The sequence below is a fragment of the Ignavibacteriales bacterium genome (genome assembly GCA_026390815.1).
Classification (GTDB): domain Bacteria; phylum Bacteroidota; class Ignavibacteria; order Ignavibacteriales; family SURF-24; genus JAPLFH01.
Window position 1 is genome coordinate 115,343 of sequence record JAPLFH010000041.1, and the last position, 48,673, is coordinate 164,015.

The window sequence follows — 48,673 nt, forward strand, 5'->3', positions numbered from 1 at the left end:
ACATATAAACAACTTCATAAAATTCAGCGCTCTCTCGAAAATCATTACCGTGATATGCTTGATATAGAATTTACAATTCAGGATGGAAAACTTTATATGCTGCAATGCCGCGTAGGAAAACGTAATGGTCCTGCTGCTGTAAAGATGGCTCTTGATATGTACAAACAAAAATTGATCACAAAAGAAGAAGCTGTAATGCGTGTTCAACCTGCTCAGTTCGATGAACTTCTTCATCCTATTATTGATCCTGCATTTGAATTAAAAGCAAAACCAATTGCAAAAGGATTGCCGGCTGGTCCTGGCGGAGCTTCCGGACAAGTTGTATTCACGGCAAACGATGCTGTTGCATGGGCAAAAGAAGGTAAGACTGTTATATTAATTCGTGAAGAAACAAATCCAGAAGATATTGAAGGAATGAGAGCAGCACAAGCAATTCTAACCGCACGCGGCGGAATGACTTCCCACGCTGCATTGGTAGCACGTGGTTGGGGAAAATGCTGTATTGTTGGAGCTGGAACTGTAAAAGTGAACCTTGAAGAAAAAACATTCGTAGTTAACGGTGATACAATAAAAGAAGGCGACTATATAACTCTTAACGGTAGCAAGGGTACTGTTTATCTTGGTCAACTTCCAATGAAGAAGGCTGCTGAAGATAATCCAGAGTTCGTTGCATTCATGAAAATATGCGATCAGGTTAGAAGATTGAAAGTAAGAACAAACGCAGACACACCGGAAGATGCAGCGAGAGCACGTGCCTTTGGTGCAGAAGGTATCGGTTTGTTCAGAACGGAACACATGTTTTATGGAAAGCACTCAGAAGAACCGTTATTCAAATTAAGAAAGATGATCGTATCTAAAACAGAAGCAGAAAGACGTGCTGCGCTTGATGAATTATTCCCTTATGTTAAAAAAGATATTAAAGGTACACTTGCAGCAATGGATGGATATTCCGTTACTATCAGAACGCTCGATCCACCACTTCACGAATTTGTTCCTCAACGTGAAGAAGAAAGAATTAAGTTATCTGAAAGTCTTGGAATTTCATTGGATGATTTGAATGAAAGAGCAGAAGCTTTACATGAAAACAATCCGATGATGGGACACCGTGGTGTTCGTTTGGGAATAACTTATCCGGAAGTTACTGAAATGCAGGTAAGAGCAATTTTTGAATCAACAGCAGAATTGCTTAAGGAAGGTAAGAAGCCTTTTCCGGAAATTATGATTCCTGTTGTTGGTGTTGAAACTGAATTAAAACATCAATACAAATTGATTGAAAAGATTTACAAAGAAGTCTGTGCCAAATTCAACATAAAGAAAATTCCTCACCTTGTTGGAACAATGATTGAAATACCACGCGCTTGTCTGACTGCAGATAAGATTGCTGAATATGCACAATTTTTCTCGTTCGGAACAAACGATTTAACTCAAATGGGTTTTGGTTATTCGCGTGATGATATTGGAGGATTTTTACCTGAATATTTGGATAAAAAAATTCTTCCCGTAGATCCATTCCAGGTTATCGATTTCGAAGGAATTGGTCAACTAATGCAAATGGCTGTAACTAAAGGAAGAAGCGTTCGCCCTGATTTGAAGATTGGAATTTGCGGAGAGCATGGCGGCGAACCAGCTTCAGTAGAATTCTGTCATCAATTAGGATTGAACTATGTAAGCTGTTCACCATTTAGAGTTCCTATTGCACGTTTAGCTGCTGCCAGAGCAGTTGTAAATGAAGCGAAAGCTAAAACTGCCGCTAAAAAACCAGCAGAAAAAAAAGTTAAAGCTTCTAAGAAAAAATAAAATAAAAACAGCATGCAGATGACACAGGTTAAACTAGTACAAAATATTTTACCAGTAAAATCTGTGTCATCAACTTGCAATTGTTTTAAATGATTGAATGAAGGAGAGCAAATGAAACTATCCGATTTTAAATACAATTATTCTAAAAATGCTATCGCAAAATTTCCAGTAGCAAAAAGAGATTCCGCTAAGATGATGGTTTTGAAGCGGGAAAATCAAGCTATAGAAAACAAAAAGTTTAGTGACCTTATTGATTTTATGGAAAAAGGTGATACACTCGTAATTAATGAAACAAAGGTAATTCAAGCAAGATTATATGGCAAGAAAGAACGAACAAACGCTAAAATTGAAGTCTTTTTACTTAGAGAACTAAATAAGGAAGAATGTATTTGGGATGTAATTGTTGACCCTGCAAGAAAAGTAAGGATAGGAAACAGAATCTATTTTAATGATAAACTCTGGTGCGAAGTTATAGATAATACAACTTCACGCGGAAGAACAGTTCGATTCAATCAGCCAGGCAATATTTTTAAGGCTGTAGAAAAAATTGGTCAAACACCGCTACCACCATACATTAAAAGAGATCCGGTTCCTGAAGATAAAGAAAACTACCAGACAGTTTTTGCAAAGGTAGATGGCGCAGTTGCAGCACCAACTGCTGGTTTACATTTTACAAATGAACTGATTGAAAAGATTAAGAAAAAAGGAATAAAGATAGTTCCAATACTTCTTCACATCGGTCTTGGTACATTTCGCCCTGTGGAAGTAGAAGATTTGACAAAGCATAAAATGGATTCTGAATTCTTCGAAATTTCTGAAGCGACTGCCGAAGCAATAAACAAAACTATTATTTCAAAACAAAAAGTTTTTGTTGTTGGAACAAGTTCCTGCCGTGCACTTGAAAGCAGTGTAACTGCAGAAGGTTTTGTAAAACCTAATCGTGGCTGGACAGATAAATTCATCTTTCCACCTTATGAGTTTAAAATTGCTGATGCGCTGATAACTAATTTCCATGCACCGGAATCAACGTTAATTATGCTTGCTGCTGCATTTGCCGGTTACGACTTTTTAATAAAAGCATATAAGAAAGCACTTAAAGATAATTACCGCTTCCTTAGTTATGGCGATGCAATGCTAATAATATAAGTAGTATATAGTTGATAGCTTTTAATTATTAACGAAATTTGTTAATTAAACATAAGGGTGGCTTCATGAAAAGTTTACTTTTATTATTATCAATTTTTTATATAATACTTTCACTCAATTTGTTTTGTGAAGATATTTATCTGAAAGATGGGAAAATTTATAAGAATGTAAAAATTATAAAAGAATTCCAAGGTTCAGTAGTAATACAAATTAATGACAAAGAAATAGCAATTGCAAAATCTTTTATTTTAAAAATTGAACAAATTGCATTTAATGATTCATTTAAAAGTACAATTATTGATACAGTTAAAATCAAAGAAAATGAAAATAACATTATCCAATCAAAGGATAATCCTTGCAATGATAAATTATTTCTGAGTTTACAACAAAAAGAAACCTTGACCAAAGAAGAAGTACAAGCCTATGTTGAATTAAAAAAAATGTGCGAGGAATCTAAGAAAAAAAGTTTATTGCAAAATTCAAATAATGAACTATCAAAACAGACTATAAAAGAATATCCTCGTTTACCTTTATTGACAGTAGGATGTTTAGGTTTTATTGGTGCTTATCATTTTATAAAAAAGGCAAGTGATAAATCTGATGCAATTAATGCTTTAAATGGTTTGAAAGGATTGATTCCCAATACAAAAATTGATACTGATGAACTTGAAAATGATAGAGATTGGGCTATTATTGGTGGAGTAGTTTGTGGAGTTGCAGGTGTAGTTTTTTCAATAGTGGCATTACAATCAGTTGAAGTTAAAATATCTCAAAATCAAATTTCATTAAGTTACAATTTCTAAAATTAAGGGATTTCTAAAAACAAATTTGATGAAAACAGTAGCAATTATTCCGGCGGGTGGACAGGGAAAACGGTTCGGTGAATCCTTGCCAAAACAGTATCATCAAATTAATGGAAAAGAAATCCTGATTTATACGCTGGAGATATTTCAGCATTGTTCTTTGGTTGATGAAATCGTTGTTGCTGCGCAGAAAGATTTTTTCAATTTGATAAAAGAACGCACGGATCAATATCAAATTACTAAAATGAAAAAGATAGTTGAGGGTGGAAAGGAAAGACAGGATTCTGTTTACAATGCTTTAGTTTCCTTTGAAGCAGATAAAAATGATTTGATAGCAGTGCACGATGCAGCCCGACCTTTACTTTCAAATGAAATTTTAGAAAACGCTTTAAAAGCAGCTAAAATTTTCGATAATATTCTGGTCTGCTTAAAAAATAGCGACACTTTAATTAAAGGCAAAGATGTTGTTCATTCTTATATCGATAGAGAAAATATTTTCCATGTACAAACTCCGCAAATATTTAGATATGAGATATTAAAAAAATCTATGGGGTTAGCATTAAGGGAAAATTTTTATGGTACAGATGAATCGATGCTGGTAGTTAGAGCAGGATACAATGTAAAAATAGTAGCGGGTTCTGTTTTAAATTTCAAAATCACTTCACAGGAAGATGTGGAAATGTTTAAAAAAATGATACAAGAAAAATTATAATGTTACGAACTAATTATCTTGCAATTTGATCGGTTAATAACTAAAATTCACTTGTAAAAAAAAATAAGAATAGTTTTATGTACTTACTTTCATTAATAATAATACTGTCCTACTTAGTTGGTTCAATCCCAACAAGTATAATTCTAAGCAAATTAATTAAAGGAATAGATATTCGCGATTACGGGAGCGGAAACGCAGGTGGATCAAACGTATTCCGCATAATGGGTTGGAAATACGGCATCCTTACAATTGTTCTTGATGCATTCAAAGGAGCAATTGCGGTTATATTTGTTGCACGTTTACATTATGGTAATATCCCTTTTCAAAACCTAACTCCTTTTGATGATTTTACCTTAATTCAGATTTTTGCCGGTATAGCAGCAGTGTTAGGACATGTATGGACGATCTTTGCGGGTTTCCGTGGTGGAAAAGGGATTGCAACTGCTCTTGGATTTCTGTTAACTTTAATTACTGTAGACATGCTTTTTGCTTTAGCTGTATTCACGATAGTTGTTGTTATTACAAAATATATTTCACTCGGTTCTATTTTAGCTGCTGTTTCAGTTCCTTTAATTTTGATTGTAAGAGAGAATATTTTTGGAGTAAATATTCCAGGTTACAATATTATTCTTCCGTTTACAATTGGGATAGTGGGCTTAATTCTTTTTACACATCGTACAAATGTAAAAAGAATTTATCAAGGTACAGAAAGACAGATCAATCTTTTCAAAAAGAAAAAATAAAAACTTAAGTGTTACTAAAAAGTTAAAATAAGGCGATGAATTTCGCCTTATTTTTTTTATATTGAAAGCAAACGAAAACAAAGTATTTGCTATGAAAATTTTAGTATTAGGCGCTGGTGGATGGGGAACCACTCTTGCAATTCTGCTTCATTACAATGGTCATAAAGTTTCCCTGTGGGAATATAATAGACGTTATGCCAAACAGCTATTAAAAAGCAGAGAAAATAAATTATACCTGCCTGGTATCCAAATTCCAAAAGAAATAGAAATTACGCATCAGCTTGATGAAGTTTCTGATGATAAGAACTTAATAGTTTTGGCTGTGCCTTCGCAATTTTTGCGAAGTGTTATAAAAAAACTACCCTACTCTCAAATAAAAAACTCAATATTTGTTAGTGTTGCAAAAGGAATTGAAACCGGTACTCTTCTAACTATGTCACAAATGATAGCAGAGGAAATTCCACAGCTTGCTTATGAACAAATTGGCGTTTTGTCGGGCCCAAGTCATGCAGAGGAAGTTAGCAGAAGAATTCCAACAGCAGTTGTAGCTGCTTCAAAAACAAGTGATACTTCCAAAATTATACAAGCTGCATTTATTACTTCTTACTTCAGAGTTTACTCTTCCACAGATATTCTTGGTGTTGAATTAGGTGGTGCAGTAAAAAATGTTATTGCTATTGGCGCTGGAATAATTGACGGTGCAAAATTTGGGGATAATACGAAAGCAGCAATTATGACCCGTGGTATTGCTGAGATTACCCGCCTTGGTGTTGCAATGGGTGCAAAGGCAGATACTTTCTGGGGACTTTCCGGTATGGGAGACTTGATTGTAACTTGTATGAGCAAGCATAGCCGCAATAGGTTTGTTGGCGAAAAAATCGGGGAAGGGAAAACATTAAAAGAAATTCTGAAATCCATGAATATGGTTGCTGAAGGAATAGATTCTTGCGCATCAGTTAAACAGCTTGCCGAAAAATATAATGTTGAAACACCAATCGTTAGTGAAGTATACAAAGTACTTTTTGAAGATAAAGATGCAGTTCAAGCTACAACAGATTTGATGTCTCGCGATACGAAAAACGAATAATTTTTTTATCCTGCCTTTATTTTAATTGCATAATTGGTTTCTTATTCCGATTTTCGCAAAAGTTTATTTGCTAAAATTCATTGTTATAATTAAAGGTATAAAATTATGAACCAACTGTTTGCTAAAAAGCCGCTTGAACTTTGTCTTGAAGAAATGAAAGGTGAAAATCGGCTAAGAAGAATTCTTGGTCCAGTTGCACTAACAAGTCTTGGCGTTGGAGCAATTATTGGAACAGGAATTTTTGTTCTTACCGGAGTAGCCGCACACGATAAAGCTGGTCCTGCAATCATTTTATCATTTGTTGTTGCTGGTCTTGCATGTGTATTTGCAGCGCTCTGCTATTCCGAATTTGCTTCCATGGTTCCAATAGCTGGTTCGGCTTATACTTATGCATACGCAACTTTAGGTGAATTATTCGCATGGATAATTGGTTGGGATTTAATACTTGAATATGCAGTAGCATCTGCTACTGTTGCACATGGCTGGTCTGCTTACTTCCAGGATTTCATTGGCATCATTGGAATAAAACTCCCTTTTGCGATGACGCGGGCGCCCTTCGATTTCAATCCCGATTCGGGATTGCTTGCTGTAACGGGTACAATAATAGATTTACCAGCAATTCTAATTGCGGCAATTGTTACATTTATTCTTGTAAAAGGAATAAAGGAAAGCGCAGGATTTAATGCAACGATGGTAATCATTAAACTTATTATAGTTTTGTTTGTAATTGTTGTTGGTGCGTTTTACGTTGATCCTGCAAATTGGAAAAACTTTGCTCCGTATGGTTTTTCCGGAATTAGCTTTTTTGGAAAAACAATTTGGGGACAAACAGGATTGGGCGGCGCACCGGTTGGAATGCTTGCCGCGGCTGCAACTATTTTCTTTGCTTACATCGGCTTCGATTCCATCTCAACCCACGCTGAAGAAGCTAAAAATCCACGGCGGGATGTTCCAATCGCCATCATCACTTCCCTGTTGCTTTGCACAGTTTTATATATTGCAGTTGCGGCAATTCTAACTGGGATGGTTCCTTATGATAAAATCAATATCGATTCACCAGTATCAAATGCATTTGCACAAGTTGGATTGCCATGGGCTCAATTACTAATTTCATTTGGTGCAATTGCAGGTATTACGTCTGTACTCCTTGTTATGATGTTAAGCCAGCCAAGAATATTTTTAGCAATGGCGCGCGATGGTTTGGTACCACCAAGTATTTTTGGTGCAGTTCACGAAAAATTCAGAACACCATGGAAGTCTACAATACTAACTGGAATATTTGTAGCTACCTTAGCCGGACTATTACCGTTAAGAATATTAGCTGAGCTTGTAAATATCGGAACCTTGTTTGCATTTGTAATTGTTTGTTCTGCAGTTTTGATTATGCGTAAAACTCATCCAAATGCTGAGCGACCATTTAAAGCTCCTTTCTTTCCATTTGTACCAATTGCGGGTATAGCAACCTGTTTACTTCTGATGTTCTCTCTACCGGAAGAAAATTGGCTGCGCCTGTTCATCTGGCTTTTGATTGGCGGATTCATTTATGTTTTCTATGGAAGGAAACACAGTGTTATGCATAAGATCCTAAACAAAGGAAAGAAATAATAGAATTTAATAGTGCTGTTGAGAGTTTGTTTATTTTGGTAGGCGTTCTTATGGAGAGGATGTGTTAACTAGTACATCCTTTCCATTTTAATTTTGAAAGTTCAACATAGGGGAAGTTGGAAATTAAAGAAAATTAATATCTTCTTCTTCTTGATACTTCAATCCTATAAGTTTCCTTTTTATTTACCAATTCCCCGTTCTTTATTTTTCTTACTTTCTCGTTTTTAAAACCAAGAAGCAAAATTGTTTCTTTTATTTTGTTAAGTGTTATTTCATCAACTTCATAATGATTTTTGAACAAATGCAAAGGTGCGCTAAAAAGATATTCCAAAAATAAATTATCCTGATCCAATTCAATGTTAAATATATATTCCTTACTACTCCCAATTTTTAAAATAGTTATTTCATTCTGAAACAAAGCTATTTTAGTTGAAGGAATTTCAAGCTGCAGCCTGTTTGAAATAATTCTACAGGCAAACCTTATATCATCAATATCATCTTTTGCAAGCAGGTATTTCAGTTGAGTTGTTTCATCTGCAGAAGTTAAATATTTGTTGTTCATTAAACTAAATCCTTATTTTAAATAACCCATTCTATAACCAAAACCTATTTTGTATAAACTAACTTTTGTCGGAGAATTCATCATTATATTATTAGTTGTTTAATATTAATTCAATATTTATTATTCAATAAAAATGCTCGGCTTAATTAAACCGGTATACTAAAGGAAAAATTACTTCCTATACCAATTTCACTCTTCAACCAAATATTTCCACCCTGGGATAAAACAAATTCTTTTGAAATAGCCAACCCTAATCCTCTTCCTTTAGGATTACTTCCTACTTGAATAAATTTTTTAAATATTTTTTCCTGATCTTCCGGTGCAATCCCTGCTCCCTTATCTATCACAGAAAATATCACAAAGTTATTTTCTTTCCTACAAACTATTTGAATATCTCCATTTTCATTGGTGTACCTTATAGCATTATTTATAAGGTTAACAAGCACCCAAACAGTTTTTTCAATATCTGCCTGAATCTTCGGTAAGTTCTCTTCTATCTTAGTATTCAACTGGATATTCTTTTCGGCTGATATCATAACCAAAGCTAATACTGCATACTCAATAATATCTTCTGGTTTAACTGTTGTAATATTTAATTTTATATTACCCGATTCAGTCTGCGAGAAATCCAGCAGTTCATTTACCATCTTGGATAATCGTACGGTTTGTTGTCTTATCGCCTGCAATATTTTTTTCTGCTCTTCATTTACTGTTCCGATCTTATCGTTTTCAAGTAGTTTTAGACTAAGATTAATGGATGAAAGCGGCGTCTTTAGTTCGTGGGAAACTGTTGCAATCAGATTTGTTTTAGCAGTATCGCGTTCTTCGAAACTGGTAATGTTTTTTAATACTAAAACATAACCAATTGAATTTTGCTCAAAACCATTTTCAGCAAGTTTAATTTCAATTACTTCTTTGGAAAAGAAACTTTCTTTATTATTAATAAAAATTTGAATTGGTTTATTTTCGGCTTGGGTATTACCATCAAACCGGGGAATTATATCTTTTATAATTTCCCTTATGAGATCATTATGTGTTGCAACGTCTGGGGCATATTTTCCAATAATTTCATTATCCTTTAATCCAAATAATTCTAATGCAGTTTTATTGATAGATACTATGATTTTATTTTCATCAATTACAAGCACTGCATCATTCATATTCTGAAGAATAGCTTCAACTCGTTTTTTTTCAATTAGCAATTGATGCAGGTTATTTTGCTCATATTCTCTTAATCTTTCAGCCATATGGTTAAACGACTTAGCCAAATCGCCAATTTCATCCAACGATTTTATATTTAACTGCTGGTTGTAATTTCTTCTTGTAATCTCATTAATTTTTTCAGTGAGTTGATGTATTGGTTTTACAAGATAACCCGGGAAATAAAAGAGCGACAATAAGGAAATAATTAAACTTACAGTTCCGGTTATTATCATGTATGTTGAAACCCGGTGTGCCGTATTATCTGCTATTAAATTCTTCCTTAGAATCGCTTCCATATTAATGTTATAAATACCATTAACCAGATTAATAATATCTTCAAACTTGTCATTGATTTGAGAGTATGTTAATAGATTTTTATTCTTCAGATTAATTTTATTAGATATTGCATTAGAAATTTTTATCTGGTCGAAGAGAATCTTAAAATTCATGTAACTTTCATTCAGGTTTCTTACTAATTCTTTTTCACCTGTTTCGGTAATGTTTTTAGATTCCAATTCAAAATTCTTTTCGAATTTATTTTTATGTATAATAAATTGTTTTGCAAATTCTGTATCAGGTATTTGATTATTAAAAAGTAAAAGAGCGTTTTGATACATCATGGAGACTGAATGCTGCATTTCCGTGGCGTACTGTACTGACTTATAATTATCCTGTATTATAGCTTTGGAATCTTTTGCCAATTCTCTTATGAAGCTGGAACCAACAAGTCCAAGCAGAAGAATTATAAATGAAAAGAATAATAATATTAAAAGTATTTTCGTTTTAAGTTTTCTCATTGTACGAAACCATCAGTATATCAATGTTTAACTTTTCTGTTTGTTTAATCAATTCCCCAACAATTTTTTTCCCGAACAATTGCTGGAAAAATGATGAATATGGTTTACCAATAACAATAACACCTACTTCTTTTTTTTTCGCAAATTCTAAAATTGATTTTGCAACATCAGCGCTTATTTCCTTAACTACTTCCGCATTTAATTCAGTGGCCATTTTTAAATTATTTAACAAATGCCGCTGGACCGAACTATTTATCCTCTCTGGAGTTTCTTCTGGAGTTTGTATATATAAAACATACCACTTGGAATTATTGATTGCTGCAAGACGCGATGACTTACGAATTAAATTTGATGCACTTTTAAAATTAGAACTAATACATGTTAAAACAGCATTTTCCTTTTGAGGTGTTAAAACTTCATTATCTATTTTCCTTTCAACCTGTCGGGTAACTTCCTTTAATGCCAGATCCCTTAATTGAAGGAGTTTATCCTGTTGAAAAAAATTGTTCAATGCAAGGCTAACTTTATTCTGATCATAAATCTTTCCATCCTTTAACCGCTGTATTAACTCGTCAATAGTTAAATCGATGTTCACAACTTCATCTGCAAGATGTATTATACTATCCGGTACACGCTCTTTTATTTCAACACCTGTTATTTTTTCCACTTGACTTCTGATACTTTCAATATGTTGAATATTTACAGTGCTGATCACATTTATTCCATTTTCTAAAACTTCTTTAACATCTTCCCATCGCTTAGTGTTTCTTGAGCCGGGAACATTTGTATGAGCTAATTCATCAATTAAAACAACCTGCGGTTTTCTTACAAGAACTGAATCGATGTCGAGCTCTTCTAATTTCCGTCCTTTATAAAAAATACTTTTTCTTGGAATTGACGGGAGACCTATTACAAGCGCATCTGTTTCTTCTCTAGCATGCGTTTCTACATACCCAACACAAACGTCAACCCCGCTTTTTAATAATTGATGAGCTTCCTGAAGCATTCTATATGTTTTACCTACACCTGCAGCCATTCCGATATAAACCTTAAACTTTCCCCTGCGGGAAGATTTTATCATCTCGAGAAAACGGTCAACGGATTGGCGTTGTATTGAATCTGTTTGGCTCATTTTAATTTAAGTGTATAAATCATTTTTCAATACCTTCTTCTGCTATGCACCTCAATTTTAACTGATTCATGTTTAGTAATCAACTCGTCAATTTTAAATATTTCATTCAATCCTGATAGATTTTTATTATAACATAGTATTCTTAATAATTTATATTTACAAAAATAACTGTTAATAAATTAACTTCTTTTAGATAGCTATCTTTCATTTTAGGTTATCCAAATTCAAATTCAGTTTAAGCACATTTACGCGTGAAGGACCAAATAATCCAAACAGAGGTTTTTCTATACTTCTGTCAACAAGATTTCTTACTTTCTGCTCATCAAGATTTCTTGCTTTGGCAACACGATTGACCTGAAATAACGCTCCCTGCACAGATATGTGCGGATCAAGTCCGCCACCTGAGGCTGTTACCATATCAGCAGGTATATCAGATTTTTTAATACCTGGATTATATTTTATCAGAGTATCGATTCTAACCTTAACTTGTTTTAAATAATCAGGGTTCGTTGGTCCCTTGTTGGAACCACCAGTAGAAGCTGCATTATAATCTACTGCAGATGGACGTCCCCAGAAATATTTTGGATCAGTAAATTTCTGTCCGATATTTTCGAAACCTATCAATTTTTCGTTTTTGTAAACCGGCAATCCATTTGATTGAGATGGAAATAAAAATCCTATTACCCAGATTAGTAACGGAAATAAAACACCAAACAGGATTACTGTTGAAAAGTGAAGACCTAAAATATTTCTTAGCGATTTCATATTTATACCCTAAAAGAATAGACTTACAAATAAATCAATTAATTTTATACCAAGAAATGGAGTAATAATTCCGCCTAAACCATAGATAAGAATATTTCTTCGTAACAAGGCGCTTGCTCCTATTGGTTTATATTTTACTCCTTTTAATGCAAGCGGAACCAATGCAAGAATAATAAAAGCATTAAATATTACAGCAGATAAAATTGCCGACTGTGGAGAGCCAAGCTTCATAATATTTAATACGTTTAATGCGGGAACAGTAATTGAAAAAAGTGCTGGTATAATTGCAAAGTACTTTGCTACATCGTTGGCAATAGAAAATGTTGTAATATTACCACGTGTAATTAATAGTTGCTTACCAATTTCAATAACTTCCAACAGTTTTGTAGGATCGCTGTCAAGATCAACCATATTTGCGGCTTCCTTTGCAGCCTGCGTTCCTGAGTTCATTGCAACAGCCACATCTGCCTGAGCAAGTGCCGGTGCGTCGTTTGTACCGTCACCCATCATAGCAACAAGCTTTCCACCATTCTGTTCCTGCATTATATATCTTAGTTTATCTTCCGGTTTTGCTTCAGCTATATAATCATCTACACCGGCTTTGTTTGCAATATACTTTGCCGTTAAAGGATTATCACCTGTAACCATAACTGTCTTAACACCCATCTTCCTTAATCTTAGAAATCGTTCCTGTATGCCGGGCTTAATAATATCCTCAAGTTGAATGACGCCTAATAATTTTTTGTTGACTGCCACTGCCAAAGGAGTTCCACCATTATTGGCAATATCGTTTACCCAGATCTCTGCTTCGTTAAATTCGCCGTTGCTTCTTTCCGAATATTTTTTTATTGCATCCCAGGCGCCTTTACGGATTTGCATTCCGTCCTTTAGATCAACTCCGCTCATTCTTGTTTCAGCAGAAAATTTAATAAACTTTGCATCAGTCAATTCTCCGTTTAAAACAGATGAATTATTTTTTTCTGCCAATTCAACAATTGATTTTCCTTCAGGCGTAGAATCTGAAATTGAACTTAGATAACAGTAGTTTGCAAATTCATTTGCATTAACTCCATTAGCAGGATAAAAGTTTGTAGCTTTCCTGTTGCCTATTGTTATCGTTCCTGTTTTATCAAGCAATACAACATCAATGTCGCCGGCATTCTCAACTGCTTTACCTGATTTTGCAATAACATTAGCGCCTAATGCTCTGTCCATTCCTGCTATTCCTATCGCAGAAAGAAGTCCACCGATAGTGGTTGGAATAAGGCAAACAAACAAAGATACAAGTGCCGAAACAGTTATTATTGTATTTGCATAAAAGGCAAATGGGAAAAGTGTTACTGTTACAAATAAAAATATCAAGGTAAAGCTGGCAAGCAAAACAGTTAGAGCAATTTCATTCGGCGTTTTCTGTCGCTTGGCACCTTCAACCAGTTGAATCATTTTATCTAAAAAAGATTCGCCCGAATTAGTTGATACCTGAACTTTTATTTTATCCGAAAGAACTTTTGTTCCCCCAATAACTCCGGAATGATCTGTATCAGCTTCTCTTATCACTGGGGCAGATTCGCCAGTAATTGCCGATTCGTCTATCGTTGCCAAACCTTCAATAATTTCACCATCAGCAGGAAGTGTATCTCCTGTTTCAGCAAGGTAAACATCTCCTTTTTTTAAACTGGATGAACTAATTAATTTAATTGAACCATCGCTTAATACAAGTTTTGCCGGAGTGTCTTCTCTTGTCTTCCGAAGTGATTCAGCCTGTGCTTTTCCACGCTCTTCCGCTATTGCCTCGGCAAAATTTGCGAACAATAATGTAAGGAAAAGGAGAATTGTTATTAGAAAATTATAAATAAAACTTCCCTGATTGGCTAATGGATTTACAATTGTTATGATCGAAACTATCAGCATAATCAATGTTCCAACCTCAACCGTAAACATCACTGGATTCTTTAGCATATATATCGGGTTAAGTTTTTTAAATGATGAACGGATAGATTCCTTTACTATTGTAGGTTCAAATAATTTTAATGTTTTTTTATGTTTCATATTATTTATCTTTTTAATGGTTTACATTGAAAAAAATTCGGCTAATGGACCAAGTGCAAGAGCAGGGAAAAAATTCAAAGCAGAGACAATGATTATTATTCCAAGCACCATTGCTGCAAACGTATAGCTTTCTGCTTTAAGCGTTCCCGCAGATTCAGGGATATATTTTTTCTCAGCAAGCAATCCACCAATTGCAACAGGACCAATTATAGGCAGGAATCTTGCAAGAAGCATGACTATACCGGTTAGAATATTCCAGAAATAAACGTTGTCACCCAAGCCTTCAAATCCGGAACCGTTATTTGCATTTGCTGATGTAAATTCATAAAGCATTTCGGAAAAGCCGTGGTAGGATGGATTATTAAGCCATCCTATATTGGGATTTTTTGCAGCCATATATGAAGAAATTGCAGTGGGTATTAATACAAGGAATGGTGTAACAAGTAAAACAAGTGCGGCAATTTTAACTTCGCGTGCTTCAATTTTTTTTCCTAAAAATTCTGGTGTACGCCCTACCATTAAACCTGCAATAAAAATTGCAATTATTATATAAATGAAGAAGTTTAAAAATCCAACACCTACTCCGCCATAGAGAGCATTAATCATCATATCCAAAAGTAAAACCCCGCCCGAGATTGGAGTTTGACTATCGTGCATTGAATTAACTGAACCATTTGAAGTTGATGTTGTGGAAACACTCCAGTATGCTGAAGCCGCTGCTCCAAATCGTACTTCTTTGCCCTCCATACTACCAAGTGATTGATCAACTCCAAGTTTTGATATTTCCGGGTTACCGGCAGTTTCAAAGCTTACATTTATTGTAACAAATGAAATAAATAGTATTGTCATAATACTAAAGAAAATCCAGGCAAGCTTTTTTCTATTCAGATAATATCCAAAAGTAAAAACTAAAGCTATGGGTATAAAAAGGATGGAGAAATTCTCAACCAGGTTTGTAAAGTAATTTGGATTTTCAAATGGATGAGCAGAGTTAGGTCCAAAGTATCCGCCGCCGTTCGTACCTAATTGTTTTATAGAGATCATTGAAGCAACGGGACCTGTTGCAACATTTACGGTATCGCCCTGTAAAGTTATTACTTTCTGAGCGCCTTCAAATGTTTGAGGTATACCGTTAAGTAGTAATACTACAGATACAACAAGAGATAACGGAAGCAATATTCTTGTGCAGCTTTTTAAAAATAGATTATAAAAGTTTCCAAGGTCTGACGCCTGCTTTTGTATTAATCCTTTAAATAATAAAGCAAGCGCTGCAATTCCTGTTGCCGCACTTACAAACTGAAGGAATGTGAATACTAACATTTGAGAGAGATAAGATGCTCCGGTTTCACCGGAATAATGCTGAAGATTTGTATTTGTTAAAAAGCTTACTGCAGTATTGAAAGTAAGCGCTGGTTCCATATTTGCAATTCCTGCAGGATTTAACAATGGAATTGATCCCTGTAAAAGAAGAATTAAAAATGACCAGGTATAAAATATAATATTCAACAGGAGCATCGCTTTGATATTCTTTTTCCAATCCATTTTTTCATTTAGATCTACTGCGGAAATTTTGAAGATGAAATTTTCAATAGGAATTAAGAAATCTGTCCAAACCCTTTCTCCCTTAAAAACCCTGCTCATGTATTTTCCCATAGGAATTGCAATGATAACAGTTATTAAAAAAGAAAATACAATACCTAATATTTCAGTGCTCATAGCTTTACCTTAAAATTTTTCAGGCTTGATTAATACATAGAAAAGGTAAAGACCAATCAGTATACTTATTATCAAAAGAATTACCATTTGCCACACCTGTTAGAGATTATCAAAAAAATTAATGGATTTATAAATAATCCAGAAAAGAACAGCACTAAGTAATATCATCAAGAAAGTCATCATTATTATTTTTCCTCATTATCTAACTCAAATATTCCAATTGAATGCCAGAGAATAATATTGCGGTTTTAATCCACCAGTCAACTATTTAATTGTTATCAGGAAAATTTAAACGCACCAAGTTTTTCAGAATGAAAAATCAATTTTCAAAATGGTAAGATGGATCGGTACAAATTAAAATCTTATTCGAGGTTATATACTTGGAGTTTGCGGTATAAGGTTGTAAGTCCAATTCCCAGTAATTCAGCAGCTTTTGTTTTACTGCCCTTTGTCATTTCCAGAATATTTATAATATGTTGTTTCTCCACTTGCTCAATCGATAGAGCAGCGTCATATTCAGTCTGCAAAACTTTTTGTTCTCTTAATTCTTTTGGAAGAGAATCAGAAGTTAAGATTCCCCCTTCATTTAAAATAACGGCACGTTCAATAATATTTCTTAGTTCGCGGATGTTACCGGGATAATTATACTCCAAAAGACACTTATAAAAATCTTCTTCAATATTCAGTATTTTCTTTTTGGTCTTTTGAGAAAATTGATTTATGAAAATTTTAGCAAGTTGGGGTATATCTTCTTTTCTCTCTTTTAATGATGGGATTTCAATTTTGAATGTGCTGATCCGATAGAAAAGATCCAACCGGAATTTTTCATTTTTGATATCATCTTCCAAATGCCGGTTTGTTGCTGCAATTATTCTAACATCAACAGTAGTTGGTTTGGTATCCCCGGTTTTAATAAATGAATTAGTTTCAGTAACCCGAAGCAATTTCGATTGAAGAGCATAATCCATTTCCCCAATTTCATCAAGAAACAAAGTTCCGTTATCAGCTTCTTCAAATAAACCTTTCTTGTTTTTAAGCGCCCCGGTAAAGGCTCCGGCTTTATATCCAAACATCTCCGATTCCAATAAATCCTTTGCAATTGCACTACAATTTACTGCAACAAAATGGTTACCACTGCGTAGGCTTGAATTATGAATTGCCTGGGCAAAAATTTCTTTACCTGTTCCAGTTTCACCAATTAATAAAACAGGTGTATCTGTAGCTGCAACTTTCCTGGCAAGAGTTTTTGCCTCGTTAATTAGGAAGGATTCACCTTGTATGTTATCAAAATTATATCTTTCAATTATACGGCTTTCAAGCTTTTCAAGTTTACTCTTAAGAGTAACTTTTTCCATTGCTCTTTCTGCTAATAAAATAATTTTATTGTCTTCATCTCCTTTTGTAATATAATCAAAGGCACCCATCTTTATTGCAGTTACTCCATCCTGGATTGTTCCATAAGCTGTTAGCATAATTATTTCAATTAAAGGATTCAACTCCTTTATCTTTGAAATCAAATCAATACCGTATGCATCCGGTAAGCGCACATCACTTATTACAACCTGAATTTCCTCACTCTTTAAAATTTCAATTCCCTTTTGAGCGTTATCTGCCTGCCATACTTTGAAATCATCCAGCGATAATAATTGTGATAGTACACCACGAATGCTTTCCTCATCATCAATTACCAGAATATTTCCTTTACTCATAAATAACCTGTGTTGGTGGAATAAAGTTATATCAAAAATAAATTTTATACAAACAGGAATTTTAGTTATCTACAGATTGTGTAAAATTCTGTTCGTATAGAAGATATAACTATTACATCGCAACTATTTTGATCATTACATCTTCACTTAGAAAAAATCAGTGCAATTGATAACCAAGATTTTGATTTTAATAAAACCAACTTTCAACAATAAATTTACCAGCCAAGATTATTATTTATTCTTTTCAAACCAACCATAAACAGATGGAATTACCAATAGTGTTAAAATAGTAGACGTTATTAAACCACCAACTACAACAGTAGCAAGTGGTTTTTGAATTTCGGAACCAGTTCCGGTAGCAAACAGCATTGGAATTAAACTAAAGATTGATATTGCTGCAGTCATCAATACCGGTCTCAATCTATTTATGCTCCCTTGCATTATTGCATCTGTTAATACTATTCCATTAAATCTTAATTGAGATATTTGAGAAACTAATACAACTCCATTTAAAACTGCAACGCCAAACAAAACTATAAATCCAACAGATGCCGGAACAGATAAATATAATCCGGAGATGTAGAGTGAGAATATTCCACCTATTAATGCAAACGGTAGGTTAGAAATTACCAGCAGCGCCAGGCGGACTGATCTGAAGGTAACGAATAAAAGTAGTAGAATTAATCCAATAGCAATTGGTCCGATGATCATCAGTTTATTCATTGCTCTTTGCTGATTTTCAAATTGTCCTCCCCACGTTAAATAATAACCCGCCGGAAATTTAACATTCTCTTTTATTTTTTGTTTTGCTTCAGCTACAAAACTACCAATATCTCTTCCTGAAATATTCATCTCAATGCCGATCCTTCTAATACCATCTTGCCGGCTAATCTGAACAGGTCCTTCAATCATTGTTACATCAGCCAATTGTGCAATCGGAATATGCATCCCTGTTTTTGTAGGGACTAATATATTTTCAATCGCTTCAATGGAATTTCTTTTTTCTTCCGGCAGACGAACAGTGATATCAAAACTCCGGTTCTCTTCATAAAACTTAGTAGCGGACTTCCCGGCAATTGCAATTTCAATTACGTTTTGAACATCGCTTATATTTATTCCGTATCTCGCTATTTTTGAACGGTCAATATTGATTGTTAAATATGGCTGACCAGAAACCTTTTCGGTCATTAAATCTGTTCCACCTTCAATAGAAGAAAGCACCTTTGCGATTTCATCCGATTTGCTCTGTAGCAAGTCTAAATCTTCGCCAAAGAGTTTAAGAATCAATTGTGCTTTTGTTCCGGCAACAAGTTCATCAATTCTGCATTGTATCGGCTGGCTGAATCCAAAACCGATTCCCGGTATTGCTTCCAACGATGCCCGCATTTCATTTGTTAATTCTTCTCTTGAAATATTTCGTTTCCACTCGCTCTTTGGTTTTAATATTCCAACGTAACCGGTTTTATCCACACCTCTTGTATCCATTGCAACGCCGGTTTGACCTATTCGTGCTACCACTATATCTAATTCGTCAAACTCTTTCATCTTCTGTGCTGCAAGTTGATTTACTTCCATCGCTTTCGAAAGTGATACTCCGGGAAGCAAAGCAACATCCATATCGAATGCGCCTTCATCCATTGTTGGAATGAACTCCGTTCCTAATTTTGTAAAGAGGAACATTGCTGCTATCAAGAATAATCCGGCTATACTTAACAATACTATTTTCTTTTTCATCACATATTCTAAAAGCGGCAGATAAATTTTCTTTGCATACTTCATTATTAAGCTTTCCTTTTCCGGCTGCGGTTTCAAGAACATTGAGCAGAGAACCGGTATAACAAAAACTGAAAGAAATAATGAAGAGAGCAGAGCAATTGCTACTGTCTTTGCAAGAGGTCCAAACATTTTTCCTTCAATTCCTTCTAATGAAAGAATAGGAATGAATGTAATGGCAATTATTAGCACACCAAAAATGCTGGGCTTTTGAACCTCAAGAATGGCTTTGAGAACCACAAGAATTGGATGTTCATCTTTTTTCATATCAGTATAATGGCGCTGAACATTTTCGACCTGGATTATTGTCGAATCTAAGATCATTCCAATTGAAATAGCTATCCCGCCGAGTGACATTAAGTTTGCACTCAATCCTATAAGCTTCATCACCATAAATGTAACAAGTAAAGAAAGAGGTAAAGCAAGAAGTACAACAAAGCTTCCCCTAAAACTTCTCAACAATAAATACAAAATGAGAAGGACAAGAATGGCTCCTTCGATCAAAGCTTTGTTCACGGTATTAACACTTGCGTTTACTATATCGCTTCTGTCATAATAAGGAACCATTTTAATTTCATACGGAAGGATGTTGTTCTCATTTATTTCTCTAACTTTTTCTTCCACTAGCTTAACAACTTCGCGGCTGTTTTCACCGCGCAGCATCATTACAATTCCGCCAACGGCTTCATCTTTTCCGTTTATCATTGCTGCGCCCATTCTTACAGCTTCGCCAATCTTTACCTGGGCAACGTCTTTTACGTAAGTCGGTGTTCCATCGTGGGATTTCAGCACAATATTTTCTATATCGCTAATGTTCTTAATCAAACCTACTCCGCGAACTATATATTGATCGGAATTCCTTTCAAGTATATTTCCACCAACATTTTGATTATTGTTTTCTATTGCAGAGTAAACTTCGTCTGCTGTTACTGCATACTTTAGTAATTTTTCCGGTGAGACGATTACTTGATACTGTTTGAAGTACCCGCCGAAAGAATTTATTTCATTAACTCCGGCAATGCTTTTTAATTGAGGTGTGACAATCCATTCCTGGATTGTTCTCAAGTTTGTTAAGTAAACAATCTTTGCAAGTGAATCTGCCGGCATATTCCCTTCGAGGGTGTATTGATATATTTCACCCATTGCAGTGGCTATTGGTCCCATAGCAACTTCAACACCTTTGGGAACACTTTCTTTTGCTTCTCCCAATCGCTCAAAAACCAACTGGCGTGCAAAATAAATATCAACATTATCTTTGAAAACGATTGTTACTATTGAAAGTCCGAACTTCGTTACCGAACGCATTTGTTCAACATCAGGTAATCCGCGCATTGCCATCTCAATTGGATAAGTTACATTTCTTTCAATCTCGATCGCGGAAAGTCCATCCGCCTGACTTACCACTTCTACTTGAATGTTCGTTACATCAGGAAAAGCATCAATCGGCAATGTCAGATATGAATACAATCCGAACGCAACTATAAGCAGAGAAAGAAATATTATCATCCCTTTCTGCTTTAACGTAAATGAAATTATTTTTTCTAACATTAGTTTAGCCTCCAGCCAATTCATCTTTTTTCAGTTCGCTCTTCAAATAGAACACACCTTTCGAAACTACTCTTTCACCTTCTCTCAATCCTTCTTTAATTTCAATCCGTTTATCAACAGAGGTTCCGGTAATTACTTTCCTTTGTTCAAAAGCCTGCCCGCGGTTGGGCGTGGTTGTATCGCTTGTTTGAACAAACACATATTCTTGCCCGGCTTCCTTAAACACAGATTCCTCCGGAACTATAATTGCTTTAGCATTTACGCCAACCGGAATCTTTAGCTCACCAAACATTTGGGGTTTCAATTTGTTATTCGCATTACCAAACTCACCGCGTACTGTAATAGTTCTTGATTGTTCATCAACAGTTTGCCCGATATATATTATTCTTCCGTTAAACTTTTCATCCTGATAAGTTGTAGATGTAAATACTGCATTTGTTTTTTGATTTATCTTAGTTATATCCTTTTCATAAATCTGTCCGTCAACCCAAACCGTATTTGTATTAATCACTTTGAAGGCATTCGTTGTTGCGTCAACTAACTGCCCGATAACAACATTCCTTTCAACTACAACTCCATTGATTGAAGATTTGATTGGTAAAGTGCCGGATGTATGTTCTTCATTAATCTTTGCGTCAGTTACATCTTCATCGCTAAGACCAACAGAGTGTATTTTTTTATCTTCTGCTTTGTATTCTGCAAACGCTTTTTCATATTCAGCTTGACTTTCCAATAATGATTTTTGTGATCCGATTTTTTCATCATATAATTTCTTCTGTCTTTCATAATTTGCTTTTGTATAATCAAGCGCTGCTTTTGCTATCAAGAAACCGGCTTTAATCTCTCCAACGTCCAAACCTTCAACCGTCATTAATACTTGTCCAGCTTTAACAAAATCTCCAATTTTAACAAATACTTTATGCACTCTTCCTTGAACAAGCGAACCGATCTGTGCTTCATTATCTTGATTTGTAATTACCTTTGCTGGAATGGATAGATACCCAGTAAATGGTTGTAATTTTACCGTTTCGGTTTCCAATTTTATTTGTTTAATTGATTCGACAGAAAGTATCACAACTTGGCTATGCTCTTTATTATTTTCTATTTTTTTAGGTTCTTCTTTACCGCCACATCCCAAAAGAACAAATGCTAAAATATTTGCTGCAATTAATAATTTGATACTAGCTTTCATCTATTTCTCCAATTCTGATTTATCAATAATATTTTGCCCGACTATTTCCTCAATCCGAAAAACCGATTGATAATGATTGAATAAGGCATTGATATAATTATTCCGCGCGCTTATTAAAGTCTGTTTTGCTTGCAGATATTCAAGATATGTCAATTCTCCTGCATCGTAGCTTTTTATAGCGGTTCTGTAAATCTCTTCAGCTTGCGGAAGAATATCGCTAACATAAAGTTTTACTTGTTTTAGATTATTCTCGTGATCTGTGAAAGCGTTTTTTAATTTTAAAGCGATTTCATTCTTTGTTAATTGCAGTTCTAATTCAGAGATGGACAGATTCGCAACCGCTTCTAGTATTTTTCCTCTTTGATCGAACATAAACCATAGCGGAACTGATATTCCAAATGAAGCACCGTAAAATCCAGTGTTGCCGTCTATCGATTGTTTGAAATAAGCCAGATTAATATTCGGCAGAATGGATGACCACGCGAGACCTTTTTCTACCGATGCTATTCCATAGTTTAATTCGGCAATTTTTATCTGAGGATTTGTTTCTTCAAATGATTTATAGATTTGTTCGAAACTTATTTTATGATCAACAAAAACCAACGAATCTGTTAATCCCGAATTCGAATCATAGCTTTGTTTTCCATACCCAAGTGAGTAATTAAGTTCGGCAAATGCTGTAGTAAGCTCGTTCTTAGCAACTTCCAAATTGTTCTGCGCCTCAGTGAATTGAACCTTTGAGGTTAATCTTTCAAGGTTCGTTCCTTCTCCAACATTTTGTCTTATCTCTGCTTTCTTAAAAAAATCTTCGGAGATAACTAGAATTTCCTCTGCGGATTTTACTTGATACTGTTTAACCAAAACTTTGTAGTAACTTGTCTTCACCTGATTGATGACACTTCTTTCAGCCAGTTCTAGTTTGTAAACTGCAATCTTTTCTTCTTTGCTAAATTTGCTTCCTTTCAAAAAATAAGTCGAAGGAAAATCTAAAGATTGCCTCACCTCAATAGTTCTTTCACTATAGTTACTTAGACTGCTGTTCACCGGTGCATATTCATAACTAACACCAACTTCAGGCTGAGGCAATGATATCCCACTCCAAAATCTTCCTTTCGAAGCTGAAATACTTGCAATTGCGCTTTTTACTTCCGGATTATTCTTTAATCCAATTTCAATCGCTTCCTCAACCGATAAATGTTGATCGATTATTTTGTTCTGCGGTAATGTTCTAATCGACAAAATTAGAATAAGAAATATTATTCTTATCATAAAATTCCTTTATGAAGTTCGATAAAATTATATTTTCATCCTTAGTTGGATGAAATGGTTCTGGAATTTTGGGAAAAGAATTAAATTAAAAAGATATTGTTGAGCAGAAAAAGATTTTCTCTATGAACCGAAAGTGCGTTATTAAATTCTTGGAAGGCAATATTTTGCTTATTTAAATAGAAAACTTCTGAGAGTATAATATCAGGAAGAATATCAAATTCAAGTTTAATATTAATTAAAGGAGTATAAGCTGCGGTAGTTTTACTGGAAGTTACCAGTTTGCAGAAATCGTGTGCAGTGTGGTTATTATCATTATGCGTCAAAAAGTTTAATTCGGAATGAGCAAAGTGAAATGAGAAGCAAAGAAGCAACATTAGCGAAATTATGTATTTTGTCCGTTTTGTCATATTCAAACTTTTGGTGTAGAAAAATACATAATTACAGTTTATTCTGAAAGGAGTTATTCAAATTTTTATTACTGCAAATTTATTATCTAAATCTTCACCAGTGCAAATCTTTTATCAATAATTCCGAAACAATTTATTGAACTCCATATTTCAATAAAATAATCAACCAAAGAATTTATACTTTAAATCGTGCACTAATATCGCGGAGGATTATGGTGAAAATTTTTTCCTTACCAATTTCTGCCTGCGAAATGGAGGCTTCGATTGGAAATACTTCTCCATTTGCACGTAACCCAACTATTGTTCCCAGGCTGCCCATTTGCCTGGATGTAACATTAGTTTTACTAAAATTCATAATGTGTTTAGTGTGTCCTTTTCTATAATCTTCAGGCAAAAGCATTTCTAACTTATTACCCAAAACTTCCGATACTGGGTACTTGAACATTTTTTCAGCAGAATTATTAAATAAAATTATTCTCTGCCTGCTATCGATAGAAATAATAGCATCCATTGCGGTACTTACTATTGCATCAAGGCGCGTATTGGTTTCCTTTAGTTGAGTTTCGATATCTTTTCTATCTGTTATATCAATTCCAGAACTTAATGTTGCAATTATCTTTCCTTCTTCATTTTTGATATATGAATTTTGCCATTCAATAATTCTAGTTTTACCCGACTTGATTAAAATTGGATTTTCATAATATTCCTGTATACCCAACTCACCTTTTATTACCTTATCGAAAACAAGTTTAACTTCAGATTTAATTACAGGCGGTAAAAAATTATCAAACCAGTTTTTACCGACAATTTCGCTTTCTTTATAACCTAAAATATCGCAACCTTTTTTATTGATCATAGAAACATTCTGGGTGGGATCAACTACTAAAATTATAACTCCTGCAACATCCAGATACATTTGAGATCTATCATGTTCTTCCTGAAATTTCTTTTGTGCAAGAACGTTTTCTGTTACATCGGATATTGATAAAACTAAACCATATATTTTTCCATCGGGACTCCGTAAAGGGATTAAACTCCAATCCCAGTATGTAATTCCTCTTTCAGTTAAGTGATCACCAATAAATTGTTTTGAACTTGCTGAATAAGAATTACCAGAAGTTAGTACACCTTTAAATATTTCTGCCAGTCCATCTGTTTTTATTAGATCAAAATAATTCTTGCCAATAAAAAATGATTTCTCCTTTCCATTTACTTCAGCAAATCCTCTATTCACATTTACAAAGTTAAAATTAGTATCCAGGTATACCAGGAGCATATTCGTATTATCAAAAATAGCTTCCAACAATTGTGTTGTTTCCTCAATTTTCCTTTTCACTTTTTTTCTCTCTATTGCATAAAGCAGAGAGCGAATAAGCAAGTTATCATCAAAATAACCTTTTATAAGATAATCCTGAGCGCCAAGCTGAATAGCGCTAAGTTCAAAATTACCATCTTTAACTTCACCAAGAATAACAATTGGTATATCTGTTACATTAGTTAATAATTTCTCCAAGGTCTCAATTCCTTTGCTGTCCGGTAAATTCAGATCCAACAATATTACATCGTATGAATTATTTTTTATCCTTTCTAATGCAGAGTTAAGTTGAATATTGTGGTTCAGTTCAAATCTTTCTTCTCCGCTAAACCGAATCATATCGGAAATTATACGAATGTCTCCAAGACTATCTTCAATTAGTAGAACCTTAATTTTATCCTGATCCATTTAATTGTCCTCTCGACTGGATTTTGCCCTATTACGAAAATTATTTCTAACTTGAAAAAGAAATATTTTGTTGACCAAAATATATCCATGTAACAGTTCATTTCAAATGCTTTACGTGTAACCAAATCTTTAAATCATTTCCTTAATGGAATAGAAGTATCTGAAAATATTCCTTTCTTACAACAGGCATATGTTTGAACTTACCAATTGATATTTCGTTTCTTTAGTTATATTTTAACGGGCAATGGTTAATACAGAATCTAACATACTTTTAAACTCTGTAAAATATTTAAAGTCGGTAGGACCAAAGAAAGCCGAATCATTTGGCAAGATTGGAATAGAAACCGTCAAAGATCTTCTTTTTTATTTCCCAACAAAATATTTAGATAGAACAAACATACTTACTACTACAAAAGTTTATGGTCATTTGATTAACGGTTATGAAGGTGAGGTTACTATTATAGGTAAAGTAGTTGATAAAGAAGTGATCAGATACGGACGAAAAGAAATTCTTAAAGTTCAGGTTAGAGATGCATCCGGATTTTTTGAGTGTGTTTGGTTCCAGGGAGTTAGATTCTTTCAAAATGTATTTAACGAAGGTGAACAGTATGCTATCGCTGGCAAACCCGTTTTAACTAAATATGGAAATCTTGAATTCGTTCACCCTGATTTTGATAGAATTACCGAAACTGAATCTCAGCAATTTCTAAACACAGGAAAGATAATTCCATTTTACAGAGTCTCCAAAGAATTGCGTTCCACTAAGATTGGTGATCTTAGTTTAAGAAAAATTATAAGCAATGCGGTGGAAAAGTATTCCGGATTCCTAACCGAAACTTTACCGGCTGATATAATCGAAGAAGAGAATCTTCTTGGAATTATTGATGCAATAAGAAATGCTCACTTTCCGGAAAATTACGATAAACTTAATTTAGCTTTAACCCGGTTCAAGTTTGAAGAACTTTTTTACATTGAAACATTGGTTGCTCTGCGAAAAAGGAACTATAAAGAAAAAATTGCCGGACATTCAATGAAAATCAAAAGTAAATTAATCCCCGATTTTCTTAAAACGATTCCATTCGAGTTAACAAAAGCTCAGTTAAAAGCTCTTTCAGATATTCGCAAAGATATGGAAAGCCCAAAACCAATGAACAGATTGCTACAAGGTGATGTTGGAAGCGGGAAGACGATTGTTGCATTAATTGCAATGCTTATTGCTAAAGATAATGGATTTCAATCGGCAATTATGGCTCCCACAGAAGTACTTGCGCTCCAGCATTTCAAAACAATTAGCAGCTTTCTAAAAAATTTTGATATTAAAATTGGTTTGTTAATTGGCGGACAAAAAAAATCAGCAAAACAAAAAAATCTGAAAATTAAAGAGTTAAGTGAAAGCGATATAATTATTGGCACTCACGCTCTTTTTGAAGGAGATGTTTCTTTTAACCGGTTAGGATTAGCAATAATTGATGAGCAGCATCGATTCGGTGTTGTTCAACGATCAAAATTAATTAAGAAGGGTGTATCGCCCGATGTCATTATAATGACGGCAACTCCAATCCCACGCACTTTATCAATGACTGTTTATGGAGATCTTGATGTTTCAGTTATTGACGAAATGCCAAGAGACAGGAAACCGGTTAAAACTTTTCTCCGTGGAGAGAGCAAACTGCCTCAGATATTTAAATTCATAATTGATAAATCAAAGCAAGGTTACAAATCCTTTATAATTTATCCATTAGTACAGGAATCGGAAAAGCTGGAACTTAAAGCTGCAGTAACTAATTATGAAACACTAAAAAACACTTTCCTTAAAGATGTTGATGTAGGAATGATTCATGGTCAGATGTCCATTCAGGAAAAAGAGGAGGCGATGCAAAGATTTTCTGCTGACGCCTTAAAGGTTCTGGTTGCAACAACTGTAATTGAAGTTGGGATTGATATTCCTGATGCAAACATTATTATAATAAATGATGCACATCGGTTTGGTTTATCGCAACTTCATCAATTAAGAGGAAGAGTTGGAAGAAGTGAAAAGCAGGCGTACTGCATTCTTATTACCAAAGATGAATTTGCAGAAAAAATATCTTCCAAAAATCTGCAATTAGAATTTCTTTCTCCGGCTTTATTAGAAAAAAACAAAACTGCTGCTCGAATTCAGTCGATGGTTAAATACAATAGCGGTTTTGATATTGCTGAGATTGATCTTAAGCTACGCGGACCCGGTGATATTTTTGGAATAAAGCAAAGCGGTTTCCCAGAATTGAAATATGCAGACATCATTTCAGACATGGATTTGTTAATCAAAGCAAAGGAAAAAGCATTTAGCATCATTGCGCAGGATCCCAGGTTGATTTTACCTTCTCACAAAATCATCCGCGATAACTTACTTACATCTTACAAAGAAAATATTAACTACTCTAAGATCGCTTAAAAAAAAATTCTGAGTGTTACCCTCAAAAAAAAATCAGAAAAAACTTTTTAAAAATGTTTCATTTAAAAAAAAATTATTTATTTTTGTATAGAGATTAAAAAAATATTTTTGTGAATTTTTTTTTGAGTTATTATGTTGGATGTTTTAAGAAAAGATGTTGCGTTTAAGTTTTTATCAGTTATATTTATTTACATAAACATAAGGAGCCGATATTACATTTCATTCTGAGAACATTCGCTTGAATGTTGTGCTTACATTTAATGTAAGACCGGAAGAAGATTCATCAACTGAAAATCTGGCTTCCTCCGAAATAGTCTCCTCAAAATCAAACTCATCACAAACTACTCCAAGAAAATTCAATGATGTGTATGCTGAATGGGATACTTTTGAAACTATTAATGCTGTTAGAAGCGCTTTAGCAATAAATCATAATGTAACGCTGGTAGAAGCAGATGAAAATGCTTATGAAAAAATTAAATCTAACAAACCGGATATTGTATTTAATGTTGCTGAAGGAATGCACAGCATTAGCAGAGAAGCTCAAATACCGGCGATGCTGGATATGCTTCAAGTTCCCTATACAGGGTCTGATCCTTTAACACTTGTTACTTGTTTAGACAAAGCCCGCACAAAAGAAATTCTATCTTATCACAAAATTAAAAACGCAAAGTTCATCACTGCTTCAAGCAAAAACGATTTACTAAACTTCGATCTAAAATTTCCGATTATTATTAAACCGATTGGTGAAGGATCGAGTAAAGGAATTTTCAACAATTCATTTATTGCCAACATAACTGATTTGGCAATTGCAGTTGAAAAGAATTATGAAATTTATAAACAGCCATCTTTAATTGAAGAGTTTTTACCTGGAAGAGAATTTACTGTTGCTATGATTGGGAATGATGGAGATGCTTCAGCACTTCCGATTATAGAAATAAATTTTGATACTCTTCCGGAAAGTTTAATTCCAATTTATTCATATGAAGCAAAATGGATTGTTGACCGCAGAGAAAATCCGTTGCAAATTTTTTCTTGCCCAGCTAAAGTGGATTTTGAATTGGAAACAAAAATTAAGGACATTGCGCTAAAGACATACAAAGTTTTAAATTGCAAAGATTGGAGCAGGATTGACGTACGTTTGGATTCGCAGGGTGAACCAAATATTATTGAGGTGAATCCACTGCCAGGAATCCTTCCGGATCCAAAAGATAATTCCTGTTTTCCCAAAGCAGCACGTGCTTACGGCTGGGATTACAATCAAATGATTAATTCTGTTCTTTACATTTCAGCAAAAAGGCATAAACTTATATGATAGATAGAAAAGCAAAAATATTAATCTGCTATAATGAACCAATAAAGTTGTTCATCAACTATCTTGGTAAAGAAATTCATTCCTCGGAGGAAGATGTTGATACATCAGAAAGTGAATTGGCAAACCATATAAGCGAAGTTATAACCAGTTTGCAAGTCTTCTACGACAATATTGAAGTATTGACAGTTAATCAGAATATTGAATCCTTTCTTGCCAAAATTAAACATTACCAACCCGATGTAATATTTAATTTTGTTGAATCAGTTAATGGAATTTCTCATTACGAAGCTTACATTGCCGGCTTATATGATGTTATTGGGATTGATTACACTGGCAATACACCAATTTGCCTAGCAACTTGTTTAGATAAATCCAGGACAAAACAAATTTTGAAATCGTTCGATATAAAAGTGCCAAACTATTATGTTGCTGCGCTGGGTGAAAAACTTGCAAGCGAAAAATTTCAATTAAAATTTCCGGTTATCTTAAAACTGCTAAAGGAAGATGCAAGTATTGGCATTTCGGAATTTTCAGTCGTCAATTCTTTAGATGAAACAAACAACAGGTTAAAATTCCTTTTTAAAACTTACAAGCAAGATGTATTGATAGAAGAATACATTAACGGAAGAGAATTAAACGTTGCAATTCTTGGAGAGGAAACTTTACCAATCTCAGAAATTGATTTTACAGGTTTACCCAAAGATTTTCCCAAAATAGTTACTTACGAAGGTAAGTGGTCCCCAAAGAGTGTTTATTTTAAATTTACTAATCCAATTTGTCCGGCAATTATTGATGATGACCTGAAGAATAAAATTGAAGCAACAGCTAAAAAAGTATTCCAGGTTATGAATTGCCGTGATTATGCCCGTGTTGATATGCGTATTAGTAAAAGCGGTGTGCCATATGTAATTGAAGTAAATCCAAATCCAGATCTTTCATCTGATGCCGGATTTGCTAGAGCCGCTGCCGCAACAGGAATTAGTTATCCTGAATTACTAAAAACAGTTTTAAATTTTGCATTTGAACGGAGATTAATTGATTCGAAAATTAAAGTCTGACGATCGAAGTCAAATTGAAAATTTACTTGCGCACACAAACAACTTTAATAAAGTTGAATGCGAAATTGCAATGGAATTAATAGACATTGCATTACTACAACCCGGGCAGGAAGATTATAACATCTTTGTTTATGACGAGGATGGAAAAGTTTTAGGTTATCATTGCACTGGTAAAAGAGCACTTACAGATGGAGTGTTTGATCTTTACTGGATTGTTGTTGATCCGGAAAAGAAAAACAAAGGTATTGGAAGCCAGCTATTAAAGCATGCGGAGGATTTAGTAGCAAATAAAGGTGGAAGATGGTTACTCGCAGAAACTTCATCTAAAGAAAGTTATCTTGCAACCAGAGATTTTTATCAGAGGAAAAAATATTCAATCGTTGCACAGATAAATGATTTTTATTCTTTGAATGATAGCTTAATAATTTTCGGAAAGTACTTTAAATAATATAAAGGGAAAATCAATGGAACTTTGGCAAGAAATGCTCAGGCAGAGCATTCACACAGTTGATCAGCTTGTTGATAAATTCAACCTTGATCGGAAAATCGCCGAGCAGCTCGACGTTTTTTTTCAGGCGAGAATTAATCCTTACTACTTAGGCTTGATCAAATATCCAGGCGATCCAATTTGGCAGCAATGTGTTCCAAGCCAGGTTGAATTGGAAGATTTGGATGCAAGCGAAGATCCCCTTAATGAAGATGCGATGAGTCCGGTTCCAAACATTACGCATCGGTATCCTGATCGCGTTTTATTTTTAGTTACAAGTCAATGTGGAATGTACTGCAGATTTTGCACCCGCAAAAGAAAAGTGGGAAACTCAGATAAAATTTCTATGAAGGGTTTGGAAGCCGCATTTAAATACATAGAAGCTCATAGTGAAATAAGAGATGTAATACTATCCGGTGGCGATCCCCTGATGTTAACCGATTGCATGCTGGAAAAAATTCTTGCACGGCTTCGGCAAATTCCTCACCTGGAAATTATTCGCATTGGGACAAAAATGCCCTGCGTTCTGCCGCAACGGATTACACCTAAACTTTGTAACATGATAAAAAAATATCATCCGGTTTATGTGAACACTCATTTTAATCATCCCTGGGAAATTACTCCGGAAAGCAAAAAAGCTTGCGAAATGCTTGCTGATGCCGGCTGTCCTGTTGGCAATCAAACCGTGTTGATGAAAGGTGTGAATGATAATCCCGCAATCATCAAAGAGTTGATGCAAAAACTTCTTGCTATGCGTGTAAAACCATATTACCTCTATATGGCTGATGAAACTAAAGGCGCTAACCATTTTAGAACTTCTATCCGTACCGGAATTGAAATTATGGAAAACCTGCGCGGGCATACAAGCGGGTTGGCAATTCCATATTTTGTTATTGATGCTCCGGGCGGCGGTGGAAAGATTCCAATCTTACCAGAATACGTTTTACATCATGATGAAGAAAAGATTATACTGCGCAACTACAAGGGTGAAATATTTATGTATGAAGACATTGTAGGTAAGAAAGAAAAGTTGCAAAGGTTAGTTGTAAATAAAAAGAATGGAAATGGCAACGGAAATGGTAAACATTTGAAGGAAATTAAAAAACTTGTTCCTGAAGAATTTCCTGATATGGTTCTAAGCGAAAATTAAAATAATTGATTGTTTAATTGCTGCATTGTTAAATTGTTTTTACAATTAACAGTGCAGCTTTTTTTTTTAATCCTTCCAGACAATTTTATTTATATCCTTCTCCAAAGATTCAGCAGGAGCTTCAACTATTCTACCCAACTCTTTTCCTTCACGGTAGAAAATAAATGTCGGCACCAATTCAATTAATAAACTATCTGTTTCACCGCTCAAATCTTTTTTATTTCTATCTACAGCAATCAATTTAACTTTGTTGGATGGATAACCAAGAGAATCCAGGATTTTAAATAATCGTGGTACCTCGCGCCGGCTATCGCTGCACCAGGTGCCTAAAATAACTGTAATATCAACATCTTTAATTTTATTAGAAATGCTGTCTAATATTATTTTGGATGGATTATAATTTTCATATTCTGAATTAAACCACCAGGAATAGCTGGTATCCTGAAATGCTGAACGGGAAATTTCTCCAACCAGCATTTGCTTTTCAGATTTTTCGTCAATAATAATTTTATATTTTTGCTGGGCGGGAATTAAAGCCACAAAAACCAGAAGAAGCAAAAAGCAAAATGTTTTCATTTTATTTCTCGGAAGAATTTTTTCTAACATCCATTCCCCAAAAGAGTTTCTCTCTTAGGATTTTGAAATAGTTAATTGAATTGGTTCGTATCAACTTTACTTTTTTAGTGCTTTTATACACAACCAAATCCAATGGTGGTGGATTGCTGTGAACTCTCTGTCCATCACAATTAATATTTACTTCTGTATGATGCGAACTAACTGTAAGATATATTTTTTGGTGGCTTGCAAGAACTATTGGTCGCATTGTAAGTGTGTGCGGAGAAATTGGGCAGAGTGTGATTACATCGGCTTTCTGATCAACAACAGGTCCGCCTGTTGATAAGGAATAACCAGTTGAACCAGTTGGTGTTGCCAGGATCAAACCATCTGCTGAAAAAGTTGTAACATAATTATCATCAACACGAATGGAAATTTCAATCATCTTAGGCCAGCCACCTTTATCAATAACAATATCATTGATTGAAAAAAACTTTTTCTGATGACATTTTAGACAATCTCCTTCAAGTACAATTCGTTCTTCAACGGAATATTCGTTGTTCTTCAATTCAGTAAGCAGTAAATCCAATTTGTTCATTTCAAACTCAGCCAAAAAGCCAAGCTTACCGAAGTTAAGACCAAGAATTGGCGTGCCATACTCCAATGCATGATGGGCGGTTGTTAACATTGTACCATCGCCACCGATAGAAACTACTAAGTCACTGTGTTTGAAAATTTCATCAATTGGTTTGTAAAGGGCATTTTTAAGATGAGCGTAAGATTCAACATCAAGCTGCTGCAAGGCTTTGCATAAAATAAAATCAAAACCAAATTCTTTCAAACGGCTTGTAAATGTTGAAACAACTTCAACAATATTTTCTTTGCTTGTATTTGGGATAATTCCGATAGTCATAATTTTAATTCATTTTAATAATTGAAGAACACAAACAATATAAATTTTGAACGGCATGGTTTTATGCCGCGGCCCAACACAGTTATGCAGGTTTGAAGACCGACGCCAATAATTATTTATTAATTCATTTTGTTAACCACTCTCAAAGAGCAACCAACATTTACAATGCACTTTATACCCATATATATGCCGAAATATTTAAAGCGACCGGTTTGAATAACTGGTTATGTTGTATTAAAAATTTATTGGCTCTGGTATAAGTAATTGTTGCATACATCTTAAAGCATATTCATCAGTCATTCCAGAAACATAATCTGAGATAATCTTGGTAGTTGATGTCTCTTCTTTTTTATAAAATGATTTCATTTTTTGAAGATAGTTACAAAACGATAAATCAATTTTTTTTGATTGTTTGATATTATATTTTCTTCCATCGAATCCATTTCGATCAAATAAATTTTTAAAATATTCAAAAAGATATTCAATGATTCTCTCTCCATCATTTCTCCATTTCACAATATCAGGGTGAGAATATATTCTTGAATAATTGAAATCCTTGAGTTCCATTATCAAGCTGTGTTTTGCATCAGAAAATTGAATACTTTCTTTATCGGTAGATGTTTTAATTAAATCTAGAACTAAGGTGTTAATAATCTCACCGTTGGTTTTCCCCAATTCATTTTGAATCCTTTTGGGAATGTCTTTTAATTCAAAAAATTTTGCTAAATAAGCATCTTCAATATCACGACCAAAATATGCTATCTTATCGCTTAATCTAACAATACATCCTTCATATGTAACTGGATAATATTTTCTATCTGTAATTTCATCCAAATTAATGTATTCTGATCTTGGAGATATTTCCCTTTCGAACTTTTCACCGCAATGACATATTATGCCATCTTTAACTGCATAAGTAAGATTTAATCCTTCACCATTGTTTGCTAAGTATTCAACAACACGATAACCATTGACTTCATGGATAAATGAATTGCCATCACCCATTAGTCTGTTCAAAACCTTTTCACCAGAATGACCGAATGGCGCGTGTCCTAAATCATGACCTAAGCCAATTGCATAAGCTAATTCTTCGTTTAGATTCCATCCATTGTTTGAAGAATTTAGACCTTTACAAATTGAGGCTGCGATTGAAGCAACATGTAAAACATGTTCAATTCTTGTACAAACATGATCGTTTTGAGGTGAGAAAAATACTTGTGTTTTGTGCTTTAATCTTCTGAATGGCATTGAATGAATAATAGCGGTATGGTCTCGGAAGTATTCTGTTCTTGGATATACATCTCTCTTTTTTCTACGTTCTAATAGTTGCGAATCATTTAATGAACTTTTCTTCATATGTATCCTCAATTATGGATAAGATTTTTATGCAATGTTGTATTCTAATTCAATTATGCTTTTTTCAGGCATTGGAGCTGTATATAATTTATGATATGCTTGACCTATTATACCAGAAAATCGTTCAATTATTATTTGCTTGTTACCAGCCTTTAAAGTTTGTTCAATGGCAATATCATAATACTCATCTATGTACACTATTCTTTTTACACCAAGTTGATATGCTTTCTTTGCACATAGATTACAAGTGCGAGAAGTTGTATATAAAGTAGAACCAATTAGGGAGATATATCCATTTGCGCTAGCTTGGAATAATGCATTTTCTTCAGCATGAAGTGCACGAGTATATTCTGCTTCTTTTTTCTTATCAATCACAGCCTTTTCAGTTCTAAAACAAAAGGGTTCTTCCCTTTGTTTTAATCCCTTAATATGATTTGTAAATTTTTCACTTCTTTCATATCCACTAAATATGAGCGGAGTAGAATTATTAACTAGTTCCTCACATGTTCTAAGTGCACAGGGAATCTGCCCTTTTGGGGAATCATTCCATCCCACTCCAATTACTTTCCTTTCTTTATCAATTACTATTGCGCCAACTTGTCGGGAGATACAACCAGATACCAATCGAACTGTCATCGCTAATTGCATACATCTTTCGTCTTGCGTAGGAGTTACACACCCAGGTCTTTTTGATAAAGTGACTAGCTTGATTATCCCAAATCTGAGTTGTTCGAAATTTTTAGATTCTGATTCTTGATTATATATAAACATATCTGCTTTTTTAATACATTCATCTATATCTTGTGATGTAATCCTTAATGGAAATTCATCATTGTTTTTACTATACATTTCAGCCTTCTCACGATTTTCTATTTTTTTTGATGATTCATAATCTAAACGTTCGAGCATATTCTTTTCTCTTTTATCAACATCGCGTAATACCCCAATAAGATAGAACTTACTGTATTGATGCTTGAAGTATTCTATTTCATATGGATTCTTAAGAGTATCAATAACAAATGAATGCGTGTCATTAATTAGAATAAAAGCTCGAATAAGTTTATTCATTGCCTTCGGAAGTGTAAATATATTTTCTGCTTTAATTTCTCTATCAGATTCCTTTTTGTCTACAGAACCATATCGTCGTATTTCATCGCCTAAGTTTTGTAGTCGCTCTATAAAATTACCTAGTTCTTTTTTGATATATTTTTGTTTGAAGTGAGAATATATTTCTTTTGAAACCTCATAAGCATCAATGAGTTCAGAAGCAGTTTCAATGGAAATTATGGGGTCAGGTGAAGAGAAATGGTAAATACCCTTTAATTTTTGTTCATTTTTCTCAATCTTATTTGCGATGTCAGGAAATTCAGTTTTTGAAATTCGTCCTTTAATTAATGCATCTAAAAAAAATGAAAAAATAATTTTTGATACTTCAATAGAGATAAAAGGCTCCCATGCGGTTTTATTCCAATAATATTTTAATTTATTGTAGACGCGTTCATCCATTTTCGTAATAATTTCTAAATTAAAGGAAATATTGATTGAGTTATAACCAGGAATTTCGGGTTTATTCTTAGAAAGCAAAATTTCTTTGGTTGTACTGCAACCTACACCAGTATAGCCTGTTAAACCAATAACAAATGGTTCGTCTGTATTATTATATAATGAACTCAAATAATTCGTAATGTTATTCATATTATTCTCTTTATTTTTTGAAAAATTGTGATAAAGCTACTCCAATAGCAACAAAAGCCGTAAGACCAGTTGTATTACCAAAGAAGTAATTTCCTATAAAAAATGATGTGATTATTATAGCAGGTGAAATAAACTGTTTAACTTTTTCTTTTCTTTTTGCCTTATTATTTAATTCATTCCAGATGTCTATTAATAATGCATTTCTATTATTGTCTTTATTACATGACTTTGAAGAAGGTTCTTTGTTTTCTAAAAATACTATAGTAGATACTTGTTGCCCTTGTTTTAAGGTTATTTCATTCTTCGATAAATTATGCAAAACAAGAAGTAGGTTTCCACTCCAATCAGGGTCAATGGTGGTAGTATCATTTATAATACCTTTAGCGGTAATAGAAACTTTTGATACAACAAGACCAGAGTACATTTTATTTGATGGCATTGTTAGCTTCTCTAAAGTTGTTATAAATGCTGTTTCATTTGGCTTAACTTTAAACTCTTCATCATCTTTGATCTTGAACTTATTAGCACGACTTGAAATCGAATATTCATAACCAATTCTTAAATCATATCCAATAGGGGTTAGACTTTCTTCAATAAAAGGACTAAGCCTAATTTTATCTTCTAGAATATTATCACTCGAAGTCCTATCAATTATCCTTTGTAAGGTTGTATCTGTTAATAATGACATTAAAACCTCCTATCTATTGAACAACATAACTAGCACTTATACCGAAAATCTATTTACTTGTTTCGCTTATATAGTTCAACTTTAAATCTCTTAGCACGTCTTGCAAAAAGTGGTCTTCCCTTTCAGATAAATTTCCTTTGGTTTTAATAGTAAGCATATCTAAAATATCAATCGCCATCTTGGCTTGCTCTAAATTAATCTCTTCTTTATTAGAAATCGGATTCTTTAGTTTTCCTAAACCAATCAATCCAAGCTGCTGGTTTTGGAAAACAACCTGCATAAAAAGAAATTCCTGAGCTTCAGTCAGATTCATTTTTAATGCTCCTAATTTATCCTAATGAATTGCTGCACCGCTAAATTGATAAATTGTTCAGTTAAATTCAAATGGATTTTCTTAGTTCCCACAACTTACAGTATTTTGTAAATACATAACCAGCAGAAAAAATTGAAAGAATAAATCCATGAAGTCCATCTAAAAAGCCAAGCTTTACAAAATACATTTTAATAAATATGCTTAAAGGTCGAAGAAGAATATCAAAAATTGAAGCACTTTTATTCTGCCCGGCTAATTCCTCCGCAGCAAGAGAAGTGTAGATATTAAATTTTTTAAAATAATGTTCAATAGTTGGATCTGTCCAATGATCTAAATCGGATTTTAGTTCGCTAACTTTTCCTTCCACAATCAAATTTTCGTGAACGGTGTTTTGGTTAAATTTTACATATTGCTTGTTAAACAGCCGGGTAACTCTGCCGGGATACCAACCACAATGCTTAATCCATTTTCCTAAAAAGTAAGCTTTACGCGGGACTGAATATGCAATTTCAGCAGGCTTATTATTCTTAAACTCATTTAACTCATGCGATAACTCAGGAGTAAAAGATTCATCGGCATCAATCCAAAAAACCCAATCGTTGGAAGTTTTTGAAAGAGCATATTGCTTTGTTTGCGCATAGCCCTGCCATTCAACAAATTCATAAAAAACATTTTTACTCTTAACAATCTCTGTAGTTTTATCTTTTGTACGGTTATCTATCAGTACAATTATTTCATCAATACAATCCTTCTGACTGTCTACGCACTTGCCAATATTCAATTCCTCGTCTTTAGCAATAACAATGGATGATATTTTAATTTTCTGTTCCAAGTTTAATCTAAATTTTATTACTACCGGTTAAATTATTATTTATTAAAGCTGTTTTATAAAAGGCTAAATTTAATCCAAGTGTAAACCAAACCATTGTTATGATTTCATGATCACCGAAATTCCATTCAGCGAGTCCGGAGACTAAAAATCCAACAAATACAGCGAGTGCGCCAAGCGAATACGAAGAAGCAAATTGAATCGATTTAAGCTGCTTATAAATTTTAATATGTGTTAATAATATTTTTAACAGTAAAGCCATTACAATTAAAAATCCAAAAATACCAAGCGCAGCAAGAAGCTGTACGTAATTATTATGAAGATGACCGAACGTTTCCTTTTCAAAATAATTCATGTACTTTTTGTATACCGGGTGCATGTCAATGTCGCCAACGCCAAAAAACGGATAATCTTTCCAAATTCTATAGCCAGCTTGCCACTGATATTCCCGCTGAACATTAGTTATATGGTATGGATCAATAATGGAATTCAGTCTGCTTAATTTAACTTCGCTAAAGTAAAATTTATTGTTCTCAAAAGCGGCTGTAAATGGAGCAAACGGTAGTTGGCTTGTATTTATTATTTTTATTTTATCTCGAATTGGATATTCCAATTCATAAAGTTTACCTGAAAAGTCTGTAATAAAGTACTTATCGCTGGAAGAAATAAAGTTGAATGCTTTCTTCAATAAAATATTATCGTCAATTTCCTTAACATCAGTCAAATCAATTTTCAACAGCTTTACGCTGCTTCCTGTTGAGAATAACAAATAGTTATTTACAAGTGATAGGAAACCAAAATTGGTAATTATTTTTTTGTTAAATATTTTTTTTGCAGGTAATCCGTTCTGCAATTGATAAACCATTAGAAGATTATCAACAGTATAGCAAGCCAGGTTAGTTGAATCGACTGCAAGATAACGAATATTTTTCAGTTCAGGGAAGCGGTGGTACTGCCCGGTTTCTGTTGGATTAGTAAAAATTGTTAAACCGCTATCAACATCCGCAACATAAAAATTTCCATTTGCAATAAGCGAAGAGTAAGTTAAACCTGGTGATAGAAATTCTTTTTGAAAAATAAATTTATCCTGATTTACTTTTCTAAAAACTCTCAACCGATAATCCGATAAAGAAGCCAGATAATAATCATCTTTCCATTTTAAAAAGGAAGCAATAGGCGACTTTACTTGAAGAATATTTTTATATTCTGATTCATCAAACAGAAACACTCCTTTTTGATAATCGCTAACAAATACTTTTTTTCCTTCCGGATAAATAAACTGTGCTCTCCCCTGTGTTGCGAACATTCTTTCAAGATGTAGTTTGCCATCTAAGTAAGAATAAACTGAAATGCTGCTTTTGTTTGTTTGCATAAAAGCAAAAGTTACAACAAAGACTATAATTGCACCAAGCATCAACCATTTCTTTTTTATGATCAGAATAAGTAAAATGCCTGCTGCAGTTCCAATCCAGGCTGCACGGGTATAACTTGCAAATAGTGCTAAAGATGAAATAATAAATCCAGAAACATAAAATAATTTCTCCCAGATTTTTGTTTTTTCGTTCACCAGTAAAGCAAAAAAGAATATTGTTGTAAAACTAATTAATCCACCGGCTGTCATTACATATTGAAAAGGAGAAGGACCTTTCGATTCAATTTGATAAAGCTGAGAGATGAAATGCTCATATGCAAATACAATGTAAGCAAGTATTGTTATGAACGCCGCCCACAAATAAATTTTGAAAAATAATTTCGCTTTTTCTAAATCTTCTGTGGCTGCAACAATTGTATAAACAATCGGAATAAGAAGAATTCTTTTTAATAAATTGTTGAATGCGAGCGGTTTGTTGATAGACAAAATAGTGGAAATAATTTCTGCCAGCAGAAAAAGTAGGAACAGAATTTCCAGACCTGTTTTTCTGAATTTATTTTCCTTAGAAACGAAATACCTGGCAGCCAACAAAATTAGACCACCATAATATCCAAGCTGGTTTATAAAGATTGAGTTGTTAAGACTAACTAAAAAAATTACAACACATCCTAAAATCAGCTTATCCAAAACAGCTATTGTATTTGCTTTTTCCAAAGTTATCTCTGCTCTCTGAATTGGAGCTCGTACAATTTTTTATAAATTCCTTTTTCGTCTTCCATCAGAATATCATGTTTCCCTTGCTGAACTATTTTCCCATTATCAAGTACAACAATTCTATCAGCATTCCTGATTGTGCTTAAGCGATGAGCAATAACAAATGTCGTTCTGTCAAACATTAATCTTTCAATTGCTTCCTGAACTAATACTTCAGATTCGCTATCAAGCGCAGAAGTTGCTTCATCAAAAATCATTATTGGTGGATTAACAAGAAGAGCACGTGCAATTGATAACCTTTGCCGCTGCCCACCTGAAATTTTTGCGCCTCGTTCACCAACAATTGTATCGTAACCTTTCGGAAATTCCATTATAAAATTATGTGCGTTAGCAGCTTTCGAGGCTTCAATAATTTTATCCATTGAATAATTTTCCAAACCATATGCAATGTTATTCCGGATGGAATCATTGAATAGAACCGTTTCCTGCGTAACTATTCCAAGCAGTTTACGAAGATCTTCAATCCTAACTTCTTTTATATTGATTCCATCAACTAAAATATTTCCTGAAGTTGGATCGAAGAACCGGGGAATTAAATCTACCAGTGTAGTTTTACCGGAACCGCTGCTGCCCACGAATGCAATTATTTCACCTTTCTTCACATTAAAATTAATATTGTCAAGAACCAATTCATCTGCGTCATCATAATGAAAGGAAACATTTCTGAATTCAACATTACTTGTAAAGCTTGTTAGTGGTTTGGGACTTTCGATGTTTTTTATTGCTGGTTCAGTATCAAGTATTTCAAAAACTCTGTCAGCAGCGGCGCTGGATTCCTGAATTCTACTGTTCACGCTGCTTAATTCTTTTATCGGCGGCATAAGTTGAAATATGGCAAAAAGAAATCCAAGAAACTGGCTCGCTTTCAATGTTCCTTCCTCAAGGACTAAACGCCCACCATAATAAACCAGAAACACTCCGACTATAACACTTAAAAACTCGGTTATCGGTGAAGCTGCATTTCTTATTCTTACAATTTTTAAAATCAATTTGAAAAAGCTGTTGGTTTCCCTCATAAATTTTTTGTTCTCGTAATTCTCCATTCCAAATGCTTTTACAATTTTAACTCCGGAAATGGTTTCGTGAAGAACAGTAGTTATATCTGCCATCTTTTCCTGAAGTAATCCGCTTTGCTTTCTAAGAATCAATCCAATCCAACTTATAATTCCGATTGAAAATGGAAGGACCACAACAGAAAATAGTGTTAATCGCCAGCTTATTGACAGAGCAATTCCAAGAAACACAATTATATTAAGCGGTTCACGGATTAAATTCAGGAACACGGCGGAGACGCTTGCATTAACAACATTTACATCATTTGTAATGCGCGAAATCAGATTGCCGGTCTTTTCATTCTTAAAATAACTCATTGGAAGTTTGTGTAAATGAACATAAGCGTGGTTCCGAAGATCTCGTGTCAATCCCTGTTCAACTACTGCCAAATAATATGCTTGAAGATAACCAAAAAGATTTTTTCCAAGAAAAGTAAAAAGAACTAGGAAACAAATTTTCATTAATGCTTCCGTTTTTGTACCGCTAAAAACAAAATTATTAAATGCATCTGATATAAAATGTTTTAAATTATCAAACCAGCCGGGTAAAACCTGTGCTACTTTTTCAATTTGCGACGGCTGTTGTTGAGTTGTAATTGTTTTTGATTCCTGGAATAATGTATCCAGGAGAGGAATGGTTAAATAAATCGATCCGCCATTAAGCATTGCAAAAAGAATTGTACAGAACACGGATGCAGTTAGATGCCGCCAGTATGGTTTAACGTAGTTTAATATTCTAAAATATGTTTTCACTTTTTTCTTATAAACTTGACTAATAAAATTGCGGGATGACCGGGATTTTTTTTAATCCACAGCCACCTGTAACAGAAATTGTCTCAACTATTTGTTTATTATCCAGATCGTAAATATAAATTTTTGATTTTCGACCGAAGTCATCATCAAAAAAAAGAAAATTGGATTTTATTAAGAAATTTTTCTCGCCGCTGTTCACCCATTGCTTAACTAATTTTTTATCCTTTACATCAAATATAGTTAAAGTAGAAGTCTTTGGAGAATTTGTATGGATAGTTTTGTTAGATGGTGAAATATCAACAGTTGAAAATATTAATTGTTTTCCATCCACCCAGACTATTTGATTCAATTTCTGATCCGTTGAAAAAATAAAATACTTTTGCGTAGATGTTTTTAAATAATAATTGTAAACGCCATTAAAGGTGGAATCCACCAGCGAATATGTATTATCCGGAGCATTTCTTTTAATCATTCGCTTTGGTAGTTGAGGATAATTTTCTTTAACTAAGTCAAATGTTTGCTTAATATCTGAAAGAATTCTCCCATTAGTACCAAAGATAGTAGTTTGCTGATTTACAAAGGTGGAAACCTTTTTATCGAACGAATTAAAAATCATTTTAAATGAATTATCATTTTCCCAAACCGTAAATAGCTGTATTACGTCGCCAACATCTTTTACCAATTCAACTTTTTCTTCTGAAGTATTGACCTTATACAATTTTACACCATTTATAAAAGGAAAGATTCCCTTCCTCCCGGATTTAATGGCTGTTAGAAGGAAAGCAATATTTGTATCACTTGAACTCACGAATTCAATAACATTCTCGCCGGACAATCGCCAGAATATTTCAGAGGATTTTGATTTCAAATTAAATTTATACAATGACGATTTCCCTTGAAACATTCCCACATAGATCAAATTGGAAAATTCATCGTAAACTGGATGAAAATTTTGAATTACTGAGTAATCCTGAATATATTTTTTAATAAATAATCTGTATCCAACCTCGCCAGCAGAATACGAATTACCGAAAGTGCCAATACAAACTTTGTAAAATTTACTCCTGTTGGTACTATCAATATAAAAGCAAACACGATTTTTAATCTTACCCTGAAGTTGAATAGCAAAATCATTTGCTTTAGTTTTTTCTTCAAATGATTTTACTTCAATAAAAAATTTATCCGTGTCGCGGGAATTTATATATTCAAACTCACTTTGCTGATTTCTTCCGCAACTTAAAAAAATACAACAAACTGATAAACAAATAAAAATTTGAGACATCAATAACTAAGCTTTCCCGATTATTGAAATAAGTATTTCATAAATAAAATTAACGAATTTTACAAAATAACCCCACAATGGGCTGTATATAAAAACCAGCAGGATCAAGAAACCATACATTCCTGCATTTAAATAGCCGGCAATAATTCTGTTGGGAAAAATATCATAAAGAATATGTGAGCCATCCAACGGTGGAATTGGTAATAAATTGAAGGCAAACAAAAAAATATTAAAGTATCCACCAAGATGCAGCGCTGTAAGAATTCTTTGGAAATTTTCCGTTGGATTATCAGAAGATTTTGCAATAAAAAAATATGCTATAAAGAATAACACTGCCAGTATTAAGTTTGATAGCGGTCCCGCGAAGGAGACAATTGCATCGTCTCTTCGTTTGTTACTAAAATTATTTGGATTAACAGGAACTGGTTTAGCCCAACCAATTATAAATCCACCAGAAGCAAAAGAAATTAGCGGCATAATTATGCTGCCAACCAAATCGAGATGCTTGAATGGATTTAGTGTTAACCTTCCTGAGTTTTTTGCTGTATCATCTCCGAACTTAAAGGCAGAAAATGCATGGGCAAATTCATGCACAGCAAGTGAAATTAAAAAAAGCGGCAAGAATAAAACGAATGTAATCAGTTTTTCATTTATTTGAATATCAGGCAATTTATTTTCCTCTTGGATGAAAGTCTCTGTGGACTTGTTTAATATATTCTCTATCGATGTGAGTATAAATTTGAGTTGTTGAAATATCTGCGTGTCCAAGCATTTCCTGAACAGAGCGTAAATCTGCACCACCTTCCAGTAAATGCGTTGCAAAGGAATGCCTGAAGGTATGTGGATGCACTTCCTTTTCTATTCCTGCTTTCTTAGCATATTTATTAACAATATTCCAGATACCCATCCGCGAAAGTTTTGTTCCGTGGTTGTTTAGAAATACATAGTTCAAACTTTTTCCTCTTCTTTCCGATGTTGGTCTCGATTCAAGCAGATATTTATTTACCCACTCAATCGCACTACTTCCAACCGGTACAATCCGTTCTTTTGATCCTTTGCCCAGAACGCGAATAATCCCTTCGCTAAAAATCAAATCGTGTAAATGTAAGTTAATCGTTTCCGAAACTCTTAACCCGGAAGAATACATAATTTCAAGCAATCCTTTATCTCTTAATCCAAATTTAGTTTGAACATCCGGAGCATCAAGAATTTTTTCTACTTCATCAAAATTTAATACAACCGGAAGTTTTCTAGAAAGTTTTGGTGGAGTAATTTTTTCAGTCGGATCCTTTTCAATATAATTGTACGTCTTAAGGTAACCAAAATAACTTTTATGTGAAGATAAATATCTTGCTGTTGTAGAGCTTGAGATACCAACATCGCTCATCGATTTATAGAATTTTACTAGAACACGATAATCAATTAAATTTTCATCAGTAATGAGATATAAATCTTCAGCGTATTCAAGCAGTTTGGTAATATCATTCCTATATGAATCGATGGTGTTTTTGGATAGATTTTTTTCAAGACGCAAAACAGTTAAATATTCTTTTAGGAGTTCAGACATAATTTAATACAGATGACAGATTTTTAGGAAATGTCATCACTTTTCTCCTTCAAATTTTCCATTTCATCTTGCTTGGGGTAACGAATTCGCTTGTGGTGTTGTACTAAAAGGATGTTAAGAAAAATTTCTTTAATAATTTTTAGATCTTTAAGTGTAACAGGCGATTCATCCAATTGTCCGTCTGCCAGGCGGTTTTTAAAAAGACTGTTAATTACATTTTCAACTTTAGCTGGATCCGGCTCATCAATTGAACGTACTGTAGATTCGCAAGCATCGGCAAGCATAACAAGAGCTGTTTCTTTAGAATTTGGTTTAGGACCTTTATACCGGTAATCGATTATGTTTACATTACTATCACCATAAAGTTCTTTGGCTTTTTCATAGAAAAAACTCATAACTAATGTACCGTGATGCATTGGAATGAAATCAATTATTTCCGCTGGTAATTTTTCTTCTTTTGCTAAATCAATACCTTTTGTAACATGATTAATGATAATTGCAGCGCTTGCTTTGGGATCCAATTTGGAATGTGAGTTTTCATTGTCCATCTGGTTCTCTACAAAGTAATCTGAATTAACTGTTTTGCCAACATCGTGGTAATATGCTCCAACTCTTGCAAGTAAAGGATTTGCACCAATTGCTTCAGCAGCTCTTTCAACCAGCGAACCTACAGTCATGGAATGTGTAAAAGTACCCGGAGCAACTCTTGCAAGATTTTTTATGAGTGGTCTGTTAAAGTCAGTTAATTCTAACAATGTAAGGTCAGTTGTTATCTTAAAAAATTTTTCAAAGAAAATTATCATTCCAAAAGTAAAAACCGGACTGATTAAAGCATTCCCGGCTGCAAAAGCATACTCTATAAGTATTCTGTCATATGACTCATAACGTTCTAATCCAAATGCAAGGATACTAACTAAATATCCTACTAGAATATATCCAAATGAACGGAAAATTTGCGTCCTGTTTTTAATATCACGGACTGTATAAGCAGCAAGAGCACCGGCAAAAATATTCATGGCAGTAAATGAATAATCATTTCCTCTTAAACTACCGGCAATTAATGCAATTACAACAGTTCCATAAAATCCAACCCGGCTATCAAAAATGATGGTTAGCAACATAGATGCTGCCGGAAGTATTACCAATAAATGCAAAGGTGAACTTATAACGATCTGATTTATAAGAAAGGTTATACTGCTTATAAACAATATTATCAAGGAAATCAAAAGAATTTTTACATTGTCGTGGAAAATTTTTTTCCGGAAAAGAAAAAGATAAATTGCATAAAGGGATATTATTAAAAAAACATGCAAAAACTTACCCAACGTTTGAGTAAATGTATTTACAAAACCGCCTTCCTCTGCTTTTGCTTTCCGGTACGAATCAATTTTTAATTTTTTATCATCAGTTACTCTATCGTGCTTTGCTATTATTCTTTCATTTTCATTTACTATACCGGTGTTAGGTGAAACTTTATTATATGCCTGCGCTATTTCCAGTTGTGTTAACTTTTCATCAAAATTTAGATTTGGGCGGATGAAATGATTAACATACTCTATAATTGCGTAATTAAGCTGCGGATCGCTGATTGCTCCATTTACATACTCAGCCACATAATCATGAACTACTTTTAAATCCTGATATTTTTTTTTAGGAGCTACATAATCAAACTTTCCAATTCTATAAGCAATACTATCCTTTTTAATTTCATTATATAAAAGATTAAGTATTTCTGTTTTGTAAACCCGTTTTAGAATATCTTCTGCTAAAGAAAATACTTGCCTAAGGTTTTTATTTCCTTTCGAACGCTTATTTTCGAATTTATAAAAATTCTTAAGAGCTTTGAATGAAGCTGGACTGATAAATGTATTATTATTTTCTGATTCATCGCTTTCATTTTCAATTTGAGTAATCAAATAAGTATTGTAGGAATGCAGCGAATCGATGCTTTGGATAAAGATATTTTCATTCTTGATAAAGATCGGGAAAACTTTTTCACCCGCTTTTCTTTTTTCTAAAGCATAAACTTCCGGATCTTTATAAATAGGAAAGCTGGTAGTGGCAATTAAATCCTCTTGAATCCAAATTGAACCAACTGTTACTTCAGATTCAATCGAAACTCCTTTAGGAAACATTAATACAATAAGTATAACCGAAATTAAAAAAATGAGGAGCTTAATCCTTCTGCTTTTTTTTAGGACTGAAATATTATCGGCAGAAGACATTTTTCATTCCTTCTTAGATCTTAAAACCATTTCTAAAAATTCAGCAACCCCATCTTCGTCATTTGTTTTTTTTGTAATGTAGTCTGCCAGTCTTTTTATTTCCGGCACAGCGTTAGCAACAGCAATTTTTAATGCATTGGTTTCAAACAGACTTCTGTCGTTATACCAATCACCCACAACAGCGGTTTGCCTGATGTTTAGCTTCAAGTGTCTAAGTAATCTTTTCACTCCTTTTGCTTTAGAGCTCCCACCTTTTCTAACTTCCAGGAAATAGTTGCCTTCACGACTATGAGATTTAAAATAAGAAGAATCCAAACCAAAACTACACGGAAAGCTTAATTGATTGCTTAGATATTTGACTGCATCATTCTGTTCACCGGTAATTATCACTTCCAGAGTTTGTCGGGTAAAAGTATCATAGGATAACACTTCTTTAAAAGCCGCACCATATTTATCAAGTAAAAATGGAATTGTTGAATTATATTCAGTATAAAATATAGCTTCAGCATGGCAAAGCGCAATTTTTAATAAAAATTTATCGGCAAGATAAATGGCTTTTCTAACATATTTTTCCGGAACAAATGATTCGAATATGGTAACTTTATTTGGATAGCTTTGTATTAACGCGCCATCAAGTGAAATTAATGGAACGTTTATTTCAAGCTGCGCCGCGTAATCTAAAATGGAAGAATGTACTCTTTGTGTAGCAAAAGTAAATTGTACTCCACGCTGTTTTAATTGTTTGATTAAGGTTTTGGTTTCAACACCAATTTGTCCCTCATCATCCAGCAAAGTTCCGTCAAGATCGAAAACAATGAGTTTTAGTTTTTTTATATTTTCCTTATTTAACATAATCTATTTCTGATTTACAATTTTACTAAATAAATAATTGCCAAAAAGATTTTGAACAAATAAAATACCGGATAATAAAACTAATAATTACAATTCCAAAGTTTACTTCTCCATTTATTTTGAAAGTGTTTCCCAGCCACGTTTTTTCATTCCAAAATAAATGATTGAACCAAAGATAAAACCAAAAATAACAAATATGATTCCGGTTATTGCACTGCCAAGAATAATTTTTCCAAAGCCAAATAGAAATGCATATATCATTGCAACA

General features: G+C 33.8%; 39 protein-coding genes (1 of these 39 only partly in view). 12 read left to right on the plus strand and 27 right to left on the minus strand.

The window, feature by feature from the left end; genetic code table 11:
* From ppdK to NTX22_13195, 7 genes are all read left to right on the plus strand, one after another.
* On the plus strand, window positions 1-1,797 hold the 3' portion of the coding sequence (ppdK, locus tag NTX22_13165) for a pyruvate, phosphate dikinase (GenBank protein ID MCX6151474.1). Its footprint begins 990 nt before the window's first position; only the last 1,797 of its 2,787 coding nucleotides appear in the window; the start codon falls outside the window, past its left edge; the stop codon is at window positions 1,795-1,797.
* A gap of 111 nt (window positions 1,798-1,908) precedes the next feature.
* Window positions 1,909-2,943 carry a tRNA preQ1(34) S-adenosylmethionine ribosyltransferase-isomerase QueA gene (queA, locus tag NTX22_13170; GenBank protein MCX6151475.1) on the plus strand — a complete coding sequence of 345 codons (1,035 nt, stop codon included), beginning with the start codon at window positions 1,909-1,911 and terminating at the stop codon, window positions 2,941-2,943.
* Between the two features lie 65 nt (window positions 2,944-3,008).
* The gene (locus NTX22_13175) at window positions 3,009-3,746 is read left to right on the plus strand and encodes a hypothetical protein (GenBank protein MCX6151476.1); all 738 of its coding nucleotides are present in this window, start codon (window positions 3,009-3,011) and stop codon (window positions 3,744-3,746) included.
* 28 nt (window positions 3,747-3,774) lie between these two features.
* Window positions 3,775-4,458: a 2-C-methyl-D-erythritol 4-phosphate cytidylyltransferase gene (gene ispD / locus NTX22_13180; GenBank protein ID MCX6151477.1), complete on the plus strand. Its 684-nt coding sequence runs from the start codon at window positions 3,775-3,777 to the stop codon at window positions 4,456-4,458.
* A 77-nt stretch (window positions 4,459-4,535) separates the two neighbouring features.
* A complete protein-coding gene (gene plsY / locus NTX22_13185; protein MCX6151478.1) occupies window positions 4,536-5,201 on the plus strand; it encodes a glycerol-3-phosphate 1-O-acyltransferase PlsY in 666 nt (221 codons plus the stop codon).
* A gap of 91 nt (window positions 5,202-5,292) precedes the next feature.
* Window positions 5,293-6,288, plus strand: a complete 996-nt coding sequence (locus NTX22_13190) for an NAD(P)H-dependent glycerol-3-phosphate dehydrogenase (protein ID MCX6151479.1) — start codon at window positions 5,293-5,295, stop codon at window positions 6,286-6,288.
* Window positions 6,289-6,393: 105 nt separating this feature from the next.
* The gene (locus tag NTX22_13195; GenBank protein ID MCX6151480.1) at window positions 6,394-7,893 is read left to right on the plus strand and encodes an amino acid permease; all 1,500 of its coding nucleotides are present in this window, start codon (window positions 6,394-6,396) and stop codon (window positions 7,891-7,893) included.
* A 133-nt stretch (window positions 7,894-8,026) separates the two neighbouring features.
* Here NTX22_13195 and NTX22_13200 read toward each other — a convergent pair whose 3' ends face one another.
* From NTX22_13200 to NTX22_13260, 13 genes are all read right to left on the minus strand, one after another.
* The gene (locus tag NTX22_13200) at window positions 8,027-8,455 is read right to left on the minus strand and encodes a hypothetical protein (protein MCX6151481.1); all 429 of its coding nucleotides are present in this window, start codon (window positions 8,453-8,455) and stop codon (window positions 8,027-8,029) included.
* 146 nt (window positions 8,456-8,601) lie between these two features.
* Complete coding sequence (locus NTX22_13205) at window positions 8,602-10,455, minus strand: ATP-binding protein (GenBank protein MCX6151482.1); 1,854 nt, start codon at window positions 10,453-10,455, stop codon at window positions 8,602-8,604.
* The gene (locus tag NTX22_13210; GenBank protein ID MCX6151483.1) at window positions 10,442-11,587 is read right to left on the minus strand and encodes a DEAD/DEAH box helicase family protein; all 1,146 of its coding nucleotides are present in this window, start codon (window positions 11,585-11,587) and stop codon (window positions 10,442-10,444) included. Before NTX22_13210 ends, NTX22_13205 begins: the two co-directional genes overlap by 14 nt.
* Window positions 11,588-11,791: 204 nt before the next feature.
* On the minus strand, window positions 11,792-12,352 hold the full coding sequence (gene kdpC / locus NTX22_13215; GenBank protein ID MCX6151484.1) for a potassium-transporting ATPase subunit KdpC: 561 nt from the start codon (window positions 12,350-12,352) through the stop codon (window positions 11,792-11,794).
* A gap of 9 nt (window positions 12,353-12,361) precedes the next feature.
* Window positions 12,362-14,401 (minus strand): potassium-transporting ATPase subunit KdpB, encoded by a 2,040-nt coding sequence (gene kdpB, locus NTX22_13220; GenBank protein ID MCX6151485.1) that lies wholly within the window; start codon window positions 14,399-14,401, stop codon window positions 12,362-12,364.
* A 21-nt stretch (window positions 14,402-14,422) separates the two neighbouring features.
* Complete coding sequence (kdpA, locus tag NTX22_13225) at window positions 14,423-16,117, minus strand: potassium-transporting ATPase subunit KdpA (protein ID MCX6151486.1); 1,695 nt, start codon at window positions 16,115-16,117, stop codon at window positions 14,423-14,425.
* Window positions 16,118-16,126: 9 nt separating this feature from the next.
* Window positions 16,127-16,204, minus strand: a complete 78-nt coding sequence (gene kdpF / locus NTX22_13230) for a K(+)-transporting ATPase subunit F (protein MCX6151487.1) — start codon at window positions 16,202-16,204, stop codon at window positions 16,127-16,129.
* A gap of 275 nt (window positions 16,205-16,479) precedes the next feature.
* Window positions 16,480-17,826, minus strand: coding sequence for a sigma-54 dependent transcriptional regulator (locus tag NTX22_13235; GenBank protein ID MCX6151488.1), 1,347 nt, complete (start codon window positions 17,824-17,826; stop codon window positions 16,480-16,482).
* 231 nt (window positions 17,827-18,057) lie between these two features.
* Window positions 18,058-21,147 (minus strand): CusA/CzcA family heavy metal efflux RND transporter, encoded by a 3,090-nt coding sequence (locus NTX22_13240; GenBank protein ID MCX6151489.1) that lies wholly within the window; start codon window positions 21,145-21,147, stop codon window positions 18,058-18,060.
* Window positions 21,148-21,151: 4 nt separating this feature from the next.
* Entirely contained in the window at window positions 21,152-22,339 is a 1,188-nt protein-coding gene (locus NTX22_13245; protein MCX6151490.1) for an efflux RND transporter periplasmic adaptor subunit, read from the minus strand.
* Window positions 22,340-23,608, minus strand: a complete 1,269-nt coding sequence (locus NTX22_13250) for a TolC family protein (GenBank protein ID MCX6151491.1) — start codon at window positions 23,606-23,608, stop codon at window positions 22,340-22,342. It lies immediately after the preceding gene.
* Between the two features lie 80 nt (window positions 23,609-23,688).
* Window positions 23,689-24,015 (minus strand): hypothetical protein, encoded by a 327-nt coding sequence (locus NTX22_13255; protein ID MCX6151492.1) that lies wholly within the window; start codon window positions 24,013-24,015, stop codon window positions 23,689-23,691.
* Between the two features lie 175 nt (window positions 24,016-24,190).
* Window positions 24,191-25,738 carry a PAS domain S-box protein gene (locus NTX22_13260; protein MCX6151493.1) on the minus strand — a complete coding sequence of 516 codons (1,548 nt, stop codon included), beginning with the start codon at window positions 25,736-25,738 and terminating at the stop codon, window positions 24,191-24,193.
* A 244-nt stretch (window positions 25,739-25,982) separates the two neighbouring features.
* On the opposite strand from NTX22_13260, the gene recG reads away from it, so the two are divergent.
* From recG to NTX22_13285, 5 genes are all read left to right on the plus strand, one after another.
* A complete protein-coding gene (gene recG, locus NTX22_13265; GenBank protein ID MCX6151494.1) occupies window positions 25,983-28,172 on the plus strand; it encodes an ATP-dependent DNA helicase RecG in 2,190 nt (729 codons plus the stop codon).
* A gap of 247 nt (window positions 28,173-28,419) precedes the next feature.
* Window positions 28,420-29,484 (plus strand): ATP-grasp domain-containing protein, encoded by a 1,065-nt coding sequence (locus NTX22_13270; GenBank protein ID MCX6151495.1) that lies wholly within the window; start codon window positions 28,420-28,422, stop codon window positions 29,482-29,484.
* Window positions 29,481-30,542: an ATP-grasp domain-containing protein gene (locus NTX22_13275; GenBank protein MCX6151496.1), complete on the plus strand. Its 1,062-nt coding sequence runs from the start codon at window positions 29,481-29,483 to the stop codon at window positions 30,540-30,542. Before NTX22_13270 ends, NTX22_13275 begins: the two co-directional genes overlap by 4 nt.
* Window positions 30,520-30,990, plus strand: a complete 471-nt coding sequence (locus NTX22_13280; protein MCX6151497.1) for a GNAT family N-acetyltransferase — start codon at window positions 30,520-30,522, stop codon at window positions 30,988-30,990. Before NTX22_13275 ends, NTX22_13280 begins: the two co-directional genes overlap by 23 nt.
* Before the next feature lie 16 nt (window positions 30,991-31,006).
* A complete protein-coding gene (locus NTX22_13285; protein ID MCX6151498.1) occupies window positions 31,007-32,179 on the plus strand; it encodes a KamA family radical SAM protein in 1,173 nt (390 codons plus the stop codon).
* 66 nt (window positions 32,180-32,245) lie between these two features.
* Here the strand turns inward: NTX22_13285 and NTX22_13290 are convergent, their stop codons facing one another.
* The 14 genes from NTX22_13290 to NTX22_13355 all read right to left on the minus strand — a co-directional run bounded on the left by NTX22_13290 (window position 32,246) and on the right by NTX22_13355 (window position 48,405).
* Window positions 32,246-32,755: a thioredoxin family protein gene (locus tag NTX22_13290; GenBank protein MCX6151499.1), complete on the minus strand. Its 510-nt coding sequence runs from the start codon at window positions 32,753-32,755 to the stop codon at window positions 32,246-32,248.
* A 1-nt stretch (window position 32,756) separates the two neighbouring features.
* On the minus strand, window positions 32,757-33,647 hold the full coding sequence (locus tag NTX22_13295) for an NAD(+)/NADH kinase (protein ID MCX6151500.1): 891 nt from the start codon (window positions 33,645-33,647) through the stop codon (window positions 32,757-32,759).
* A 234-nt stretch (window positions 33,648-33,881) separates the two neighbouring features.
* Complete coding sequence (locus NTX22_13300) at window positions 33,882-35,003, minus strand: HD domain-containing protein (protein ID MCX6151501.1); 1,122 nt, start codon at window positions 35,001-35,003, stop codon at window positions 33,882-33,884.
* A gap of 27 nt (window positions 35,004-35,030) precedes the next feature.
* Window positions 35,031-36,698 carry a deaminase gene (locus NTX22_13305; GenBank protein ID MCX6151502.1) on the minus strand — a complete coding sequence of 556 codons (1,668 nt, stop codon included), beginning with the start codon at window positions 36,696-36,698 and terminating at the stop codon, window positions 35,031-35,033.
* 10 nt (window positions 36,699-36,708) lie between these two features.
* On the minus strand, window positions 36,709-37,386 hold the full coding sequence (locus tag NTX22_13310; GenBank protein ID MCX6151503.1) for a hypothetical protein: 678 nt from the start codon (window positions 37,384-37,386) through the stop codon (window positions 36,709-36,711).
* Between the two features lie 49 nt (window positions 37,387-37,435).
* Window positions 37,436-37,699 carry a DUF1844 domain-containing protein gene (locus NTX22_13315; GenBank protein MCX6151504.1) on the minus strand — a complete coding sequence of 88 codons (264 nt, stop codon included), beginning with the start codon at window positions 37,697-37,699 and terminating at the stop codon, window positions 37,436-37,438.
* A 67-nt stretch (window positions 37,700-37,766) separates the two neighbouring features.
* Window positions 37,767-38,531: a glycosyltransferase family 2 protein gene (locus NTX22_13320; GenBank protein ID MCX6151505.1), complete on the minus strand. Its 765-nt coding sequence runs from the start codon at window positions 38,529-38,531 to the stop codon at window positions 37,767-37,769.
* A 7-nt stretch (window positions 38,532-38,538) separates the two neighbouring features.
* Window positions 38,539-40,614, minus strand: coding sequence for an O-antigen ligase family protein (locus NTX22_13325; protein ID MCX6151506.1), 2,076 nt, complete (start codon window positions 40,612-40,614; stop codon window positions 38,539-38,541).
* A 2-nt stretch (window positions 40,615-40,616) separates the two neighbouring features.
* On the minus strand, window positions 40,617-42,479 hold the full coding sequence (locus tag NTX22_13330) for an ABC transporter ATP-binding protein (GenBank protein ID MCX6151507.1): 1,863 nt from the start codon (window positions 42,477-42,479) through the stop codon (window positions 40,617-40,619).
* A 19-nt stretch (window positions 42,480-42,498) separates the two neighbouring features.
* A complete protein-coding gene (locus NTX22_13335) occupies window positions 42,499-43,761 on the minus strand; it encodes a hypothetical protein (protein ID MCX6151508.1) in 1,263 nt (420 codons plus the stop codon).
* 6 nt (window positions 43,762-43,767) lie between these two features.
* Window positions 43,768-44,430 carry a site-2 protease family protein gene (locus NTX22_13340; protein ID MCX6151509.1) on the minus strand — a complete coding sequence of 221 codons (663 nt, stop codon included), beginning with the start codon at window positions 44,428-44,430 and terminating at the stop codon, window positions 43,768-43,770.
* A gap of 1 nt (window position 44,431) precedes the next feature.
* On the minus strand, window positions 44,432-45,328 hold the full coding sequence (gene xerD / locus NTX22_13345; GenBank protein MCX6151510.1) for a site-specific tyrosine recombinase XerD: 897 nt from the start codon (window positions 45,326-45,328) through the stop codon (window positions 44,432-44,434).
* Window positions 45,329-45,351: 23 nt separating this feature from the next.
* Window positions 45,352-47,553, minus strand: coding sequence for an HDIG domain-containing protein (locus tag NTX22_13350; protein MCX6151511.1), 2,202 nt, complete (start codon window positions 47,551-47,553; stop codon window positions 45,352-45,354).
* 3 nt (window positions 47,554-47,556) lie between these two features.
* Entirely contained in the window at window positions 47,557-48,405 is an 849-nt protein-coding gene (locus NTX22_13355) for a Cof-type HAD-IIB family hydrolase (protein ID MCX6151512.1), read from the minus strand.
* Window positions 48,406-48,673: the final 268 nt, after the last annotated feature.

Excerpts from the sequence above, each read along its gene's own strand:
- queA (MCX6151475.1), top strand. The coding sequence starts at position 1,909 with ATGAAACTATCCGATTTTAAATACAATTATTCTAAAAATGCTATCGCA.
- NTX22_13175 (MCX6151476.1), top strand. The coding sequence starts at position 3,009 with ATGAAAAGTTTACTTTTATTATTATCAATTTTTTATATAATACTTTCA.
- ispD (MCX6151477.1), top strand. The coding sequence starts at position 3,775 with ATGAAAACAGTAGCAATTATTCCGGCGGGTGGACAGGGAAAACGGTTC.
- plsY (MCX6151478.1), top strand. The coding sequence starts at position 4,536 with ATGTACTTACTTTCATTAATAATAATACTGTCCTACTTAGTTGGTTCA.
- NTX22_13190 (MCX6151479.1), top strand. The coding sequence starts at position 5,293 with ATGAAAATTTTAGTATTAGGCGCTGGTGGATGGGGAACCACTCTTGCA.
- NTX22_13195 (MCX6151480.1), top strand. The coding sequence starts at position 6,394 with ATGAACCAACTGTTTGCTAAAAAGCCGCTTGAACTTTGTCTTGAAGAA.
- NTX22_13200 (MCX6151481.1), bottom strand. The coding sequence starts at position 8,455 with ATGAACAACAAATATTTAACTTCTGCAGATGAAACAACTCAACTGAAA.
- NTX22_13205 (MCX6151482.1), bottom strand. The coding sequence starts at position 10,455 with ATGAGAAAACTTAAAACGAAAATACTTTTAATATTATTATTCTTTTCA.
- NTX22_13210 (MCX6151483.1), bottom strand. The coding sequence starts at position 11,587 with ATGAGCCAAACAGATTCAATACAACGCCAATCCGTTGACCGTTTTCTC.
- kdpC (MCX6151484.1), bottom strand. The coding sequence starts at position 12,352 with ATGAAATCGCTAAGAAATATTTTAGGTCTTCACTTTTCAACAGTAATC.
- kdpB (MCX6151485.1), bottom strand. The coding sequence starts at position 14,401 with ATGAAACATAAAAAAACATTAAAATTATTTGAACCTACAATAGTAAAG.
- kdpA (MCX6151486.1), bottom strand. The coding sequence starts at position 16,117 with ATGAGCACTGAAATATTAGGTATTGTATTTTCTTTTTTAATAACTGTT.
- kdpF (MCX6151487.1), bottom strand. The coding sequence starts at position 16,204 with ATGGTAATTCTTTTGATAATAAGTATACTGATTGGTCTTTACCTTTTC.
- NTX22_13235 (MCX6151488.1), bottom strand. The coding sequence starts at position 17,826 with ATGAGTAAAGGAAATATTCTGGTAATTGATGATGAGGAAAGCATTCGT.
- NTX22_13240 (MCX6151489.1), bottom strand. The coding sequence starts at position 21,147 with ATGTTAGAAAAAATAATTTCATTTACGTTAAAGCAGAAAGGGATGATA.
- NTX22_13245 (MCX6151490.1), bottom strand. The coding sequence starts at position 22,339 with ATGAAAGCTAGTATCAAATTATTAATTGCAGCAAATATTTTAGCATTT.
- NTX22_13250 (MCX6151491.1), bottom strand. The coding sequence starts at position 23,608 with ATGATAAGAATAATATTTCTTATTCTAATTTTGTCGATTAGAACATTA.
- NTX22_13255 (MCX6151492.1), bottom strand. The coding sequence starts at position 24,015 with ATGACAAAACGGACAAAATACATAATTTCGCTAATGTTGCTTCTTTGC.
- NTX22_13260 (MCX6151493.1), bottom strand. The coding sequence starts at position 25,738 with ATGGATCAGGATAAAATTAAGGTTCTACTAATTGAAGATAGTCTTGGA.
- recG (MCX6151494.1), top strand. The coding sequence starts at position 25,983 with ATGGTTAATACAGAATCTAACATACTTTTAAACTCTGTAAAATATTTA.
- NTX22_13275 (MCX6151496.1), top strand. The coding sequence starts at position 29,481 with ATGATAGATAGAAAAGCAAAAATATTAATCTGCTATAATGAACCAATA.
- NTX22_13285 (MCX6151498.1), top strand. The coding sequence starts at position 31,007 with ATGGAACTTTGGCAAGAAATGCTCAGGCAGAGCATTCACACAGTTGAT.
- NTX22_13290 (MCX6151499.1), bottom strand. The coding sequence starts at position 32,755 with ATGAAAACATTTTGCTTTTTGCTTCTTCTGGTTTTTGTGGCTTTAATT.
- NTX22_13295 (MCX6151500.1), bottom strand. The coding sequence starts at position 33,647 with ATGACTATCGGAATTATCCCAAATACAAGCAAAGAAAATATTGTTGAA.
- NTX22_13300 (MCX6151501.1), bottom strand. The coding sequence starts at position 35,003 with ATGAAGAAAAGTTCATTAAATGATTCGCAACTATTAGAACGTAGAAAA.
- NTX22_13305 (MCX6151502.1), bottom strand. The coding sequence starts at position 36,698 with ATGAATAACATTACGAATTATTTGAGTTCATTATATAATAATACAGAC.
- NTX22_13310 (MCX6151503.1), bottom strand. The coding sequence starts at position 37,386 with ATGTCATTATTAACAGATACAACCTTACAAAGGATAATTGATAGGACT.
- NTX22_13315 (MCX6151504.1), bottom strand. The coding sequence starts at position 37,699 with ATGAATCTGACTGAAGCTCAGGAATTTCTTTTTATGCAGGTTGTTTTC.
- NTX22_13335 (MCX6151508.1), bottom strand. The coding sequence starts at position 43,761 with ATGTCTCAAATTTTTATTTGTTTATCAGTTTGTTGTATTTTTTTAAGT.
- xerD (MCX6151510.1), bottom strand. The coding sequence starts at position 45,328 with ATGTCTGAACTCCTAAAAGAATATTTAACTGTTTTGCGTCTTGAAAAA.
- NTX22_13350 (MCX6151511.1), bottom strand. The coding sequence starts at position 47,553 with ATGTCTTCTGCCGATAATATTTCAGTCCTAAAAAAAAGCAGAAGGATT.
- NTX22_13355 (MCX6151512.1), bottom strand. The coding sequence starts at position 48,405 with ATGTTAAATAAGGAAAATATAAAAAAACTAAAACTCATTGTTTTCGAT.